This is a genomic window from Candidatus Competibacter phosphatis, assembly GCF_012939995.1.
Lineage (GTDB): Bacteria > Pseudomonadota > Gammaproteobacteria > Competibacterales > Competibacteraceae > Competibacter > Competibacter phosphatis.
Window position 1 is genome coordinate 1 of the sequence record NZ_SPMZ01000008.1, and the last position, 57,059, is coordinate 57,059.

Here is a 57,059-nt window from a genome sequence, read left to right on the forward strand (position 1 = left end):
GGTCGAGGCATCGGCTGGTGGCAGGCCCTGCTGCGGTTNTTGATCGCCAGTCTGTGGTTGGCGCCGGTGGCTTACCTGCACCNNGTCTTCANGCTCGGCTTGATCGGTCTCAGCCTGGGAGCCGGTTTTGCGTGCCTGCTGCTGCTGCTGGCGTTGCGTTTGCCGGACCGTTTTTCGGAAACGGAACTGGTGGTGTTGCCCAAAGGCGGCAACGGCTAACGCAGCCGATGCAGCGCGTAAAACCCGGCACCGAGAAACAGCAATGATGGCAGCGCGGCCCCCACCAATGGCGGGTAGCCGTACAGCAGCACCACGTTGCCGAGCAGATAATTGATCAGGAAGAACACCAGCCCGAGCAGCAGGCCGACCAGCAAGCGCTGGCCGACGCCCGCCGAGCGCTGCGGGCCGAACACGAACGGCATGGCGATCACCAACATTGCCATATAAGCCAGTGGCGCCAGCAGCTTGCGCCATAAGGCCAGCCGGTAGCCTTGGGCGTCCAGTCCGTTGCGTTCCAGGTAGTCCACGTAAACCAGCAGGTCGCGGATCGATAGTTGGTTGGGGTTGGCGGCCAGCACTTCCAGGATCTGCGGGCTGATGGCCGAGAGCACCGTCAGGCTGGGCAGTTGCTCGCTCAGCACTTTGTCGTCGTCGAAGACGCTGCGGCTCACGCCTTCCAGCACCCAGTGGCCGGATTGATAGCGCGCGCCCTGGGCATGGGTGGCGGTTTCGAGCCGGGCCTCGGCGCTCACCTTGAAAATATTGATATCCGCCAACCGGACGCCCGGCAGCACCCCTTGAACGTGAATGAAATAATCGCCGTCGCGCGCCCAGAAACCCCGGCCGCCGCGAATCGCCAGATTTTCGCCCTTGTCGATGGCGCGCTGTTCGCGGGCGAACTGTTCCAATGGCGGGGCGGCGAACTCGCCCACCAGCAGCACCGCCAGGCTCAACAGCAGTCCGGCCTGCAGGACGGAGCGGGTCAGCCGGGTCAGCGACAGCCCAGCGGCCCGCATCACGATCAACTCGCTACCACTGGCCAGCGCGCCCATGCCGAGCAATCCGCCCACCAGCAGCGCCATGGGGAACAGTTCGTACAGTCGCTGGGGCTGGACCAGTACCAGATAGCGGAGCGCCGCCACGAAGCCGTAACCACCGGTGCCGACGTCTTCCAGTTCCGCCAGTAGACTCAGAAAGAATTCCAGCAGCAGCAGCGCCAGCAGCGTGACCAGGGTCGTTATGGCGACGGTGCGAAAGATGTAGTGATCCAGCAGTTTCATGCGACGCTCCGACGCAAGACGCGCCGCAGCAGGCGAATGCCATGGCTGGCAGCGTGGTAGTGCAGCAGCAGTCCGGCGCCGAACAGCAGAAACAGCCCGTGCACCCACCACAGACCGACGCCTCCCCCGACGATACCGTGGCTGAGCCAGGATTCGCCGACGCCGATCAGGTTGAAATTGACGGCGTAGATCAACAGGGCCGCGACAATCCGGCCGTAGCGGCCCTCGCGCGGCCGGGCGCGGGCCAGCAGCGGCGCCCATAGCGCGATGACCAGCACTTGAAATGGGTAGTTGAGTCGCATATGCAGTTCGGCGACCTGAATGGGGTTATTCGAACTCAGTAATTTTCGAGTGGGTAGCGTTTCCCGGTGTTTCCATGCCTGTTGGGGCGCGCTGGCATCGACCCGTAACGCCGCCCGTTCGAAGCTGAGGATTTCATAATCCCCGTGGCCTGGGATGCCCCGGTAGCGGTAACCATGCTCCAGCACGATGTGGCGCAGGTCGTTCGCGTCGGTTTCCTGCCGCCCCCGCTCGCCGGTGGTAATGCTGATGTCGCCGTCGGGCTCGCGGCTTTGGATGAAGACGTTGTGCATCTCTTGTTCGTCCAGGCCGCTGATGTAGACCACATGTCGACCTTCCAGCACTTCGCGAAAGGTGCCCGGCGTGAACATGGAAATTTCGGCTTCCTTGCGGGCCTTGGCCAGTAGCTCGAACTGGATCTCCATGGTCACCGGCGACAGGAACAGCGAAAGCCCGGCGGTGAGCAGGGCCAACGGCACCGCCAGCAGAAACACCGCGCGGTAAGCCGATAGCGGGCCGTAACCACAGGCGGCCAGCGCGGTCATTTCATGATCGCGATACAGTCGGCCCAGGGTGAGCACGATGCTCAGCAGAAACGCCAGCGGGATGAGCAGGCTCAGAATTTCGATCGCCTGAAACCCGAGGAGGAGGAAAATGGAATCACGCGCCAGCAGGCCGTTGGCGACCTGGCTCAGGTAATTGGCGAGCCGGTGGCTGAGGACCATCGCCAGCAGCACCAGCGCGGTCGCCAGCAGGGTCAGGCCGATCTCCCGCATCAGGTAACGGTCAATGATGGAAGGCACGTTCGAGGGCGCTCCGTTGCGGGCCTGACTGTGAGGCGTGGTGATTTCCGGCTAAACTCAACACATTCAAGATGCTGTATCGCCCTTCATCATCCGGCGGTTCGGTGGAAATATCCTGTGTCGTTTTCCAGGCGCCGACGCATCCCCAACCGCTCCGGCGGTTCGGCCGCGTTCCACGGCTCCGCGGCTTGCCTGGTCCTGGGTCCGACAGGACCCATCACTCATTCAAACTCGGAGGAAATCCGCCGATGGAATTTACGGTCAAGAGCGGCAATCCAGAAAAACAGCGCACCGCCTGCCTGGTGCTGGGCGTTTACGAATCCCGGCGACTGACCGTTTCGGCCGAACAGTTCGACGCCGCCGTCGGCGGCTATCTCGGCAACCTGCTGCGCCGTGGCGACCTGGAAGGCAAGTCGGGCCAATCGCTGCTACTGTTCAACGTGCCCGAGGCACTGTGCGAGCGAGTGCTGCTGGTCGGCTGCGGCCGGGAGCGCGATCTGGACGATCGCCGCTTCCAACAGATTATGACTCACGTCGCTACGGCTCTGAACGAGACCGGTGCCACCGAGGCAGTGGTGTATTTGACCGATCTTGCGGTCAAGGGCCGCGATCTCAACTGGAAAATCCGCCAGATGGTCGAGGTGGTCGAGGGGTCGCAATACCGGTTCGACCTCCTCAAAAGCAAAAAGGACGCACCGCGCCGCTCCTTGCGCAAGATTATACTCAGCGTACCCGGCCGGCGGGAACTAGCGGGCGGCGAACAGGCGGTGATCGAGGGGGTCGCGATCAGCGCCGGCGTCAAGCTGACCAAGGATCTGGGCAATCTGCCCGCCAATCTGTGCACGCCGAGTTATCTGGCCGAACAGGCTCAGACGCTGGCGCGGGAATTTCCGGCCCTCCGGGTCGAGGTGCTGGAAGAGGCCGACATGGAACGGTTGGGCATGGGCGCGCTGCTGGCGGTGACACGCGGTAGCGCCCAGCCGGCCAAGCTGATTCGTCTGGACTACCGGCAGGGGCCGGCGGCGCATAAACCCTACGTATTGGTCGGCAAGGGCGTGACCTTCGATACCGGTGGCATCTCGCTCAAGCCGGGCGAGGGCATGGACGAGATGAAATACGACATGTGCGGCGCGGCCAGCGTGCTGGGGACGTTACGGGCCTGCGCCGAACTGAAGTTGCCGCTCAACGTAACCGGACTGATTCCGGCGGTGGAGAACATGCCGGGCGGACGGGCCACCCGACCGGGCGACATCGTCACCAGCCTGTCCGGCCAGACCATCGAGATTCTCAATACCGACGCCGAAGGTCGGTTGATCCTGTGCGACGCCATGACGTACGCCGAGCGCGACGAGCCGGCGGCGGTGATCGACATCGCTACCCTGACCGGCGCTTGCATCATCGCCCTGGGTCGTCACCCGCACGGTTTGCTCAGTAACCATCCCCCGCTGGCGCATGCGCTCACCGCCGCCGGCCAAGCCGCCGCCGACCGGGTGTGGGAACTGCCGTTGTGGGAGGATTATCAGGAGGGACTGGACAGTAATTTCGCCGATATGGCCAATATCGCCGGCAGCCGGGATGGGGGTGCGATCATGGCGGCCTGTTTCCTGTCCCGTTTTGCCAAGAAATACCATTGGGCACATCTGGATATCGCCGGCACCGCCTGGAAAACCGGCAAGGCCAAGGGCGCGACCGGGCGGCCGGTGCCACTATTGACCCAGTATTTGCTGGACCGGGCCGCCGAGGCGCAGCGGGAGGATGGGCGTGCCGCGCATTGATTTTTACGTGTTGCCCGACCAGAAGGAGAATGGTCGGGCGCTGCTGGCCTGCCGGCTGGCGGACAAGGCATATGGTCTCGGCCATACCGTTTATCTTTTCACAGCGTCCGAAGCGCGGGCGGCGGCGCTGGACGATCTGTTGTGGACCTTCCGGCAGGACAGCTTCGTTCCGCACGAGCGTTATCCGCTGATGGGGGAGGAGGGCTCGCCGGTGTTGGTCGGCACGGCCGCGCCGGCGACGGTGGAGGCGCAAGTGCTGATCAACCTGGCCGATGCCTTGCCCGAGGGTTTCGAGCGCTACGATCGAGTGGTGGAACTGGTGGACCAGCATCCCGAGGTGCTGGCGCAATCGCGCGAGCGATTCCGGCAATACCGCGAGCAGGGCTGCGCGCCGGAGACGCATAAGTTGTAGCAGCGAGATCGCAGGGTTTACACGGGATGGCCTGTACTCTATTCAACAGATTATCCGGGTTCGGATTAGTGTGCTGCCGCACAACTCAACCGTTGGGAAGTTATACAGAAATTTTATAATCATTTGTTGGGAGCCACATAATGGCGGACCTGTGGGATGACCCGAATCTCACTTTCTCGAAAGTGGTCTTGAACTGGTTGCTTAGGAGAGACAGCCGGATCTTAACGACCGGGTTCAATCGTTCACTGATCGCCGCGATGGAGCTTCAAGTAGATAAAGAGGAGTTGGCCTCGCTATTGAGCGGGATGAGGATTATTCCAGACGCCTACCTAATCGATCATAAGAGAAAGACCGTCTTTCTCTTTGAGGTGGAAGATACAAACCCAATCACACCGAACAAACTTAGGAAATTAAGTGAGATATGGTTCCGTTTAGACTCCCTGGGGTGGGAGATGCGGGTGTTCCTAATTGATCGGTACATGCATCATTGGAGCGTGCTTCCGCTTTCAAAGGTGTGGCACGCGCTCGAATATGAAGACGGCTCTAAGCGTGATCAAGCCGATAGCACAGCCGGAAAAGAGACGGACTGGGAGGATATCTACCAGAGCCTCAAGCGTTCACACGTTCTTGGGGATGATGGATGGATCTAGCTCCTAACCAGCCACTTCATCGGACACCCAAAAGGCTATCGCTTTTCGGGCGTTGCCGAGCTTGTTTTTATGCGAAGAGTTGGAGGCAAAGTGCAAATCTTTTTTAGTATTGGCGTTAAGTAACTTGCTGTAGCTAATGAAGATTTCCGAAACTCTAATCATGCTCAAAGATGATGGATGGTATTTGGTCGCCACGAAAGGAAGCCATCGTCAATTCAAGCATTCATCAATCTTGGTTGGGTGACTGTTCCCGAGAAACCAGACGATCAAATCGCGCCGGGAACAAAGAACAGCATTTTCAAACAAGCAGGCTGGAAGTGACATCATGCGCTATGCAATCGTCATCGAAAAAAACAGCTAATAACTTTTCCGCTTATGTCCCGGATCTTCCGGGCTGCATCGCTACTGGCGTCTCGGTAGAGGAGGTCGAAGCGGAAATCAAGGAGGCTATCGCTTTTCACCTTGAGGGTATGAGAGAAGATGGAATCGCACCTCCCATTCCCCAAAGCCAAGTCGAGTATGTGGAAGTGGCCGCATAACAATCGCACCAAAACATTGCAGATGGCGTGTGACTTGGCCGTGCAGGAGACAGCTCAGTGTGGTCAAGGAGCGTGTGATGAGCGAGTAGATACAGAAATCTCGCGAGTCAATTGCCCCATATAGCGCAATCCCTGGATCGCCCGGCTGCCGTACCACGAGGTCATTTCCCCATCGATCAGCCGCAATTTCTCGGGTGGGCAATTGTAATCGCGGGCGAAACCTTCCAAATCCTCCGGCAGAAACCGGTACGGCTCGCTGCTGAACAGGATCAAATCGGCGGCGTCCAGTAGCGTTTTGTTTATTTCCAACTCCGGGTAGCGCGCCTCGCATTCCGCTGGCAGTGTTTCCCAACCCACCAAGGCCAACATTCGGGCGATGTAAGTATCTCGATTGATGCCCATCCACGGCTTGCGCCAAATCAAATACAACACCTGTCGCCGAGGCCAAGCGACTTGCCGCAGTTCCGCCAAGGTTCGCTCGAACCGCGCCGCCAGTGCTTCCGCTTCCGCCACGCGATTGAAAATGCCACCGATCAATCGATACAGCGATACGTTGTCTTCCGGGGTCAGCGGATGGGTCACGATCACTTGTAAACCATCGGCCATCAGCCGTTCCGCCAGTTCGCGCGGATTCTCGTCGATGTTGACGATAACATGAGTGGGCCGCAAGGCTTGAAGCCGGGCGTGGCGAATCTTCTTGGTGCCCCCGACGCTGGGCAAAGGCATGACCAAGGGAGCCGGATGAATGCAGTAATGGGTGCGGCCCACCACCTGATCGCCCAATTTCAACGCGAACAACAATTCGGTGATGCTGGGCACCAGCGAAACGATACGAGCGGGCACGGTCACGGGCGCGTGTCGAACGCCGATGGCGTCGATCAAATCACGAAACAAAGTGCCGACCTTTTTCCCGGACCGATTCCGGGGTCACGCCCGTCCACTGCTTGAAGGCCCGAGAAAAGCTTTTTTCGTTGTGAAAGCCCACGGCCGGTGCGATTTGCTTGATGGGTCTGGATGTTCTGTTCAGCAACTCGACAGCCCGGTCCCGCCGGATTTCATTCTTCAGAGCCTGCAAGGAGGTGCCTTCTTCTTGCAACTGTCGATGCAAGGTCCTGGGCGACACATGAAGTTCCATGGCCAGCGACTCGCCGGTATGCGGACTATCGGGTTGCATTCTCAAAAGTTCGCGAACCCGCTGCACCAGTAGCCGGTCCCGCCGATAGGGAAATATCGTGAGGGGAACCGCGTGCTGGAGCATCTTGTTCAGGGCTCGGTCATCCCGCCGAATCGACAACGCCGCGTATTGAGGATCGAAACTGATCTTGGCGGACTCGGAACGGAAATGCAGTGGACCGGGAAAGAGCATCCGATAGACCTCGACATGCTCCAGGGCATCGAAGGGGAAACAGGTTTCCAGCAAAGGTATCCGCGAATTCACCGCCCAACAGGCATAGCCGAGAATATACCGAAAGAGCGTGGCGAAGCAGAACTCCTCCATTTCGCCCAAATCCCGATTGATCTGAATCACGATGGCCGCCGCCGACCGGGTCACGGTGAATTTCAGCGCGATGTCATCCGTCAATAAGCCGTGATAGCGGCACCATCTTTTCAGGGCAACTTCCAGGGTTGGCGATCCGAGGGTGGCCCGACATAGCATCCCATAACTGCCCCACGGCAGCCGGCGCGAGAACCACCCCAGCGCCTCGTCGTCCAGTTCCTGGATGGCAATGCCGAACAGGGTTTGCATTTGCGAGCCGGTGACGCGGTTTCGCGGGTCCGACAGGAATTCTGGCGCAATCCGTGCCCGCCGCAGTGCATCGCCCGGGTCTTTGCCGTAGCGTCGATAGGCCGCCACAATAGCTCGAACGAACGCCACGGGCGTTATCGCGACCTCAGTCATCACCGGCTACTCGTTTTGCGTCAAATCACAATGCCATTCAGAGTGGCATGAATTGCAACCATATTGGCAAATCTCACCTTCCAGTTCTTTTTACCATTGCACTCGTCGAGAGCGGCGGGTTCGATGCAATCATGAGGTGCCTGGTGGCCCGAAGCGGCCAGCGAGTCCCTTGGCATGGCGGCACGGCTTCTCGCCGCAAGAGTCGCCGTAAAGGCGTATTATTTTAGCGCATAAAGCGCATTACTCTTTAAGGAGAATTCCTTCCATGTCCGCGGTCATCAGTTCGTTCAGATCTCCCTCGCCTGGCGTCGATCAGGTCCGGCCCCGGCACAAAGTCCGCTTCGTGACCGCCGCCAGTCTGTTCGACGGCCACGACGCCTCAATCAACATCATGCGCCGCATCCTGCAAGCCAGCGGCGCGGAAGTCATCCATCTCGGCCACAACCGTTCGGTCGAGGATATCGTCACCGCCGCCTTGCAGGAAGACGCCCAAGGTATCGCCATCAGTTCCTACCAGGGGGGGCACGTCGAGTTTTTCAAGTACATGATCGACCTGCTGCGAGAGCGCGGCGGCGCCAACATCAAGGTCTTTGGCGGTGGCGGTGGCGTCATCGTGTCCGAGGAGATCCACGAGCTGCATCAGTACGGCGTCGCGCGCATTTTCTCGCCGGAGGACGGTCAGGCCATGGGCTTGCAGGGCATGATCGACCACATGGTCACGGTCTGCGACACCGATCCCGCCCAGTACGCGCCCCAGAGCCTCGATGAGGTCCAGGCCGGCAATTGGCGGGCGCTGTCCCGCTTGATCACCGCGCTGGAAAATCAGGCGATCGCCCCGACGTTGCGCCAGCAAGTGCTCGACCAGGCCCAGGCCTGTGCCGTGCCGGTGCTCGGCATCACCGGCACCGGCGGTTCCGGCAAGTCCTCGCTGACCGACGAACTGGTGCGGCGCTTCCGCCTGGATCAGGACGACCGGCTCAAGATCGCGGTCATCGCCGCCGACCCCTCGCGGCGCAAGACCGGCGGTGCGCTGTTGGGCGACCGCATTCGCATGAATGCCATCACCGGTCCGAATCTCTACATGCGTTCGCTGGCGACCCGCGCCGCCGGCAGCGAGGTTCCCGAGACCTTGGGCGATATTCTCGCCGCCTGCAAGTTGGCCGGTTTCGACCTGCTGATCGTCGAAACCTCCGGCATCGGCCAGGGCGACGCCGCCATCGTGCCGCTGGTGGATCGCTCGCTGTATGTGATGACCCCGGAATTCGGCGCCGCATCGCAGTTGGAGAAGATCGACATGCTCGATTTTGCCGACGCGGTGGCGATCAACAAATTCGACCGCAAGGGTGCCGAGGACGCGTTGCGCGACGTGCGCAAGCAGGTACAACGCAACCACAAGGCTTTCGGTCAATCGCCGGACGACATGCCGGTCTATGGCACCATCGCCGCCCGTTTCAACGACGACGGCGTGACCGCGCTCTATCACGGCGTGGTGGGGCTGCTGCGCGAGCAGGGATTGGATCTGTCGCCGGGCCGCTTGCCGCCGGTGGCGAACAAGGCGTCCAGCGGCCAAACCGTGATTGTGCCGGCGGCCCGTGCCCGCTATCTGGCGGAAATCGCCGATACCGTGCGCGGCTATCACCGCCATGTGGAGGAACAGGTCCGGCTGATCCGCCAGCGCCAGCAGTTGCGTGCGGTCCAGGCCATGCTGGAGACGGTCGGCAAGCCGGTCGCCGATCTGCAACCGTTGCTGGAACAGGTCGAAGCGCAGGTGGACCCGCACGCCCGCAAGCTGGTGGATATGTGGCCGCAGGTACGGGAAAGTTACCTGGGCGACGAGTATGTGGTGAAGATTCGCGACAAGGAGATCCGCACCCCCCTAACCCGGCGCTCGCTGTCTGGCACCCGCATTCCCAAGGTGGCGATTCCGCGCCTGGAGGAGCATGGCGAACTGCTGCGCTGGATGATGCGGGAGAATCTGCCCGGCAGTTTCCCCTATACCGCCGGGGTGTTCGCCTTCAAGCGCGAAAACGAGGACCCGACCCGGATGTTCGCCGGCGAGGGCGACCCGTTCCGCACCAATCGCCGCTTCAAGAAGCTGTCCGAACACGCCGAGGCCACCCGGCTGTCCACCGCCTTCGATTCGGTGACGCTGTACGGCTGCGACCCGGACGAACGGCCGGACATCTACGGCAAGGTCGGCAATTCCGGCGTCTCCATCGCCACCCTGGACGATCTGAAGGTGTTGTATTCGGGCTTCGATCTGTGCTGCCCGACCACCTCGGTGTCCATGACCATCAACGGCCCCGCGCCGATGATTCTGGCGATGTTTTTCAACACGGCTTTCGATCAGCAGATCGAGAAGTTCGAAGGCGACAATCACCGGCCGCCCACCGACAACGAGATCGAGAAGATCAAGGAATGGGTGCTGGCCAACGTACGCGGCACGGTGCAGGCCGACATCCTCAAGGAGGATCAGGGTCAGAACACCTGCATTTTCTCCACCGAATTCGCGCTGAAGATGATGGGTGACATTCAGGAGTATTTCGTTCATCACGGCGTCCGGAATTTCTACTCGGTCTCGATTTCCGGCTATCACATCGCCGAGGCCGGCGCCAATCCGATTTCGCAACTGGCCTTTACCCTGGCCAACGGTTTCACCTATGTCGAATCCTATCTAGCGCGCGGGATGCACATCGACGATTTCGCTCCGAATCTGTCGTTCTTCTTCAGCAACGGCATGGACCCGGAATATTCGGTGATGGGTCGGGTGGCGCGGCGGATCTGGGCCGCGGCCATGCGCGACAAATACGGCGCCAACGAGCGCAGCCAGAAGCTGAAATACCACATTCAGACTTCGGGCCGTTCGCTGCATGCCCAGGAAATGGATTTCAACGACATCCGCACCACCTTGCAGGCGTTGATCGCCATTTACGACAATTGCAATTCGCTGCACACCAACGCCTACGACGAGGCGATCACCACCCCGACCGAGGAATCGGTGCGGCGTGCCATGGCGGTGCAGTTGATCATCAATAAGGAATGGGGTTTGGCGAAGAACGAGAACCCCAATCAGGGTGCGTTCATCATCGAGGAATTGACCGATCTGGTGGAGGAAGCGGTGTTGCGGGAGTTCGAGCGAATCAGCGAGCGCGGCGGGGTGCTGGGGGCGATGGAAACCGGCTACCAGCGCGGCAAGATTCAGGAGGAGTCGCTGTATTACGAGACCATCAAACACGATGGCTCCTACCCGATCATCGGCGTCAACACCTTCCGCAACCCGAACGCCAAACCGGATCAGGTCAAGGTCGAACTGGCCCGCTCCACCGATGAGGAGAAACAGAGTCAGTTGCGGCGACTGCGGGAATTCCAGGCGCGGAATCAACCCGAGGGTGACCGGATGCTGGCGCGGCTGAAACAGGCGGCCATCGCCAACGAGAACTTGTTCGCGGTACTGGTGGATGCGGTGCGCTGCTGCTCGCTGGGGCAAATCACCGCGGCGCTGTTCGAGGTCGGCGGGCAGTATCGGCGGAATATGTAAGGTTAGACGCAAGACCCAGCCGGTCGGGACCACCAATAAACGGGGGACCTCGTCGGCTGGGACAACCTCAATGACGGGAGATCTTTATTATCCTTCGATGGCGCCGGTGTCAAGGCATGGTCGGAACGATCCAATAACCCTACAATGCAACGTTTGGAAACGACTTTAAACCCCCATTGGATTACACGCCCAGGGAGCCGTAACACCGTGAAATTTCGCATGCTGCTGAGTCTGGTTTTGTTGGCCGGCGTCTGGTTATGCCCGGTGACGGGTTTCAGCGCGCCCAATGTGCCCGCGTCCACCCAGGCTACGACGCCACCCCCCAAACGTTTCAATTTCGCCGATGTCCGCCGCCGTGCCGAGGTACTGGCGACCCAACCGTTTCAAACGCAGAACAACACGCTGCCCGATTTTCTCAAGCATCTGGATTACGACCAGTACCGCGACATCCGCTTCAGGGCGGAAAAGAGTCTGTGGCGCGACCAGGCACTGCCGTTCGAGATCCAATTTGCGCCGCTGGGGTTCTTGTTCTTCCAGCGGGTCGTGATCAACGTGGTCGACGAAGGCGAAAGCCGGCCTTTGGAGTATGCCAGCGATCTGTTCGATTACGGCAAGAACAAGGTACCGGAGGATTTGCCCAAGGATTTGGGGTTCGCCGGCTTCAAGGTGATGTATCCGCTGCATACCGACAGCCATTACGACGAGGTTGCGGTGTTTCTGGGCGCCAGCTATTTCCGCGCCGTCGGCCAGAATCAGAACTACGGTCTCTCGGCGCGCGGCCTGGCCGTCGACACCGGCCTGTCCAAGCCCGAGGAGTTTCCCTATTTCCGCGAGTTCTGGCTGGAGAAACCCGATAAGGACGCCACCGAGTTGACCGTGTACGCGTTGCTGGACAGCCAGAGCCTGACCGGCGCCTACCGCTTCGTCATCAAGCCGGGCGTCAACACCCAGATCGACGTCAAGGCCAACCTCTTTGTCCGCGAGGGTGTGCAGAAGCTCGGGGTGGCGCCGCTGACCAGCATGTTTTACCACGGTGCCTTGAACGAGCGATTCTTCGACGATTTCCGCCCGCAGGTGCACGATTCCGACGGTTTGCTGATGGCCACCGGCGGCGGCGAATGGATTTGGCGGCCGCTCAACAATCCGGCCCGGCTGCGCATCAGTGCCTTCCAGGACAACAACCCGCGCGGTTTCGGTTTGTTGCAGCGCGACCGCGATTTCGACGATTACCAGGATCTGGAGGCGCATTACCACACTCGGCCCAGTATTTGGGTCGAACCGGAGGGCGACTGGGGCAAAGGCTCGGTCCAGTTGATCGAAATTCCCAGCACCGCCGAGCGCTACGACAACATTGCCGCGTTTTGGAACCCGATGAAACCGGTCGAAGCCGGCCAGCAACTGGAGTTCAATTACCGTTTGTATTTCTTCCTTGACATGCCGAATCTGTCTCCGGGCGGTCATGCGTTGACCAGCCGGGTGGGTGCTGGCGGCGCCGGCGATCTGGATTCCTCGCGGCGACGGTTCGTGATCGATTTCGGCGGCGAGGCCCTGAGCAAACTGCCGGAAAATGCCCCGGTGAAGGCGACGATCAGCGCGTCCGCCGGCCAGGTTCAGAATGTCGTGGCCCAGAAAAACACCTATACCCAAGGTTGGCGCGTGTCCTTCGAACTGCTGCCGCAGGGGAACGATTCGGCCGAACTGCGCTGTTTCCTGAAGCTCGGTGACGACGTGTTGACCGAAACCTGGAGCTACCAATGGACCGCGCCCAAGTGAACGCGGCGATGCCATATTTGGCGCCGGCGTCGGCGGCACCGTCTCACGGGATGTTGCTCGGTCGCTTGGGCGCCTACTGGCGGGCGCTGGGGGTGAGCGATCCCGATCAGATCGCGGCGCTGAGCGAACAGGCGCTGCGCCGCGGCCTGCCCGATCGACCCGACTCCCCGGATCCGCTGACGGGCGCGTTGGCGGCGGCGCGGGAACTGCTGGACGATTGGCTGGCGCGGACACTCGACCTGCCCCGGCAACCACAGGCCCTGGCGGCGGCACGAGCGGCATTGCTGGGCGGCGCGGTACCGGATTGGCCGGCGGTGTTGTTCGCGCCACCCGACGCCGCGCGGGACGTCAGCGATGCCCTGCGCGCGGCGGTGGCCGAGCCCGCTCCGGCGCCCGCTCCCGGCGCCATGCCGGCCCAGCGGATCGAATTGTTCTCGCTGCTGGACCCGCTGCGTCACTGGCGGCGGGGCGTTTCCTCTCCTGCCGAAAAGACGCCTTCATGACCGCATCCGTTCGACCGTCGGCGAAGGGGTATACCCTCCGGCGATGGGTATTCTTTCTGTTGACGAACCTGACCACGCTGATCGCCCTGGGACTGCTGGTCAGCGTGTTCCAGAGCAACGGTTTCAGTCCGATGGAGCTGCTGCTGTTGCTGCTGTACACGATTCTGATCGGCTGGATCTGCATGTCGTTCTGGACGGCGCTCATGGGATTTTTCACGATTCTGTTCGGCCGCGACCGCTGGGCGATTTCCCGCCAGCCGGCCGCGCCGCCCGACCCGGCCGTGCCACCGCCGCGCACCGCGATCCTGATGCCGATCTACAACGAGGATTCGGAGCGGGTGTTTGCCGGCCTGCGCGCCATCCATCGCTCGCTGGCGGAAACCGGCCGCTTGGCGGACTTCGATTTCTTCATCCTCAGCGACACCCGCGATCCCGACGTGTGGGTCGAGGAGGAACTGCGCTGGCAGGATATGGTGCGGGCGCTGGACGGCAAGGGACGGATTTTCTACCGCAACCGGCCGGAGAACACCGACCGCAAGAGCGGTAACCTGGAGGATTTCTGCACCCGCTGGGGCGGTTGGTACCGCTACATGATCGTGCTGGACGCCGACAGCATCATGAAGGGCTCCACGCTGACGGACATGGTGCGGCTGATGGAGTGCCATCCGAAAGTGGCGCTGATCCAAACGCCGCCGGTGCCGGTCAACCGCGAGTCGCTGTTTGCCCGCATCCTGCAGTTCGCCGGCAGCATCTACGGACGGATGTTCACCGCCGGGCTGAACTACTGGCAGCTCGGCGAAAGCAATTATTGGGGCCACAACGCCATCATCCGGGTACGGCCGTTCCTGGAGCACTGCGGCTTGCCGAAGCTGCCGGGCCGGGAGCCGTTCGGCGGCGCGATCCTCAGTCACGACTTTGTCGAGGCGGCGTTGTTGCGGCGGGCCGGCTGGGAGGTTTGGCTGGCCTACGATCTCGAAGGCAGCTACGAGGAAATCCCGCCGACCCTGATCGACTACGCTAAACGCGATCGCCGTTGGTGTCAGGGTAACCTGCAACATTTGCGGCTGGCGCTGGCCCACGGTTTCAACGCCCTGAGCCGCTTGCATTTCTCGATGGGCGTCATGTCGTATCTGGCCTCGCCGCTGTGGCTGCTGTTTCTGATCGCCACCGGGGTGGAGGCGCTCATCCAGACCCGTCAGGAGACGATCTATTTTTTTTGGTGAGAACTGGATACCGGTGTGGCCAGTATCGTTCGCGGTGGAAATGACCACCGTGCTGCTGGTCACCCTGACCATGCTGTTCCTGCCTAAGTTATTGGCCCTGCTGCTGCTCTTGAAAGACAGCCGGCTGCGTCACGGTTATGGTGGGATGTTCGCGGCGACCCTGAGCGTGGTGCTGGAAACGGTGTTTTCGGTGCTGACGGCGCCGGTATTGATGTTGTTCCAGACCAAGTTCGTGCTGGCGATCTTGTTGCGCCGCGCTGTCGGCTGGCCGACCCAACAGCGTGGCGATCACATGACCAGCTTTAAGGAAGCGGCGCTGGCGCACGGCGGGCATACCCTGACTGGCGTGGTCGTCGGCGTGCTGAGTTATCAATACGTGCCAGCGTTTTTCTGGTGGTTCACGCCGGTGTTGCTGGGTTTGCTGCTGTCGATTCCGGTTTCGATGCTGTCCAGCAGCATCGCCCTGGGCCGTAAGTCGCGCGAACTGGGCCTGTTCCTGACGCCGGAGGAGACCGACCCGCCGTCGGTGCTGCGCTACCTGGACGAGAATCTGCGAGAGGACGATCCGGTGCTGCCGGTGTTGTGGGATCGGCCGAGCAGCCGCTTCGTCCAGGCGCTGACCGATCCCTACGTCAACGCGCTGCATCTGTCGCTGCTGCCGGAAAGCGAGCCGCCCGGCAAGCGTCGTCGGCATTACCTGGAAGGTTTGATCCATCAGTTGGAGGAGGAGGGACCCGATAGCCTGAGCGCGGCGCAGAAGCGCGAGCTGATTGCGGACTCGGATACCCTGCTGCGGCTGCACGCGCTGTTCTGGAGCCGGCCGCCGGCCAGCGCCGGGATGCTGCCGTAGCGGAGTGGTACTGGCGAGCTTGGAGGCGCGCGGTTACAATCCAAGGCCCGGAGAGGTGGCAGAGTGGTCGATTGCGGCGGTCTTGAAAACCGTTGATCCGCAAGGATCCGAGGGTTCGAATCCCTCCCTCTCCGCCAGATTGCAATCCAGCCGCGCTGCATTCTCCCCGGCTCGCGGGCGGCAAGCGCGGGGTCGCCCGTCCTGCCCAGCCACCCGAGTACATCCATGAAAACCGTTCTCGCCATCCGTCATGTGGCCTTCGAGGATCTCGATGCCTTCACCCCGGTACTGGCCGAGCGCGGCTATGCCGTGCGCTATCTGGAGGCCGGTTACGACGATCTGACCGCGCTGGACCCGTCGGCCGACGATCTGCTGGTGATCCTGGGCGGTCCCATCGGGGTCTACGAAGACGACGCCTATCCCTTTATCCACGATGAACTGCGCGTGCTGCGGGCGCGGTTGGAGGCCGGCCGGCCGACGCTCGGTCTCTGTCTGGGTTGCCAGATGATCGCTCGGGCGCTGGGGGCGCGAGTTTATCCGGGTGGTCGGAAGGAGATCGGCTGGAAACCGCTGACGCTGACCGAAGGCGGTCGGAACGGCCCGTTGGCGCCGTTCGCCGACGGCGTGCCGGTACTGCACTGGCATGGCGACACCTTCGATTTGCCTGAGGGCGCCGAACGACTGGCTTCAACCGACCTGTATCCCAATCAGGCGTTTGCGTGGGGCGAACATGCGCTGGCGCTGCAATTCCATGTCGAGGCCACTGCCCAGGGGTTGGAACGCTGGTTCATTGGCCATGCCTGCGAGATTGGGCAGACGCCAGGCCTGAGCGTGTCGACCCTGCGAACCGAGACCGCTCGGTACGCCACCGAGACTGCGGCGCGGGGTCGGCAATGTTTCGCCGCCTGGCTGGATCGGGTCGACCTGTGAGCGGTCCGCGCCGCTGAGCAACCGTCGGTCGCGAGCGGAGATCATGAGCCGCTATTACACCGCCGACCGGCGGGATTTGGTGGATTTTCTCCGTCCTTACGGCCAGCTCGGCATGGTGTTGGACATCGGTTGCGCTGGTGGCCGCCTGGGTCGGCAACTGTTGCAAACCGGTCTGGCCGAGCGTTGCGATGGGATCGAGCCTAACGCGGAGGCGGCGAGCCAGGCGGCGGACCCGCTGCACCGAATTTGGGTGGCCGACCTGGAGGCGGTAACGGGGCAAGTGCCCTGGACCGATTACGATCTTCTGATCATGGCCGATGTGTTGGAACATCTGATCGATCCCTGGCGGGTGTTGGCGGAATTGCACCGCCGCGTCCGACCGGGTGCACGGTTGCTGCTGAGCGTGCCCAACGTGCGCCACAAAAGCGTGGTGTTGCCCCTGCTGTTTCAGGGCCGGTTCGATTACGCCGACGCCGGCATCCTGGATCGCACCCATCTGCATTTTTTCACCCGCTCCAGCTTGCTGGATGCGGTTGGCCGGGCCGGTTGGCGGATGGTGGCCATTGCGCCCTACATCAAGCCCAAATACCGCCGCTGGTGGTTTCCGCACCGCTTGCTCGGCGAGTTTCTGGCGGTGCAGTATTTTCTGCTGGTGGAAAAATGAGTCTGCCGCTGGTCAGCGTGGCGGTGCCCGCCTACAACCATGCCGCTTTTCTCGATGCCTGTTTGGAGTCGGTGCGGAATCAGAGCTATCCCCGGCTGGAACTGGTGGTGGTGGACGATGGCTCCACCGACGCCACCCTGACGGTGGCCGAGCGCTTCGCTGCGGCGCATGCCGAGCGCTTCGAACACCTGAGTGTGATTCATCAGGCCAATCAAGGGGTAAGCGCCGCTTCCAATCGCGCCATCGCGGCCTGTCGCGGTGAGTGGGTGCATTTGCTGGGTTCTGACGATCTCCTGTATCCGAATAAGATCCAGAGCCAGCAGCAGGCCATCGACGCCTGGGACGACCCTCGCTTGGCTTTGGTCTATGCCGATGTGAACTTTATCGACGCGGCGGGGCGGATATTGTCCTCCGCGACTCGGAACCGTCGGTCGCCCGGTCCCGATCACCGCGCCTACCTGTGGCTGCTACGCTATAACGACATCGCCAATCCGACGGTAGCCTTGCGCCGGGAGGCGTTTCTGGCCATCGGAGGGTTCGATGAATCCTTGCCCTTGGAGGATCTGGATTGCTGGCTGCGCTTGTCCGCGCGGCATGCCGTGGCGCGGGTGGCCGGTCTGTTGGCGGCGTATCGGCGACACGACGGCAACGCCAGCCGTCGCCAATTGATGATGTTCGAAGCGAACTGGGATACGCTGGCCAAGTTCGCCGAGCAGCATGGCGACTTGATCCCGCCGGCGCTTTGGCGGGCCTGCCTCCGTCGCCGGTTGCGCAGCTTTCTGCGCTGGGCGCGCAAACACGCGCCCGCCTTGGTGCCGACGATTCTCGGCGATGCCTTGCGCAGTCTGATTCATACCCCGGAACCCGCCGTCTGGCGCCGCTACGCCGCGCGTTGCCGCGCGCTGCAAGCCTGATATTTCCCTATCCACAGTATGCTTCTTCGAAAAAACCGTCTTTAATTAAAATGTTATACTTGGAGCGATCACTGGTTTGAACGGGACCGCTCCCAACGGCCAAACCTGGAATCCCGACCATTGCGAGAATCCTGCCCTTGGGGGATGGTTCCCGCCACTACCAACTAAAACTCGATAAGGAGTGACCGGTGGAACGCGAAAGTATGGAATATGATGTGGTCATCGTCGGTGCCGGCCCCGCCGGTCTGTCGGCGGCCATTCGCCTGAAACAACTGGCGGCGGAACAGGATCAGGAAGTGAACGTCTGCGTGCTGGAAAAAGGCTCCGAAGTCGGCGCCCACATCCTGTCCGGCGCGGTGGTAGAGCCACGAGCCTTGGATGAACTGATCCCGGACTGGAAAGAACGAGGAGCGCCGCTGAGTACGCCGGCCACGGATGACCGTTTCCTATTCCTGACTCGCGAGACTTCGTACCGGTTGCTGACGCCGCCGCAGATGAACAATCACGGCAACTACATCATCAGCCTGGGCAATCTGTGTCGCTGGCTGGCCACCCAGGCCGAGGAACTGGGCGTGGAGATCTACCCCGGTTTCGCCGCCGCCGAAGTGCTTTACGACGATAAGGGCGCGGTGGTGGGTGTCGCCACCGGTGACATGGGTGTCAACCGGGAAGGCCAGCCGACCGAACAGTTCGCGCCGGGCATGGAGCTGCGCGCCCGCTACACGCTCTTTGCCGAGGGCTGCCGCGGCTCGCTGACCAAAACCCTGTTCGACCGGTTCAACTTGCGTGACGGCGTGGACCCGCAAACCTACGGCATCGGTATCAAGGAACTGTGGGAAGTCGATCCGGCCAAGCATCAACCGGGCAAGATCGTCCACACCGTCGGCTGGCCGCTGGATACCAGCACTTACGGTGGTTCCTTCCTGTATCACATGGAGGACAACCAGGTGGCGGTGGGCTTCGTGATCGGCCTGGGTTACGCCAACCCGCACCTGTCGCCGTTCGACGAGTTCCAGCGGTTCAAGACCCATCCCGATATCCGCCCGACTTTCGAGGGTGGCCGGCGCATCGCCTACGGTGCGCGCGCCATCTCCGCCGGCGGTATTCAGTCCATCCCCAAGCTGATCTTCCCCGGTGGCGCGTTGATCGGCGATACCGCCGGTTTCCTCAACATGCCCAAGATCAAGGGCACCCACACCGCGATGAAATCGGGAACCGTGGCGGCGGAAGCGGTGTTTGCAGCGGTCGCGGCCGGTCGCGGCGCGGACGAGGTGGCGGAGTATCCCGAGCAGCTCCGCCAGAGCTGGCTGTGGGAGGAGCTCTATCAGGTCCGCAACGTCAAGCCGTCGTTCAGTTGGGGGTTGTGGGCGGCGATCGCTTATTCGGCGCTCGATACCTACCTGTTCCGAGGCAAGGCGCCGTGGACCTTCCACCACAAGCCGGACCACGCTAAGCTGAAGAAAGCCAGCGAATGTCCGAAGATCGAATATCCCAAGCCGGACGGTGTGATCAGCTTCGATAAGCTGTCCTCGGTGTTCATCTCCAACACCAACCACGAGGAAGACCAGCCCTGCCATTTGACCCTGAAGGACCCGACGGTACCGATTCGGATCAATTTGCCTTTATACGATGCCCCCGAGCAGCGTTACTGCCCGGCGGGGGTGTACGAAATCGTCCGTGACGGCGACGACGGCAATCCACGCTTGCAGATCAATGCCCAGAACTGCGTGCATTGCAAAACCTGCGACATCAAGGATCCCACGCAGAACATCAACTGGGTGACACCGGAAGGCGGCGGCGGGCCGAATTATCCGAATATGTAGCCTTGGCGGAAAAACCGGGAGATTTCTCGCGCCGTAATGCCGTATTGGGCTATCCGAGACTTCGGAGCCGCTCCTCATCAATGAAATACCACAAAAAAGAGCTTCGCTTACGCGAAGGCTTTTTTGTGTGGATCCGCCCCGTAAGGCGGAAAAACACCGCTTAGGCCGACTCTGTGGCGGTTTCGCCTTCCGGCTCGTTGTCGTCGTCGGGTGCCGCAACAGTGATTCGCATGCCGTAAAAACTGCGGAATACGAACACCAGGTTGAGGACCAGGAACAGTGCCGCCAGATTCAGGGCGAGAATCTGTTGACCTTGCGCGGCGAGACCGACCGCCATCTCGACCGCCAACAGACCGAACAAAGTGGTGAACTTGATGATCGGATTCATGGCCACCGATGAAGTGTCCTTGAACGGATCGCCGACGGTATCGCCCACCACGGCGGCGTCATGCAGCTCCGTACCTTTGGCGTGTAGTTCGGTTTCCACGATCTTCTTGGCGTTGTCCCATGCACCGCCGGCGTTGGCCATGAACACCGCCTGGTACAGGCCGATGATGGCCAGCGAGATCAAATAGCCGATGAAGAAAAACGGCTCGATGAAAGCGCAGGCCAGGGTGCCGAAGAACACGGCCAGGAAGATATTGAACATGCCCTTCTGCGCGTAGATCGTGCAAATCTCGACTACCTTCTTGCTGTCCTTGGCGGAAGCCTTGGTCACGCCGTCGAGCTTCATATGCCCCTTGATGAATTCCACTGCGCGATAGGCACCCGTGGATACGGCCTGAGTGGACGCGCCGGAGAACCAGAAGATCGTGGCGCCACCGGAAACCAGACCGAGCAGGAACGGCGGGTAGAGCAGCGAGAGCTTGTCGAGATTTTCGGTCAGACCGCCGGTCAGCAACATCACGATCGAGAACACCATGGTGGCGGCGCCGACCACGGCCGTGCCGATCAACACTGGTTTGGCGGTGGCTTTGAAGGTGTTGCCGGCGCCGTCGTTCTCTTCCAGCAAATCCTTGGCGACCTCGAAGTTGGGATTGAAACCGAAATCGCGTTGCACTTCGGCCTCGATGTCGGGCCACTGCTCGATGGTGGACAGTTCGTACACCGATTGCGCGTTGTCGGTCACCGGGCCGTAGCTATCCACCGCGATGGTCACCGGACCCATGCCGAGGAAGCCGAAGGCCACCAGGCCGAAGGAGAACACGGCGGCCATGATGGTGGCCTTGGCCGGATCGGGGTTGATGACAGCGGCCAGATCGTACTGCGCCACGATGTTGGCGCCAGCCATCAGGCCGACAATGACCACGCCGATCCAGAAGGCGGAGAAGTTGCCGGCGGTCAGTCCAGCGAGGATGTTCAGGCTGGCGCCGCCCTCACGCGAAGCGGTCACCACCTCGCGGACATGAGCTGAGTTGGTCGACGTGAAGATCTTGACCACTTCCGGAATGATGGCGCCGGCCAGCGTACCGAAGGTGATGATCAACGATAACTGCCACCACAGATTGCCGTAGACCGTGCCGCCGATCTCGATGCCGCCGATCAGCAGGTACGACACCGCAAAAGTGAGGAGCAACGACACGGCGGAGGTGATCCACACCAGCGAGGTCAGCGGCGCCTCGAAGTCGAAGCGGGTTTGCTCGCCGTAGCGGCGCTTGGCGAACGTTTCGTTGCCTAGGTAGGAGGCGCCGGAGGCGACCACCATCATCACCCGCATCACGAAAATCCACACCAGCAGTTGCACCTGCACGGCGGCTTCCGGCACCGCCAGCATGATGAAGCTGACCAGCGCCACGCCGGTGACGCCATAGGTTTCGAAGCCGTCGGCGGTCGGGCCAACCGAATCGCCAGCATTGTCGCCAGTGCAGTCGGCGATCACCCCTGGATTGCGGGCATCGTCTTCCTTGATCTTGAAGACGATCTTCATCAGGTCGGAGCCGATGTCGGCGATCTTGGTGAAGATGCCGCCGGCAATGCGCAGGGCGGCGGCGCCCAGCGATTCGCCGATGGCGAAGCCGATGAAGCATTTGCCGGCCAGGGTCGGCGGCACGAACAGCAGGATCGCCAGCATGATCAGCAGTTCGGTGGAGATGAGCAACATCCCGATGGAGATGCCGGATTGCAGCGGAATGGCGTAAACCGGATAGGCTTGGCCCCGCAGCGCGGCAAAGGCGGTGCGGCTGTTGGCCAGCGTGTTGATGCGGATACCGAACCAGGCCACGCCCAGCGAGCCGGCGATGCCGATCAACGAGAAGGCCAGGATCAGCAGCACCTCCGCCACGTTCATTTGTTGGACCCAACCGAAGTAGGCAACGATGATGACCGCGACGAACGCCTCCAGGATCAGCAGGAACTTGCCCTGCGTGAACATGTAGGTCTTGCAGGTCTCGTAAATCAGCTCGCTGACCTCGGCCATCGAGCGGTGGACCGGCAAGCGGCGAATCCGAGCCTGGATGATCGCGCCGAACACCAGACCGCCAATGCAGACGAGCAGGCCCCAAGCGAGCAAGGTCCAGCCCGAGACGCCGCCGACAAAGCTAGCCAGTGCCGTGTCGCTGAGATTGGGCAGCGCCAAATTGGCCTCACTGACATGATGGGCCGTTTCGGCGAAAGCGGGAGATGCACTCATGCCGAGCGCGAGTAGCAGCAGCAACAGCAGCGGACGCGCCGCGCCCTGACGCCCTGCGAGTGCGAAGACTGAACTTGCTAGTGTCATACAATTATTCCTTCAATGGCGACCTGAGCAGTGAACATGTCAAGGGCGGACATGATCCGCCGCCGTCCGCGAACGTACGGCACCCCTTCGCTAGCAACCGCCGTGCCTGAAGGAAGGTAAATATAATTTACTATAAAATTAAAGAGTTATTAAAATTGAAATAATAGTCTGTAGCAGACGATACCGCGCGATGGTAGCGATTGTCGGTAATGGCACAAGCCAATGTTAAGTGGAGAGGAGTTCACATGAGGCCGTCGGTATCCGCCGCCGGAGCGGGGACCTACGCGCTACTGTTGCGCATCGACGTCACCGAGGAGATCGCGATCGGCCGACGCCATCGATTGCGGATGGCGCCTGGTTGGGCGGTGTACGTCGGCAGCGCCTTCGGGCCGGGCGGCGCGGCGGCGCGGCTGGCCCATCACCGCCGGCCGGCGGTTCGCCCGCATTGGCACATCGACTATCTGAGAAGTCGCGCCGTCTTGCGGGCGGTCTGGATCAGCCACGATCCGATCCATCGCGAATGTCTATGGGCGACGGTGCTGCGAGAGGATTTGGGCGGCGTGCCGCCGCCGTTTCGTTTCGGTGCCTCCGACTGCCGCTGTGCCGCCCATCTCCATCGGTTCCCGGATCGACCGGTGCTGACCGCTTTCGTTGCCGCGTTGCGCGTCCGTTGCCCCGTTCATGCGGCGGTGTTGGAACAGGCGGAGTAGGGGCGAAGGCGGTGGAGATTCATTCCATCTTCATCTTCTGCCCGTCGCCATGGCTGTGCTCGTGCGCGGGCGGTGCGGTCGAAGGTTGCATGGCTTCGCGCTTGCGGATCGGAACCTGTACTTGCAGCGCCCCGGCTTTTTCGAACTCCAGGGTCAGCGGGACGCTTTGGCCAGCGTGCAGCGGCTGCTTCAGATCGATCAGCATGATGTGAATGCCGCCGGGTTCCAGCACGGTGGTCGTACCGCCCGGTACTTCGAGCACCTCGACCTTGCGCATCCGCATCACGCCGCCGTCCATGGTCGTCGTATGCAGTTCGACATGACCGACTCCTTCGGCCTTGGCGCCGAGCAGGCGATCGGCTTCACCGCCGTTGACGATACTCAGGTAGGCGGCGCCGGTGTGGGCGGCTGGCGGCGTTTCGGCCGCCCAGGGCTGCTCGATACGCAGAGGATTGCCATCGGCCGCGAACGCCGCGGCGGCGAACGCCAGCAGCATGCCGAATAGAATGGCTCGCATGGGTTTGCTCCTTATAGTGATTCAATGGAGCCCATAGTTTATGCCTCGCCACGCGATACCGCGCCCCCGCTGCGCTATAGTTGCGCCGAAACCGTTTTCCGAGGAGCTGCCATGACTCTGCCCGATCCCAATCCCAACGTCGCCCTGGCGCTGGCCGAGGATGTCGGTAGCGGCGATTTGACCGCCGCGCTGATTCCGGAGCACGCCCAAGCCGAGGCCACCGTCGTCAGCCGCGAGGTCGCGATTCTGTGCGGCACCACTTGGTTCGACGCCGTGTTCCGCCAGCTCGATCCGGGTATCGCCATCGACTGGCGGGCGGCCGACGGCGACCGCGTCGAATCCGAACAATTGCTCTGCACCCTGCGCGGCCCGGCCCGCCCGTTGCTGACCGGCGAGCGCACTGCGTTGAATTTCCTGCAACTGCTGTCCGGCACCGCCACTCTGGCCCACCGCTACGCCGATGCCGTGAGCGGTACCAAGGCGGTCATTCTCGATACCCGCAAAACCTTGCCGGGCCTGCGGCTGGCGCAAAAATACGCCGTGCGCTGCGGCGGTTGCCGCAATCATCGCATTGGCTTGTTCGATGCCGTGTTGATCAAGGAAAATCACATCATGGCGGCCGGCTCGATCGGTAACGCCATTGCCACCGCTCGTCGCCTGCACCCCGGCGTCACTGTCGAGGTGGAAGTGGAGAATCGGGCCGAACTGGAGGAAGCGCTCGCCGCCCGGCCCGATATCGTCATGCTCGACAATTTCGATCCGGCGGCCATGGCCGAGGCGGTGCGGATCGTCGACGGCAGAGTCAAGCTGGAAGCTTCCGGCAACGTCAATTTCGATACCGTGCGCGGAATCGCCGAGACTGGGGTCGATTACATTTCCATTGGCGGCCTGACCAAGGATGTGCGGGCGATCGATCTGTCCATGCGGTTCCGTACCTGGTGAAACGCGAATGGCATGTCGATGTCATGCGAAGTTCACCAACTCAAAGTACGCTGTGTTTGAATCACGAAAACTACAACCAAATGAGGAGAAGCACCCCATGCACGCCGATTTTGCCCTGAGCACCCGCCAAGGGAGCCGTGGCCATCCGGTGGCCGATTATCGGGCCGTCGATTTCCTTCGCCAGGAAATCGCCTTTTTCGAGGCGCGTTTGCACGAAATGGGCGATGCCGGCGATTGTGCCTACGAACGTGCGCTCAGCCGCGCCTATGAGACGCTGCTGCGCGAACGCCGCGGCCAACTCACCCAACTGCAAGCCTGAACCCCCGCCCAATGCGGCGATCCGTGGGCACGCGGTCGCCGGGAATGGTCTATCATGCGCGGTCATTATCCTTGAAACCGATTGCCGACCGTCGAGTCGGCGAGGATGCGCCGTCGCATGAAACGATTGTTCCACGCCATCATGCTGGCCGCTGGGCTGGCGTTCGGTCTCTCAACCTCTGCTAGCGGCGAATTGCCCGTCGCGCCCTTTCAGGCCCATTACGAAGTGTACGGCCAGGGACTCTCGCTGGGCGAAGCGGTCATGAGTCTGGCCGCGGACGGTTCGGGCGGTTACCAGATGAGTTCCGATGTCCGCCCCAACGGGTTGGTGGCGCTGCTAGCGTCGGCCAGTGTCAGCGAGCGGGCCAGCGGGGAAATCCGCGATGGCCGGATTCAGCCGACCCGCTATGAACGGCAGATGGAAACCAGTAAGAAATCCGGTGACGTGCAACTGCGTTTCGACTGGTCAGCCGGCCGGGTCGAAGCGCGCAGTGGTACGCGACAAGTCACCCTGCCGCTGTCGCCCGGCGTGGTGGATCCCCTGAGCCTCAACATGGTGGTGATGCGGGATTTGCAGCGCGACCGTCTGCCCAAACAGTACACGCTGGTGGACGAGACCGCACTCCGGACCTTCCAGATCCGCAACGAGGGCGAGGAGGTGCTGGATACTTCACTTGGCCGGCTCCGCACATTCCGCGTTAGCCACTCCAAGCCCGGTAACACTCGGATCACCACCTTTTGGTTCGCCCCCGAATTGCGCTACCTGCCGGTGCGGATTGCCCAGCACAAGAAAGGCAAGGAAGTGATGCGCATGGAGATTCGGACGGTCGAGCGCCAGCCCTGAAGCCGAGTGCGCCCCGCGCCGGAACCGCCCCATACGCGGGAAATATTTTTCCGCCTAACCGCCTGCCGCTCAGGAGGCCAGCCGCATGAACTCCAGCGAAAACTGCATCTTCTGCAAAATCATCCGGGGCGCCGTCCCGGCCATCAAGGTCTGTGAGGACGAATACACCTTGACCTTCATGGACATCAATCCGGCCGGTCCGGGCCATGCGCTGGTGATCTCCAAGGCGCACGCCGCCAACCTGCTGGAGATCGCCGAACCGGACCTGCTGGCTGTGACCAGGACCACCCAGCGCGTCGCCCGCGCCGTGCAAAAAGCGCTGGTGCCTGACGGGCTGCGCATCGGCCAGTTCAATGGCGCCGCCGCTGGTCAGACCGTGCTCCATTACCACGTCCACATCGTGCCGATGCGGGAAGGGCAGCGCACCGGCGCCCACGGCCGCGCGCCTGGCGATCCCGAGGAACTCAAGGTGCTGGCGGCCCGGATTCGGGAGGCACTGGAAGATTAAGCGCATAACCCCGCACTGTGTCCGTGTCCGGCAGTCTAAAATTAGCGTTGGGTGGCGCGGCGATCGACGGAGATTGTGGAATGCGCGGGTTGCGGGTGGTGGTGATGCTGGCATGGCTGGTGGCATGGGCGGGAGGCGCGCTGGCCACGACAGCAGCGGCGCCCGGTTCGGCGCTGCTGCTGGAGGTCCAAGGCGTCATCGGTCCGGCCAGCCGCGATTTCATCCTGCGGGGTTTTGACCAAGCGCGCGAACGTGGCGCGGCGGCGATCATTCTCAAGCTAGACACGCCCGGTGGCCTGGACAGCTCCATGCGTGACATCATCCAGGCGATCCTGGCTTCGCCGGTGCCAATTATCGGCTACGTTGCTCCGGAAGGTGCCCGTACCGCCAGCGCCGGTACCTACATTCTCTATGCCTGCCACATCGCCGCCATGGCGCCCGCCACCAACCTGGGTGCCGCTACCCCGGTGCAACTCGGCGGCCTGCCGCTACCACCGGCACGACCGACCGACCGGGATCGCGCTCGCGAGCCCGACACCGACAAGCCCGTCGACAAGCCCGCCGACAAGTCCGCCGACAAACCCACTCCAGCCGGTTCCGACATGGAGCGCAAGTTGGTCAACGATGCTCGCGCCTACATTCGTTCGCTGGCCCAGTTACGGGGTCGCAACGTCGAATGGGCCGAACAAGCAGTGACCGAGGCGGCCAGCCTCAGTGCCCAAGATGCCCTCCAAAAAGGCGTGATCGATCTGATCGCCGTCAACGTTTCCGACCTGCTGCAGCAAGCCGATGGCCGATCGGTGGAGATTGCCGGCGCCAAGCGAGCGCTGTCCACCCGCAATCTGACCGTCGAGACCCTCACGCCTGATTGGCGGAACCAACTGTTGGCGGTGGTGGCCCACCCGATGGTGGCTTACGTGCTGCTGTTGATCGGGGTCTATGGCATTTTCTTCGAGCTGGCCAATCCCGGCACGGCGCTGCCCGGCGTGCTGGGTGGCATTTGCCTGCTGCTGGCGCTGTTCGCGTTTCAGGTGCTGCCGGTCAACCATGCTGGTCTGGCGTTGCTGTTGCTTGGCCTGGCCTTCATGATCGCCGAGGCGTTCGTGCCCAGTTTCGGCGCGCTGGGGTTGGGTGGGATCGTTGCCTTCGTCGCCGGCTCGCTGCTGCTGTGGGATGAAACCGGTCCTGGTTACGAAATTCCCATCGGTCTGATCGTCGGCTTCGCCTTGGCCAGCGCGGTGGTGCTGATCGGTTTGGCGACGTTGTTTACCCGGCAGCGGCGTCGGCCGGCGGTCAGTGGGGTGGAAACCTTGCTGGGCGCGGTGGGCACGGTAATGGCGGACGACGACCGGGCGTGGATTCGCGGCGAATCCTGGCGCGTCCGCGCCGACCGGCCGTTGCGGCAAGGCGACCAAGTCCGGGTCGCCGGCCGCGAAGGATTGCTGCTGTTGGTGCAAGCGCTGGATTCCGACAAAGGAGAACCGTCATGATTTTCAATCCGATTCTTATCGCGCTGCTGGTGCTGCTGGTGCTGGTTGCCGCCTCGATCAAGGTGCTGTACGAATACGAACGCGGCGTGGTGTTTTTCCTGGGGCGCTTTCAGGCGGTCAAGGGGCCGGGACTCATCATCGTGGTACCGGTCATCCAGCAGATGCGGCGGGTGGACCTGCGCACCATCGTCATGGACGTGCCCAGCCAGGACGTGATTTCCCGCGACAACGTTTCGGTCAAGGTCAACGCGGTGATCTACTTTCGGGTAATCGACCCCGAGCGGGCCATCATCCAGGTCGAGGATTACTACGCCGCCACCGGCCAACTGGCACAGACCACGCTGCGCTCGGTGCTCGGTCAGCACGAACTGGACGAGATGCTGGCCGAACGGGAAAAACTGAACCGGGACATTCAAAATATTTTGGACGCCGAGACCGACATCTGGGGCATCAAGGTGTCCAATGTCGAACTCAAGCATGTGGATATCGACGAAAGCATGATCCGGGCCATCGCCCGCCAGGCCGAGGCCGAACGCGAGCGGCGAGCCAAGATCATCAACGCCGAGGGCGAGTTCCAGGCCGCCGAACGGATTCGCCAAGCCGCCGCGATCATCGCCTCCCAGCCGCAGGCCCTGCAATTGCGCTACCTGCAAACGCTCAACGACATCGGCATTCAGAACAACACCACCGTGGTGTTTCCGGTGCCGATGGATCTGCTCAGGCCCCTGCTGGATGCGGAGCGGCAGTCGATGGGAAACGCCGACAACCGTTGAGCAGCCGGTCCGTCGATCCGGCGCGCGGTGCGTCGGACCGCGTTTGAGGGATCGGCCGGGCAGTCGGTGGGGCGGGCGTCGCCGCTCGAAATCAGCAGTCAGCGCCACGTTTCGCCATCCATGGCGAGGCCGTAAAAATGTAGCGGTTCCGTGCAAGATTTATGATAAAAATATTACGCAATTCGTCTCCCCTAGGTACAGTTCATTCCCTTCAGTAATGACGCTCCCATTTACATTCAGATTAAGCATATGACCATCGATATCAAATCTCACGCCAAGGTTGGCGTTTACGTAGACGCCGCTAATATTTCACGCAACGGCGGGCAACGCATGCAATACGACATCCTTCGCGAATTCGCCTGCCGCGATCACGCCGAACCACTGCGCCTGAACGTTTACCTGTCCTACGACGAGGAACGGGCCGAAACCAATACGGTCTATCGTGACAAGGCCCGCGCCTATCAATCCGCCCTACGCGAACTGGGGTACAAGGTCATCGAAAAGCGGGTCAAATGGTTTCAGGACGAGGCCGGCAACCGTTACGGCAAGGCCAACGCCGATCTCGACATGGCCGTGGACGTGCTGTTGCAATCGGAAAATCTGGACCGGGTGCTGCTGGCGACCGGCGACGGCGATTTCGTGCAGGTGGTCCGCGCCCTGCAGAACAAGGGCTGCCGGGTCGAGGTGTTGGCCTTCGACAACGTGTCGGAGGAGCTGCGCCGAGAAGCGGATATGTACGTATCCGGCTATCTGGTGCCGGGGTTGCTGCCGACTCGCGGCGACGATTACGCCGCGCCCATGTGGGGGGCGATGGGTTCGCGGGTTCGCGGTTACTGCTATCATCACGACGACAACAAAAGTTTTGGCTTCATGCGATTTCTGGTCAAGTTGTCGCAGTATTTATGGAAAACCGATTCCCGCGACCCGGATTCCCCCTACCGGACGGCGTTTTTTCATGACTCCAGCCTGCCGGAAGGTTTCAACGTCATGAAGTTGCCGTCCCGTAACCACCTGTTCGAGTTCACCCTGGCCGAACCGAACGGCAAGCAACCGGTCGCCACCGACATTATTCTGGTCCATCCCATCTCGTCCTGATGAGTAAAACGAGGCGTTCGAGGGCCGTTTTCGTCGAGAAATAGCATGCACAACATTCGCACTCTGAAATTTCTGATCCTGCTGCCGTTGGTTCTGTCGCTGGGTTCTCCGGGGGCGTTCGCCAAACCGACCGCTCCTGCTGGAGCTATCGCCACCGTCGGCGACCTGATGCCAGCGGCCCGGCATGCCTCGTTGGATCGGACCATCGCCGAGCTGCTGTCCCAGCACCATTATCGGCAGAGCAGCCTGGACAACCGACTGTCCGCGCTCATCCTGACCACATATCTCGATGACCTCGACTTCAACCGTTCCTATTTCCTGGCCAGCGACATTGCCGGCTTCGAGCGCTATCGCGATACCCTGGACGATGCCCTGAAGAAAGGCGACCTGCACCCGGCCTACGACATTTTCAACGTCTATCTGCACCGGCTGGCGGAGCGGACCGCCCGCATCCAGTCCCTGCTGGAGCAGGGGTTTCGTTTCGATGTGGACGAATCCCTGAACGTGGATCGCAAGGACGCGCCCTGGGCCGCCAGCCCGGCCGATCTGGATGAAATCTGGCGCAAGCGACTGAAGCACGAGATGCTGACCCTGATCCTGTCCGGCAAGGATCAGGCCGCCGCCCGTGAACTGCTGAGCAAGCGCTACGACAACCGCTTGCGCCAAGCGCAACAATCCAGCAGCGACGACGTGTTCCAGTTGTACATGAACGCGGTCGCGCAGGCGTTCGACCCGCACACCGCCTACTTCTCGCCACGCAACACCGAGAATTTCAATATCCAGATGCGGTTGTCGCTAGAAGGCATCGGCTGCGTGCTGCGGATGGAGGACGAGCAGGTGACGGTGGTCGAGCTGGTGACCGGCGGTCCGGCCGATCTCAGCCAGCAGATCAAGGCGGCCGATAAAATCGTCGGCGTGGCGCAGGGTGAGGACGGCCCCTGGGTGGATGTGGTCGGCTGGCGCTTGGACGATGTGGTCGAGCGCATCCGCGGCCAGCGCGGCACGGTGGTGCGCCTGAAGGTGCTACCCGGCAAAGCCGGCGTGACCGCGGCCGAGAAGACCGTGCGCCTGGTCCGCGACACCATCAAACTGGAGAAACAGGCCGCCAAGAGCGAGGTCAAGACGATACGGGGTTCCGATGGCCGCGAACTGCGGATCGGCATCATCACCGTGCCGGCGTTCTACAGCGATTTCGAAGCCGCCCGGCGTGGAGTCGAGGATTACCGCAGCACCACTCGCGACGTCCGGCGGTTGCTGAAGGATCTGGATGGCAAGATCGACGGACTGGTGCTGGATCTACGCGAAAACGGCGGTGGTTCCCTGCAGGAAGCGGTGGACCTGACCGGTCTGTTCATCGGCGACGGGCCGGTGGTGCAGGTCAGAAACGCCAGCGGTCGGGTCGAAGTCGAGGAGGACAGCGAAGGCAGCCGGTTGTACGGCGGGCCGCTGGCGGTGTTGGTGGATCACGCCAGCGCTTCGGCCTCGGAAATCTTCGCCGGCGCCATTCAGGACTACGGCCGCGGCATCGTCATCGGCGATCCGACCTTCGGCAAGGGTACGGTGCAGACCTTGGTCGATCTGAACCGGCTGACCCGGGCCAAGGATCCGCAAGGTCAGTTGAAGCTGACCATCGCCAAGTTCTATCGCGTCAACGGCAGCAGCACCCAACATCGTGGAGTCCGGCCGGATATCGCCATTCCCTCGGTGGTGGACAGCGAGGAAATCGGCGAGAGCGCCCAAAAGAACGCGTTGCCCTGGGACGAGATTGCCGCCACCCGCTACCGGGCTGACCGGAATCTGGCGGCGCTGGTGCCGGAGCTGACGCGGCGGCATCAGGAGCGCGCCACCAGCGACCCGGATTATCAGGCGTTTCTGCGCGACCTCGATTTCACCAAGGAACAGCAGGACAGAACCACCGTCTCCTTGCAGGAGAAACAGCGTCGGGCCGAGCACGAGCGCATCGAGAACTGGCAACGCGATCGGGAAAACCGCTACCGCGCCGCCAAGAACTTGCCGCCGCTCAAGGCGGACGACGAGATCCCGGCCGGCAAGGACAGCGCGATTCCGGATGCGGCCCTGGACGAAAGCGCGCGCATCGTCGCCGATCTGGTCGTGCTGGCCAGCGCGCCGAACGCACAGAGCGCCGTGGTCATGGGCCGCTAGCGTCCATGCCGTCGGTGACGTTGTCGCTTGAGCAGGTACTGGCCGAACGGTTGGTGTCCGCGCTGGAACGGTTGGAGCAAGGCTTGCCGGCGTCGGCGTCGGCACCGGACTGGAATTCCGACCGGGCATTCCGCTGGCGGCGACTCGGCTCGCACGGCTGCCTGCGCCCGGTCCGGCATCCTCACCGCCTGCGGCTGGCCGACTTGCAGCGGATCGACCGGCAAAAGACGGCCTTGGATCTGAACGTGCGGCAATTTTTGGCCGGAAAACCCTGCAACAACGTGCTGCTGTGGGGCGCGCGCGGTACCGGTAAATCGTCGCTGATCAAGGCTCTGCTCAACGAATACGCCGAGCGCGGCCTGCGCCTGATCGAAGTGGACAAGCAGGATCTCATCGACCTGCCCAACATCGTCGATCCCCTGTTCGAGCGGCCGGAGCGGTTCCTGCTGTACTGCGACGATCTGTCATTTGAAGCCGACGACCCCAGCTACAAGGCACTCAAGGCGATGCTGGACGGTTCGATCAGTGCCGCGCCCGACAACGTACTGCTCTGCGCCACCTCTAACCGTCGCCACCTGCTGCCCGAATACCGGCGGGAAAACGAGGACGCCCGCATCGTCGACGGCGAGTTGCACCACAGTGAGGCGGTGGAGGAAAAAATCTCGCTGTCGGAGCGGTTCGGGCTCTGGCTGTCGTTTCATCCGTTCAGTCAGGATGATTATCTGGCCATCGTCGGTCACTGGCTGGAGCAGTTGGGATGGTCGGCGGGGCTGGACGAGACCGCCCGCCGGCAGGCGTTGCAATGGGCGTTGCAGCGCGGCTCGCGCAGTGGCCGGGTGGCTTGGCAGTTCGCCCGCGACTGGGTCGGCCGGCACGGCCTCTGAGCCGTTCAGTGGTTACGATGCGGGGCGAAGGCGATACGGTCGATCACCGCCATCAACAGTGCCGACAGTGCGAAGGTCATGTGGATGATCACCAGCCAGAACAATTGATTGTTCCATAACGGCTGATCGCCATCTTGAGGTGGGGTGGTCATGAACGCCTTGAGCAGATGAATGGACGAAATGGCGACGATGGCGACCGCCAGCTTGATCTTGATGGTCGCCGCGTCGATCTTACCCAGCCAGGACGGCTTTTCCTGCCCTTCGCGCACATCGAGATTGGATACGAAGGTCTCGTAGCTGCTGAGTACCACCATCACCAGCAGGTTGGCCACCAAGGCCAGATCGACCAGTGCCAGTGCCGCCAAGACCAGATCGGTTTCGGTGATCGTGGCAATGATGGCGAACAGGTGGATCACCTCCTGGTAGGCCTTGATCGCGAACAGAATCAAGATGGCGATCAGCGCCAAATACAGCGGCACTAGCAGCCAGCGGCTGAGCAAGATGCATCGTTCGAGAAGGAATTCAATCGTTTTCATCGAGTGACGTCGGTAGGGTGAGTAGGGAAGGAGCCGGCGCCGCCGGATGGCGAACCGGAATTAGGCAAGGTTGGCGTCAAGCCGGCCGGGCTGGAGGCCGGCCACTCCTTGAGGTAGAGATCGTGCTGCGGATAGGGGATGCGGATTCCGGCCTCCTTGAAACGATCCCAAATCGCGAACAGAATTTCGTTATGCGTTTTCAGCAGTTGGTTCCGACTCAGGTCGATGAAATATTGAATGCGGAATTTCACCGAGGAATCGGCGAAATCCCAAAGCAACGCCAGCGGCTCGGGGTTGCCGAGGACCGCCGGATGTTCCCGTAGGATCCGCTCGATGATTTTTTGCGCCCGATGGGGATCGTCATCGTAGCTGATGCCGACCCACAGAATAGTGCGGAGCACCCGATCGCCGTGCGTCCAGTTGGTGAAGGCGTTGCCGATCACCTCGGCGTTGGGGATGATCACCGACTCGTTATCGAAGGTCTGCACGGTCAGCGAGCGCATGCCGATACTGGTGACTTCGCCCAAGTGTGTGCCGACCTGGACGATATCGCCGGTGCGCAGCGGTCGCTCGATCAGCAGCAGCAGGCCGCTGACGAAGTTATTGGCCAGACTCTGCATGCCCAGCCCGATGCCGACGCCCACCGCCCCGGCGAACACCGCCAAGGTGGTGAGATCGATGCCGACCACCCGCAGGATCAACAGCAATCCGATTAGGACCACGGTGTATTGGGCGAAGACCGATAGACTGTGGCGCACGCCCAGATCGCTGATGTGGGATAGCACCCAGCGATAGCTGATCGCCCGGCTCCATTGCCCCAACCAGATGACTACCAACAGGATGGTGACGGTAATCAGAATGCGCCAGAGGGTGATTTCCGCCGCGCCCACGGCGAACAGCGGTCGTTCCAGGAAAGCCCAGATGGAGGAGACCACCGCAGATTCGCCGGTCCAGCCGTAAGCGCGGAACAGCACGACCCACGCACCTAGGAACAGCAGCAGATTCAGAATCCGGTGCAGCGGGGTGATGATGTCCTGAGTCCACAGCAAACCGTAGCCGGAATGAGTCACGGCAAAGTTTTTCAGCGCCACCACTAGATCGTTCAGCAGGCTGCGCGCCAACAGCCAACCGACCTGCACGGCGATGAAGATCAAGAGATGGCCGGCGACCAGCCACGCCAGTTGCAGATAACCCAGCAATCCCAGCACGGCGGCGCCCAGCAGGGACAGCGGCAACAGCAGGCTGCCGAAACGTAGCACCATGAACCAGAACCGTTCCCCGTGCAAGGCGCCGAGCAGATCCATGACCAGCCGGCGGATGCGTAACCCGGGCAGGAAGGCCCAGAACCAGTAGAGCATGAACAGACGGTCGAAGGCATTGACCACGATGGCGGGTAAATCGCTCAGATGCGCCAGTACCACCAGAGTGACCAGCGCACCGCCACCGATCAGGGTCCAGAATAGTTGGCGGTATAGCGCCGGCTGCCGCTGTTCGGCCGGTAGGCGTGGCGAAACCAGCAGCAGCCAGGCCAGGCTGATCGGTAGCTTGATCCCGACCCACGCCAGGGCCAGCGTCATCAGGATGCCGAACCCGGGTTGAGGGACCTCGGCCAACCACAGCAACAGCAGCAGAGCGGCCGCGCAGCCGGCGCCGCCCAGATTGCTCCGGGCCAGCAGCAGCGCGCTGGCGATCAATTGGCGCAGAAAGCTGTCGCCCTGGAGCCGTTGTTCGCCAAGGCGGCGCAAAGCCTGCCGCAGACCGCGCCCGGTCGCCACCAGTCCCCAGAGCAGCATGCCTTCCAACACCACCAGAATGGCCCAGCGCAGCACGGTCATGTCCAGCAGCGCCCGGATCGTCGACTCCAGGCTGAGTCGAATCTGGTAGAACAGCACCTGAGGCACGGTGGCCATGGCTTCCAGCAGTTGCCGCCAGGCATCGGCCGTGTTCGGATAAGGCTTGCGGGTGAATAGATCGCGCCGCAGGCTCTCCCGGTAGTTGCGGTCGATCTGGGCCGCAATCCCGTCGAGTTGCAGCGCCTGCTCTTGTGCTTGGCCGGCGCGCTGATTCAGATCGTCCAGCAACTGGCCGGTCAATTGTAGTTCCTCGCCGCGCAGCCGCCGGTCGTTCGCCGTCGCCGCCTCGCGCCGCTCGATCACCTGGCGTTGTTGCTCGTAGACGGTGCTTTTCTGTTGTAACAGCGTTTCGGTGCGGCGCAGGTCGTCGCGCATCGTGGCAAGCTGTTCGAGCGCATCCCGCAGCTCGTCCGGGTTGACGCTGGCGTTGTCCGGCAGATCCTTCAAGCGGGCCAGCACATTGGCGGTCTCGGCCAGATGGCGATCCAGGCTCAACAGATTGATGCGTTCCTCGACCGTTTGCAGTTCGGTGACCAGGCGTTGCCAAAGCGTCAGCGGCAGCGCGCCCTGGTTTTGGGATAACCGCTGGCGCAGCGCGTTGGCTCGGTCCTGTTGAGTGGCGAGGTCTGCTTGCAGCCGGCCGACCAGTTCGGCCTGGGCGCTCTGCCGACCCTGCTCCTGACGCTGCTGGAAGCTCCGTTCGATTTGTTCCCGCCATTGCTCGGCCAGTTTCAGCCGCAGCTTGGCGATTTCGAGTTGATCACGGAGATTGGTCAGATTGAGGGTTTCCAGCTCCAGATCGGCGCGGCGCTGGGCGAGGGTCTGGCTGGTTTGTTGTAGTTGCGCGGCGCGGTCCGTCACCCCTTCGGTGGGGTTCTTGGCGGGGTTTTTCAGCAATTGCTCGCGCGCTTCCAGTTCACCGATTTCCTTTTGCAGTTCTTCGATGCGTTGCTCGCTGTTGTTCAGTTCCGATAGCGCGCTTTCCTGGCGCAGCCGCGCCGATTCCACATCCACCCGGGTTTGTTCCAGCATCGCCTCGTCGATTTGTTCCGGGTGCAGCGCCTCCATCTGTTGGGGCAGATCGGCGAGTCGCGCCTGCAAGTCCTGGCGGGTCCGGTCGATGGCCTCCCGGTCGTGCGCTAGGGCCTGTCGGCGCGCTGCTTGCTGCTCGGCGACCTTGGCGGGATCGGTCGGTGGCGTTATCGGCATGGTCGGCTGCGCCCGGACATTCGCCGCCAGTACGATCAATGTCAGCAGCAGAAAAAGGGCGAAATTTCCGGCGCGCGACGCAGCGCCGGAGGAAGGCGGGAAATACGGGATCATGCGAATGGCGGGGATTCGAAGGAGAAATCGGTTAGGTATCGGTGGTCGGGGTCGCGCGCAGCCAAAAAGTCACGGGGCCGTCGTTGGTCAGACCGACCCGCATGTGAGCGCCGAAGCGGCCGGTGGCGACGGGCGTGTGTTGGCGTCGCGCCCGTTCGACCAGATAGCCGAACAATCGTTCGCCTTCGGTCGGCGACGCGGCTGGGGTGAAGCTGGGACGCATGCCCTTGCGGGTGTCGGCCGCCAGGGTGAACTGCGGCACCAGCAGGAGTCCACCGCTGACCTCACGCAGACTCCGGTTCATTTTGCCATCGGCGTCGGCGAATACCCGATAGCCGAGCAATCGCTCCAGCAGCCGGTCGGCCTGGATCTCGGTGTCGCCGCGCTCGACCCCGATCAGCACCAGCAAACCGGTGTCGATGGCGCCCACCGGGTCGCCGTCGACCTCGACCTGGGCCGCGGCGACCCGTTGTAGTAGCCCGATCATGCCAATCGATCGGCAAACGCCTGAGTGGCGGTGATCAGCGCATCGACGATGCCCGGTTCGCTGGCGGCGTGCCCGGCCGGCGAAACGATCCGCAGCTCCGCTTCCGGCCAGGATTGGTATAGCGCCCAGGCATTGTCCAGCGGGCAGACCACGTCGTAGCGGCCGTGGACGATGACGCCGGGCATGGTCCGCAGCCGGTCGGCGTCGCGCAGCAACTGATCGGGTTCCATGAAACACTGATTGACGAAGTAATGGCACTCGATGCGCGCCAGGCTCAGCGCCCGGTGGGCTTCGCTGAAGTGCTCGACCATGGTCGGGTTGCTTTCCAGGGTCAGGGTGGCGCCTTCCCACGTCGACCAGGCTCTGGCCGCGCGCAGTCGCTCCAGCTCGTCGGCGCCGGTGAGCCGTCGATGGTAGGCGTGGATCAGGTCGTGCTGTTCCACCGCCGGAATCGGTGCCAGAAAATGTTCCCACAAATCGGGGAACAGACGGTTGGCGCCATGCTGGTAAAACCAGTGGATATCCCGGTCGCGGCACAGGAACACCCCGCGCAGGATCAGGCCCAGCACTCGATCCGGGTGGGTTTCGGCGTAGGCCAAGGCCAGGGTCGAGCCCCAGGAACCGCCGAAGACCACCCAACGGTCGATGTTGAGGTGTTCGCGCAGTTTTTCGATGTCCGCCACCAAGTGCCAGGTGGTGTTGTCGCGCAGTTCGGCGTGCGGGCTGGATTGGCCGCTGCCGCGCTGATCGAACAGCACGATACGGTAGCGTTGCGGGTCGAAGAAACGCCGATGCATCGGTTCGCAACCGGCGCCGGGGCCGCCGTGCAGGAACAGGACCGGCAGGCCGCTGGGGTTGCCGCATTCCTCGATATACAGGGTATGCAGCGAGTCCACCGCGAGGCGTTGGGTGGCATAGGGCTTGATATCGGGAAACAGAACGCGCATGAGTACTCCGATTCGGTGCGGAAGGGGGCGAGTCGGCCGATGATTTTCCGGAACCGCCAGCGGAAGAGGGATTGGGAATGAGGAGCGGATTTTACCCGCAATAGCGGTGCTTCAAAGAATGTAATCGATTACCGCATCAAGATCGTCAAATATCCGGCCGCCGTGGGGCATGACCTTGGCTTCGTCGCCCGGACGGTACTTGCCGGTGCGCACCAGCACGCCGTGCAGGCCAGCCGCCAGCGCGCCGCATACATCCATTTCGGCATCGTCGCCGACCATCGCCACATCCTGGGGCGGCAGGTTGAGGCTGTTGACCGCCGCCAGGAAGAACTCGGACGAGGGCTTGCCCAGCACCACGGCTTCCATCTCGGCGGCGTACTCCAGCGCGGCCATGAACGGACCGATATCCAGGCTCAATTGACCGTTTTCGCGAAAATAGCGGTTGGAACCCATCGACAGCAGCGGCAGACCGTCCAACAGCAGCCGGAAGCACTCGTTGAGCGCCTCGTAACCGAAAGCCTTGCCGGCGTCGCCGAGCAGAACCGCGCCGGGCGGTCCGCCCAGCAGGTCGGCGAACTCGCCCTGGACGTCGGCATGCACCAGCAAATGCGGCGTCAGTTTCCGAGCGATCAGATAGTTGCGTGCCGCGACCGCCGGGGTGAATAGATGCTGGGGCGAGACCTCCAACCCCATTCGCGCCAGGCGGTTGATGATCGCGCCGCGCGTCAGGCGGGTGGAGTTGGTGACGAAACGGGCGGGAATACCAGCCGCGCGCAGACTGAGCAGGGCTTCGCGGGCACCGGGCAGAGGGTGTCCACCAGTGTATAGCACACCTTCCAGATCAAATAACACACCATGAATCATGCTGCCCTCACCGGATCGATTTCGCGACCGTGCCGTGGGTCGTGGTGGCGCGGAGGACTCCTAGACACCGCATCTACCGAGTCAGTATAGAAGGCGTCCGGTCCAATGGAGGGCGAAATCGCCGGAAGGCCGGCCCCATGAATTTCCCGCGACTTGGCATGTCCGGGATGGCGGACCGTGGCGGACCGCTGGCGGCTCGGGTTAAACCTTCGCGCCCATGGCCAGGGCACGGGTCTGCCCGGCGAGCCGTTCGGCGGCGGTGACGACCGGGTCATGGTCGGGATCGAATTCCGGCCAGCCGGCCGCGTGCCGGACGATCAGTCGGGTCAGCATGTCGATGTGGGTTGGAGCATCGTTCAGGGCCGGGATATAGCGATAGTGTTCGCCGCCGGCTGCCAGAAACACCGCCCGGTTCTCAAGGGCGATTTCTTCCAGCGTTTCCAGGCAGTCGGCGGCGAAACCGGGGCAGATCACATCCACGCGTTTGATCCCGGCTCGCGCCCAAGCGGCCAGTAGCTCGCTGGTGTAGGGTTGCAGCCATTCGGCGCGGCCAAAGCGCGACTGAAACGCCACCGCCCACTGATCCTCTTGCAAGACCAGCCGTTCGGCGACCAGCCGGGCGGTTTTGTGGCACTCGCAGTGGTAGGGGTCGCCAGCCAGCAGGTTGCGTTTGGGCAGGCCGTGGAAAGAGAACAGCAGCCGTTCGCCGGATTGTTCGGCGCGGGCGGCGCGGATGCTGGCGGCCAGCGCGTCCAGATAAGCGGGATCGTCGTGATAGTGGGTGATCAGTCGCAGTTCCGGTAGCCAACGCCAGCGTCGCAGTTCGGCAGTAACCGCGTCGAAGGTCGAGGCGACCGTGGCGGCGGAGTATTGCGGGTACAGCGGCAGCACCAGCAGCCGGCGCGCGCCGGCATCCCGCAGCTCGGCCAGCGCCGAGGCGATGGAAGGATTGCCGTAGCGCATCCCCAGCGCCACCCGCACCGGCCCCGGGCATCGCTGGCGCAGTGCCGCCGCCACCGCCACCGTCTGCCGACGACCGATCGCCAGCAGCGGCGAGCCGTCCTCGGTCCAGATGACCCGGTACTTGCGGGCGGAGCGGGCCGGACGGATGCGCAAGATGATGCCATGCAGGATCAGCCACCACAGCGGTCGAGGCAGTTCCACCACCCGTGGGTCCCAGAGGAACTCGGCCAGATAACGACGCAGGGCGGCGGGAGTGGGGGCGTCGGGGGTGCCGAGATTGGCCAGCAGCACGCCGGTGCAAGTGAGCTGATCGTGGGAGAAGGCGGTGGAAGAGGTTATTTGTATCATGGGGCGGTCATGCCTCGGCATCTCGGTGTTTTATAATGAATGAATCGTCCATGGGGGGCCATTGCCATGCTGGGTGTCTTTCTCGACCGGGATTCGCTCGATTGCGGCGATCTCGATTTTAACGACATCGACCGCATCCTGCCGGATCTGCGCTATTACCCCGCCACCGCGCCCGATCAGGTCGCCGCGCGCATCGCCGAGGCAGGAGTGGTTATCAGCAACAAGGTGGTGCTGGACGCGGCCGCGTTGCACCACGCTCCCCGACTGCGGCTGATCTGCATCGCCGCCACCGGTCTGAACAACGTCGATCTGGCGGCGGCGACGTCACGGGGCGTGACGGTCTGCAACTGTCGCGGTTACGGCACCGCGGCGGTGGTACAGCATGTCTTCGCGCTGTTGCTGGCGTTAGTCACCCGGCTGTCCGACTACCGGCAGGCGGTGCGCGACGGTCGTTGGCGGCAAGCCAGTCAGTTTTGTCTGCTGGATTTCCCAATCCGCGAGCTGGCCGGCAAGACGCTAGGCATCGTCGGCCATGGCGAACTGGGTCGGGGCGTGGCCCGGGTGGCCGAGGCGTTCGGCATGCGGGTGCTGATTGCCCAGCGCCCCGGCGCGGTGGAGGAAGAGCAGGAGGGACGAGTGCCGCTGTCGATCCTGCTGCCGCAGGTGGACGTGCTCAGCCTGCATTGCCCGCTGACGCCGGAGACCCGAGGTCTGATCGGTGCCTGGGAACTGGCGCTGATGCGCCGCGACGCGATCCTGATCAACACCGCGCGTGGCGGCTTGATGGACGAAGCGCTGTTGGCCGATGCCCTGCGCCAGGGTGCGTTGGGCGGGGCCGGCGTGGACGTGCTGAGTCTGGAACCACCCGTGGCGGGCAACCCGCTGCTGGCGCCCGATATCCCCAATCTGATCGTGACTCCGCACTGCGCCTGGGGCAGCCGCGAGTCGCGCCAGCGGCTGGTCGGACAACTGGTGGAGAACATCGCCGGATTTCTGAACGGCGCACCGGTGCGAGTGGTGGGGTGATGCAATGAATCTTGAAAACCATCCCCGCGCCATCGAAGTGCATCACGGCCACCTGTTGAATGAATTGGTGGTCGGCCCCATCATGGAACCGCCCGCCGATTTCCTGGTCAACGGGCGAGGGCATTGACCGATCCTTGCCATCGTCCCCGTTACTTAAGTGGCCTAGGTAAGACTACGGATAGTATTTGCAATACCCATTGGACATGATTTTCGATGCTTCGTGGAGTGGATTGACGCAATGATTCACTGGCGTAACCAGTCACAGTCCGCTCTATGGGTTTTTAACGCTTTGTTTAAAAAGGAAAATACCTTATGGTTTCTCGACGTTCCCTATTAACCGCCGTGACGCTGCTGGCATCGTTTCTCGTTGTTCCCGGCTTGGCACGGGCTACTGAGGAACCGGCCAAGAAAGCAGAGGCGAAAACCGAGGCAGCGGTCAAGCAGGCCGATTTCTTGTTCGTGCAAAACGCCCAGGACATCCACTACGCCGACGGCAAGCTGACCCTGAAGGGTGTCAGCCCGACCACCATCATGTTTTCCGACCGCCCCGAGCGGATCGCTGGTCACATGGCCACTGCCCGGTTCGTGCCCTTCTGGTCGAAGGGTAAGGATAGTTTCCTGTCCGATCCGCCCAACGCCACTCTGTCGGTCATCCATGAAGACAAGGTTGACGATGTGGTGGTGGAACTGCGTGATCCGGTACTGAAAGGCGACGAATTGAGCTACAACGTGCGGGTGCTGGAGGGTGAGATGCCCGCCAAGGGTGGAGCGGCTTCGTTGTTCATCGATATCATTGGCATGCCGCTGACGCCGCTGTCCTACGCCGGTGTCGCGCGCCGGTCGTACCGTCGGGCGTTCTACTATTAATGCCGTCCAATTAATTTTTGATCTCAGGTTCCCTATTGCAAAGGGAGAGGCGCCGTAGTGGTACTACCGGCAAAATCGCTCAGCCTGTCAACGCTTGGCGGAGCAGGTTGACGTAATTTAAGATGACAACATTTGCTTGGGAGATACGATATGAAGAAGTCTTTTATTGCTGCAAGTGGCTTGGCTTTATTGATGGGTTCCGGCATTGCCTTGGCGCAATGGAACAATGAGACCTTTCCGTCTTTTGAGGAAGTCGATGCCAACAAAGACGGTATGATCAGCATGGATGAAGCGAAAGCGCATCCGGGTACGGTCGCTGCGGTGACAAAAGGAAACCTAGCCAACGTCGAGGATTCCATGAAGAGCTTTTTTTAGTGCGGCCCATCAGCACGATAAAAACAAGCCTTACGATTCTCCCATGACTAAGGATGAATGGCAGGGCATGACCAGCCATTAAGCGGACATCGGTGGCGGGAAGCCGCTGTCATTCGCGCGCTCTTGGCCACGTTGGCACTGGGGTCAAATCACTGTAAGTCACCTTGCTGGATCGGTTGAGAAGGGAGGAGAGATTGAAGGCTGTTGTTTGGGAATCATGCGGCCTTTTGCATCATCAGGATCTCTTCAAGAAACGAAGATGCCGCCATGATTGCCAAAACGCACAGTCGGTACTGTGCCAGTGATCCAGTGAGGACGGATGAAAATCAGCCATCCCCCAGAAGAGGGGTGGCTGATTTTTCTCTACGACACACCTCTTGCGAGTTCCCATGCACGGTTGGCCTTGGGAGGTATCCCCGCTATCTTGTCGTGCAAGAATGGGGCGGCGGGTGAGGACCATGCAATTTGGCCTCGATCTCCAAACACGAGAATAAATACGGTTGAAAGAGCAACTTCAGGCCATCGTGACGGTGCTGTCCCTGGTGAATCCCGCGATCTGTGCGATGATGTTCGTGCATGGGGAGGTTGGGCGTTCTTTTGGCGGGCAGTTGATCGACGCCACGAAGGCGGGGTTGGCCATACTGGTGATTCTGGTGGGCGCCGCCCTCGTGGGGACCCAGTTGTTGCATCTGTTCGGCGTGTCTTTGGATGCTTTCATGGTGGCGGGTGGCGGTGTGCTGGCTTGGATGGGATTTGCCATGCTCAGCAGTCAGTCGACCGCATCGGCTTCGACCGTTGCGCAGGCAAACTCGGAACCATCGCTTACGCCATTGATCCTTTTCGCCGCCAGTCCAGGGACCATCACCGGAGTGATCACCCTCTCGGCCGCCCACACACGGTTGAAACTACCGATCACCGCTCTGGTGGCCATCGTCGTTGCGGTCATGGTTACGTGGCTCGTTATGTTGTTCTTCGCGCGTTTCACCGGTAAACAAGACGGTGGTGGATTCATTCGGGATACGATGACACGCCTGATGGGATTAATCGTCCTTTCCATGGGAGTTCAGTTTGCCCTCACGGGATTTCACGCATTCGCGGCCTGAGAGTCAAGCTCTGCTCAATCCCGTTTGATCCAACATTGGGACAGGTTAATGCTAAGAGGAATAGACCTATGCAAGATTTATTCGATGTACTAAGGGATATAGAAGGTACTGGCCTACTTTATATGCTCATCTTGGCGATAGGTTTTTTTGGGTATTGTCATCTATGTGTTCACCGGAAAAAAAACGAGCCAAACGGTTTGATCAAGATGCTGAGATACCGTTTCTCGATGATGAAAGCAAAGGGTCCAAGCGGTAATTCGAGCGGTTAGCGATTCGATCCTGAGCGACTCGCCAGAATCGAAGTGCCTACGGGTTTACCGGCAAAAATATCAGCCTGAAACTGTAAACATCCTGAAGCGATAAGCAAGTCAATTGACGAAATAATGGTCCGAAAAATCCATTTATTACAGCTAGTCCGAAAACGGTAACAAAACGTTATGGACGAGGGTGTCGCTATTTTTACGCGCGTGTGGACCGATATCACCAGCGGCGCACATGCACCGCTATCGTTCCGCTTGATTATCCAGCCACTGGTCGCTGTTTTTTTTCGCGATCCGCTCCGGGATGCAAGACGCGCGGGCTGGCCGACCGCTATTTTTTTTGGGCCGTCGTCATGAGCGATCCGGTATACCGGCGAGAACTCCTGCAAGAAGGCTGGAAACATGTGGGAAAAGTCTTCATTGCAGCCGTCGTGGTCGATGTCATCTATCAAATCATTGTGCGGCACTGGGTTTATCCATCCGAGGCATTGATGGTTGCCGCGATCCTCTCGGTGTTGCCCTATCTGGTAATGCGTGGTCTTGTGAACCGTATCCTTAGCCGCGGGCGTGGCAGCAACGGGGCGATGTAAGCTTGAAGTATGGACAATATCACTCACTATCCATTTCTCGTTTTCGCGATCTCCCTCATTGTGTTGTGGCTGTCAGCCTGGATTGGGCGATCCTTTCTCAGGACGCAACATAAGCTGGACACGGATACACATGAAGATCTTGGAGTTATCCTGGCTGCAACGTTGACCCTGCTCGGCCTCATTATCGGATTCAGTTTTTCGATGGCGATAGAACGCTACGATCAACGCAAGAACTTCGAGGAGGCGGAAGCCAACGCGATCGGTACCGAATACGTTAGGGCTGACCTGCTGCCGGTTGCCGATGCGGAAAAAAATACGCGCGTTGCTACAGAGCTACCTCGATCAGCGTATCTTGTTCTACACGGCCCAGCATGATCGACTGCTTCAGCAGAAAATCAATGTCCGTACCACTCAATTACAAAACGAACTGTGGTCCGCCATCCAGGTGCCAGCTGCGGCGCAGCCAACACCGATCGTTGCCCTGGCCGTTTCAGGCATGAACGATGTGTTGAACTCACAGGGATACGCCCAGGCTGCTTTGTGGAACCGAATTCCCGCTGCGGCATGGGCTCTTATGATGGTGATCGCCATCTGTTGCAATGTGTTGGTCGGCTATGGTTTGCGAGACACCATAAGAGAAACCAAATTGCTGCCGGTTCTCCCGCTGATTGTCTCTATCGCATTCATGCTGATAGCAGACATCGATGCTCCACGCCATGGTGTCATTCGCGTGACTCCCCAAAACCTGATTGGTCTTGCTGAATCTTTGCGTGTACCGCAGTAAGCGGAGATCTTGCTTTCTCGTAGGTGCCATATGACGCAGCCAATAAAGACGACTGGATGGCCATCGGTATGAAAGACATTCGAGAATTAAGATAGGATGTTGATTTTCAAGTACCAATAATCAACGGGGGAAATCCGCGTGTTAAATAAAGCCTTGCCTTCCTGGGGATTCGCAGCGACGTTCACTGTAGCGTTGGTTGGCTGCGCCGTGATGCAGAAAGATAATACCCAAACGACCGAACAAACCCTGTCCGCCGCTGGATTTCAGATGAAACTGGCCGATACGCCGGCGAAACTGGCTCAGTTACAAGGTCTGCCGCAACGCAAACTGGTACCGCAACAGCAAAACGGTGCTATCCGTTATGTCTATGTTGACGCCCAATATTGCCAGTGTGTGTATGCGGGGACCGAGACCAACTATCAAGAGTACCAGAAGCTAGCTTTGCAACGCCAGATCGCTCTGGAAGAGGTATCGGCGGCGCAGATGGATACCATGGATTGGGAGATGTGGGGGCCGTGGGGCTGGTAACGGTATGACCTCTTGATCGATGAGGCCGGACCGATACTGAGTACAGTCTATCTTGTTTGAGCAACGGCTGGAGCCGATTCGGCGAATATGAATACCTTCCCACCGAGAGTAACGATAATGGCGAGAATTTGTTTTAGTCGACTAAGCAGCCTGTGTTCAGGGCTTTTGGCAGTCAGTTTCCTCGCTCTTTCCGCATGCGGCACCATGCAAGTGCCTCCGACCGAGCAAAGCATCGCTGGTTTAGCGCCGGTCGGCACTGTAACCATGACCGAGACTGTCGCGGTCGGCATGACGGGAGGTAAAGGTTCATTGACCTTCCAAGGACAAAGCTATCCATTCATTCTGATCGGCAGTGTCGTCGGTCCGGGTGGCGCCTCCGAGATCAATGCCGTAGGCAAGGTGTACAAGCTGAACAAGCTGTCGGATTTCGAGGGTCTCTACTCCGAGGGAACCGGGCAAGCCGGGCTGGATACGTCGAATCAAGCCGATCTGTGGCTGCAGAACGAGGCGGGCGTGATTATGCATCTGACCGGTACCAGCGAAGGGGCCGTACTCTCACTGGGACGTAGTGAAGTTGAGATCAAGTTGACCAACTAACCATCGCCTGCATGGGAGCGATGTATAACAAAGCAGAAAGTTGTTTCTAACCCGAGGAGAAATCTGATGATGAAGAATGTTCGCACAATAACGGGCCATATTTTGCTGGTCGCGGCGTTGTTGGTGGGTGGTTTGGCGCTGGCGGCGGATGTGAAAAAGCCGGTCGGCAAGGTCTCGATTGAAGAGAAACAGTTCGGACTGATCCTGGGCGGCAGCACCGGCAGCGGGACGCTGACGTTCCACGGCAAGAAATACCCGTTCAAGCTCAAGGGGCTGAGCGCCGGCCTCGACGTGGGGGTTTCGAAGATGAGCGCCGTTGGTGAAGTGTACGATATGAAGAAAGTTTCCCAATTCCCCGGTACCTTCACCAAATTCGAAGCGAGCATCGCTTTGGGCGGCGGTGTGGGCGGCCTGCGCTTGCAAAACGAAAACGGGGTGATTATGAACCTGCGCTCACGCACCAAGGGGTTGAATCTCAATCTCGGAAACGTGACCGGTGTGACGGTTACAATGGACCAGTGATATGTGTGCCCATTGATCCCCAACCTAAGTTGATTTCATAAGACAACTGGCCCCTTGTGGGGCCTTTGTCCTTATAAAGCGCTTTCAGACAGGCCCGATGCGGACATGTGGCCGCCCCGGATGATGCCGCCAACTGGCGGATCCGCGCGCAGGTGCAGTTGATGTTTCCTAAATAAGGAGCGCCGATCTCGAGGTTTTTATCGGGAACACCGCTCGGCGCCGAACAACCAATAACGGTTGTGACCCGCCTGCTTGGCCAGATACATGGCTTGGTCGGCATGGCGTAGCAAGGTGTCCGCGTCGTCGCCGTCCAGCGGATGGAGAGCAACGCCGATGCTGGCGGTCACCGCAAGCGAATGCTCGCCGAGCACATGGGGCGTGGCCAGGGTGCTCAGCAGCCGGATGACGGCGCATTCGCATTCGCCCATGTCGCTCAATCCCCCGAACAGCACGACGAATTCGTCGCCGCCCAACCGCGCCACCGTATCGCTGCAACGCATGCAGGTACGCAGGCGTTCGGCGACGGCGATCAACAGTCGGTCGCCGACGGCGTGGCCGAGGGTATCGTTGATTTGCTTGAATCCGTCGAGATCAAGGTAGCAGACCGCGAGTAAGGTCCGTTGGCGCTTGGCTTGCGCGATGGCCTGTTGCAGCCGGTCGGCGAGCAGGGCGCGGTTGGGCAGTTGGGTGAGCGGGTCGTGGTAGGCCAAATTTTCCAGACGGCGCTGGCTGTCCTTGAGTGCGGTGATGTCGGCGAAGACGTTGACGTAGTGGGTGACACGGCCGGTGTCGTCGCGCACCGCCGCAATGCTGGCAATTTCCGCGTAGATCTCGCCGTTCTTCTTGCGATTCCATAGCTCGCCGGTCCAGAAGCCTTCTTCGAGCAAGGCCCGCCACAGAGCGACAAAAAAACTCGGGGTCATGGCGGCCAGACTGGAGGAGGCGTGGGTTGCGGCCGAGCACCTCCTCGCGGTCATAGCCGGTCAGCACGCTGAAGGTATCGTTGACCTCGACGATGCAGGCGTTGGCATCGGTGATAAGAATGCCCTCGTAGGCGTGTTTGAAGACGCTGGCGGCTAGTCGCAGTTGTTGTTCGGCCTGACGTTGGGCGGTGATATCTTCCTTGATTGAGAGAAAGTGGGTGATGCGTTCGTCCAAATTGCGCACGGGACTGATGATGGCCCGTTCCCAATACAGTGAGCCATCCTTACGCCGGTTGTGAAACTCGCCGGTCCAGATGCCGCCATCGGCGAGGGTTTGCCACAGCCGCCGATAATGGTCTGGCGGTGTCTCGCCCGATTTGAGCAGGCGCGGATTTTGGCCGAGTGCTTCCTCTTGGCTGTAGCCGGTGGCCTGAGTGAAATAGGGATTGACGTATTCGATCCGGGCTTGCAGATCGGTGAGCACGATGGAAATCGGGATTTGTTCGATGGCTTGGTAGAGGCGGTGAATGGTTTCCTTGGCTTCTTGCTGCGCTTTGAGTAGAGCGAGCAAATGGCGTCGCTCGGTTGCGGCGGCGGCCTCGCCGCGAATCCTGGATAGCACCTCGCCCAGTTGCAGGGCCAGGGTTTCCGACATCCGACAGCTCAGGTCGGGGATCGTATCGGCTTGATGGCTGGCGAGCTTGAGACAGGCGATCACCTGCTTGCCGTCTAGAATCGGAAGGATGGCGATGGCGCGTAGACCCTCTTCCCGAGTGGCCGAGGGCAGGTCTCGCGGGGCGGGATCGCGGAAGCTATAGCGCGGTTGGCCAGCGTGCGCGATCGCGCCGAGGCCGATATCGCCCGACAGCGTGCGCGTTGCTGCGGCATATTTGCTGGAGAGGCCACCGTGAACGATTAGCGTCAAATGGCCGTTCTGAGGGTCTACATCGTAGATGCCGCCGCAGTCGATGCCCGGCAACTCCAACGCGGAATCGAGGACCGCTCGCATTGCCGCTTCGGGGTCGGCGGCGATCCGTTGCAGCGCCAGTAACAGGTCGTGATGGGCGGTCAGCAGCCACTCGGCGTTCCTATGCGCGCTGACGTCCCGGTATATCCCGAGGATCAGACGAATGGCGCCGGTTTCGTCGCGTTGCGCGCTCAAGCGGTCGTGAATCCAGATATCGTGGCCGTCGCGGTGGCGGAAGCGGTATTCGTGCTCGATTCGATCCTTGTGTCGGAGCTGCTGCTGAAGCGCCAACGCGACCGCCCGGTCGTCGGGGTGAACATGTGTGGTCCAGAAATCGGGTTGCCACCAGGCATCCGGCGGGTAGCCCGCGATGCTTTCGATTTCGGGGCTGACGTGGATCGTTTGCAGGGCATCAATGTTTTCGGGGTCCGGTCGCAACAGGTAGGTGGCGGCGGGGATTTGATCGAACCAGGTCGTAAGTTGCCGGATCGCGTCGTCCAGGGTGTTTCCCAATGGGACCAGCCGCAGGTTGGAAGGGTCGCCGGGCGTGGTCATCATGAGTAGGCTCCACTGAGACGAGACTTATGGCAGGTGTGGTCGTTCCAGGTACTCGTGCGACTGCATCTCTTGCAGACGGCTGACCGTGCGCTGAAACTCGAACTTCAGTTTTTCGCCCTGATACAGCTCCAGTGGCGAAGTGGCGGCGGATAGAATCAGCTTGACGCCGCGGTCGTAAAATTCGTCCACCATATTGATAAAGCGCCGCGCCTGGTTTTCCATCTGCCAATCCATCGCCGGTACGTTGGAGATCAGTACGGTGTGGTAGCAGCGGGCAACTTCAATATAGTCGGTGGTGCCGCGCGGCCCGTCGCAAATCGCCCGGAAGTTGAACCAGACGATGCCATCCGCTTCACGCAGCGTGGGAATGTAGCGGCCTTCGATTTCCACGTCGCCACCCCGATGGCCGGGTTCGGGCGCGATGTTGTCGAACACTTCGTTCAGGATCTGTTCGGCCCGTTCGTCCAGCGGTGAGTGATAAATTTCGGCCTTTTCCAGGTAGCGCAGCCGGTAATCCACCCCGCCGTCCACGTTCAGAATATCCAGATGCTGCTTGAGCAGTTCGATCGCCGGCAGGAAACGGGCGCGTTGCAGGCCGTCCTTGTATAGATCGTCCGGCGGGATGTTGGACGTGGTGATCAGGGTAACGCCCTGGTTGAACAGCTCCCGCAGCAGGCCGTACAGCAGCATGGCGTCGGTGATGTCGGCGACGAAGAACTCGTCCAGGCAGATCACCCGCGCTTGTTCGGCGAAGCGGCGCGCGACGATGCGCAGCGGGTCCTGCTGATTTTTCAGCGCCTTCAGTTCGGCGTGGACCGCCCGCATGAAGCTGTGAAAGTGAATGCGTTGCTTGTGTTCCAGCGGCAGGGCATCGACGAAGGTGTCCACCAGATAGGTTTTACCGCGTCCGACCCCGCCCCACAGATACAAGCCGCGCACGGCGAACGGCGCGGCGGCGGCTTTGTCGCGTCCGGCCAAGCGGGCGAGCAAACCCGGTTTTTTGCTGACGGGGGTCGGCTCCGGCTGGGCCATCAATCGATCGTAGATTTTTTGCAGGGACTGCACCGCTCGTTCCTGGGCGGGATCGTGCTGGAAACCTTCCCGTTGCAGATCCTGGCGATAGCGTTCGTAAGGCATGGCGAAACTCGAAAGCGGGTTGTGCTAGTGGCCGGGCAGGGAAAGCGGTTGTCCGGCCTGGTTGCGCTGGGGGAGATATTGGGACCAGTCGCGGTTGGCGTCGCCGAAGGCGAAGAAATCCGGATTGATCAGCACCGGCCGGGCGTTGTAGCGCAGCGGTCGTAACTGCATGTCGGTCAGGTGGCCGCCGGCTTCCTCGACGATCGCTTGCGCGGCGGCGGTGTCCCACTCGCCGGTCGGTCCGAAGCGCGGGTACAGGTCGGCCGTGCCTTCGGCGATGAGGCAGGATTTCAGGGCGCTGCCCACGAACAGGTGGCGGTAATCGCCGAGCTGTTGCAGGTACTCCTGTAAACGCCGGCTGCGGTAGGATGCTTGGCTGGTGGTGACCCGGATCGATGGTTGGCAAGCCCGCGCCACCTGAATGCGGCGGACTGGCTGGTTTCTCGGCCGCTTGTAGGCGCCGCCACCGCGCCAGGCGTGATAGCAAACGCCGTCGACCGGCGACAGGATCAGTCCGAACACCGCTTCGTGGTTGTGGATCAGGGCGATGTTGATCGTAAACTGGTCGCTGCGCCGGATAAATTCGCGGGTGCCGTCCAGGGGGTCCACCAGCCACAGCCATTCCCAGCGGCTGCGTTCGGCGAAGCCGATGTCGGAGGCTTCCTCGGACAGAATCGGGATCTGGGGCGTCAGTTCCTTCAGGCCGCGCAGAATGCAGCGGTGGGCGGCGAAGTCGGCTTCGGTGACCGGACTTTGATCGGGCTTGGCGGTGACGCTGAAGGAGCCGGCGTACACGTCCAGAATCCGGCGCCCCGCTTCGCGGGCGATGTCCTGAACCGGTGCCGCCAGAGCGGGCAGGTCGATATCGGGGGCGTCGGTCATGCCGGGGAGAACCTCGGAAGCGTCTGGATTGTATTTTACGTTCATTCTACACAATTTGCGGCCTGAGCCGTTGCCCCATCGGAGTTGCTTATGACCATGCGCTTAATCTGGTCACGGATTCAAACGGTGCTGCTCGACATGGATGGCACGCTGCTGGATCTGCGTTTCGATAATCATTTCTGGCGAGAATTGGTGCCAGTGCGCTACGCCGAGCGTCACGGTTTGCCGCTGGCCCGCGCGCGTGCCGAGGTGGCGGCTCGCACCCGGTTGGTGGAGGGGACACTGGCTTGGTATTGCCTGGACCACTGGAGTCGGGAACTGGCGCTGGACATCGCGACCCTCAAGCGCGAGATCGCCCATCTGATCGCCGTGCATCCCCATGTCGTGGAATTTCTGAACGCGCTGCGCGTCGCCGGCAAGCGAGTGGTGTTGGTGACCAACGCCCACCCGCGCAGTCTGGCGCTGAAGATGGAGAAGACCCGCTTGGCCGGATACTTCGATGTCATCGTATGCGCGCACGATCTGGGTCTGGTCAAGGAACAGCCGGAGTTCTGGCCGCGCTTGCGCGAAGTGGAACCATTCGACCCGGAGACGACGCTATTGGTGGACGACAATCTGGCGATCCTGCGCACGGCGCGGGCACAGGGGATCGCTTATCTGGTGTCGGTGCTGCGGCCGGATTCCGCCGACCCGCCCAAACCCTCGGGCGAGTTTCCGGCGATTCACGATTTTTCCGGGCTGCTGCCGGTCAGTGACCGGACCGGTAGTGAGGCGGATGCTAAGATTGAGTGCAACTGGTTTCAATAGGGTGGAGCCGTCCAACCCACGCTGGTGAAAACTGCTCGATTCGATGGAAGGTGGTTTTTCTATAACTGAATAGAATATTTTCAGTATTTAATATTAAGTTTAATAATAATGAATGATCCCAATCCTGCAACTTTTTCAGCGTCGGCGGCGGATGCCCTGGTTGCGTGCCACGACTGCGATTTGCTCTATCGCAAGCGGCCGCTGCGTGAAGGGGAAAAGGCCCGTTGTGCCCGTTGCGGCGCGTTGCTGTATACCCGCAAGCCGAACAGCATCGAACGCACCCTGACGCTGGCGCTGGCCGCGCTGATTCTGTTTGCGCTGGCTAATATCTACCCGCTGTTGGATTTTCAGTTTCAGGGCCGCGCGCAACAGAGCTCGGTACTCAGCGGCGTTCGGGAATTGTACGCACAGGGCATGTGGACCCTGGCGATGGTGGTGTTCGTCGCTAGCATCCTGGCACCGTTGCTGAAGCTTCTGGCGTTGCTTTACGTGTTGCTGCCGCTGCATTTTGGTCGCCGGCCCTGGCGGATGGCGCAGGTGTTCCGCTGGATCGAAACTCTGCATCCCTGGGCCATGACCGAGGTGTACCTGTTGGGGGTGCTGGTGGCATTCGTGAAGCTGTCCGATATCGCCACCATCGTGCCGGGGGTGGCGCTGTATTCCTTCGCGGCGCTGATCGTGGTGATGGCCGCCACCGACGCCGCGCTGGAACCGGAGGCGATCTGGGAACGCCTGGAGCCGTGCCGATGAACCCTGGTTTGCCCATCACCGCTGCGCGCGCCGCGCTGGCCCGTTGTCACGCCTGCCATTTGTTGAGCCGGATGAAACCGCTGCCGCCGGGTAGCCACGCCCATTGCCCGCGCTGTGGGGCCGCGTTGCACCTGCGCAAGCCCGATAGTCTGGCGCGCGCCTGGGCGCTGACGCTGGCGGCCTACATTCTCTATATTCCCGCCAATACCCTACCGATCATGACGGTGGTGTCGATGGGGCACGGCGAGCCGGACACCATCCTCAGCGGGGTGCGGGTACTGATCGCGGGTGGCCTGTGGCCGTTGGCTTTGTTGGTGTTTTTCGCCAGTGTGGTGGTGCCGGTGCTGAAGCTGTTCGCACTGACCTACTTGCTGGTTTCGGTGTGGCGCAAATCGCGCTGGCGCCCCAGGGACCGCACCGTCCTGTACCGCATCACCGAGGCGGTCGGGCGCTGGTCGATGATCGACGTGTTCATGATTTCGATCCTGGTGGCGCTGGTCAAACTCGGTGCCATCGCCACGATCGAACCGGGCGCGGGCGCGCTGGCCTTTGCCTCCGTCGTGATCGTCACTATGTTCGCCGCCATGAGCTTCGATCCCCGCCTGATCTGGGATGCGTTGGAGAACCCCGATGAGCGATAACGACAGTCGACACCCAGACTTGAATGGGAGCGATTCCTTACCTGACGCGGTCGTGGAAAAACGCCGTGGCTTTTCGATCGTCTGGTTGATTCCCCTGGTCGCGGCGCTGGTCGGCGCCTGGCTGGCCTACAAGACCTTGAGCGAACAAGGACCGATCATCACTCTCACCTTCCGGGAAGGCACGGGCTTGGACGCCGGCAAGACCAAGATCAAATACAAGGCCCTGGATGTCGGCGTGGTGGAAACTGTCCGATTCGGTCCGGATCTGTCCGAGGTCATCGTGACGGCTCGAATGAGCAAGGAAGTGGAGCGGCACCTGGGCGAAAACAGTCGGTTTTGGGTGGTGCGGCCCCGGCTAGGGTTCGGCGGCGTGTCGGGGTTGGAAACCGTGGTATCCGGAACCTATATCGAAGTGGAATTCGGCGACGGCAATCCGGCCAGGACCTTCGCCGGGCTTGAACAACCGCCGATCGTCAGGACCGATACTCCCGGTCACCGCTATTTGTTGCTGACTGACCGACTGGGTTCGATCCAACGGGGTTCGCCGATTTATTTCCGCGACATTCAGGTGGGTGAAGTGTTGACAACCCAGTTGGCCGAAGACAAGCGGAACGTGCTGGTGCATGTGTTCGTGAACGCGCCTTACGACCGCCTGGTGCGCGACCACAGTCGATTTTGGAAAACCAGCGGTTTCGAGGTCTCGCTCGGCGCGCAGGGCATCGACGTGAGAATGGAATCGCTGTTGTCCTTGTTGTTGGGCGGCATCGCCTTCGATACCTCGGTCCACGACGAAACGGACTCGCCGAGCCGGGACGGTACCCAGTTTCGGTTGTACGACAGCTTTGCCGATATCGCCGAATCATCCTATACCCGTCGCGATTCCTATCTGATGTATTTCGAGGGTTCGGTGCGGGGCTTGAGCGTGGGTGCACCCGTGGAGATTCGCGGTCTCAAGATCGGCAAGGTGACCGAAGTGAAGCTCGACATCGATCTGAAGACCGGCAACATCCGCGTGCCGGTGCTCGTGGAGTTGGAACTGGAGCGCATCCTGTCAGCGGAACAAGTCAAGCAATTTGACGAGACCTACGGCGCGCTCCGCGCGGAAGGCCGCCGGCCCGGCATGGAGCACATGGTCAAGCACGGGCTACGGGCGCAGTTGAAAACGGGCAGCCTGCTGACTGGCCAACTTTTTGTCGAGTTGGATTTTTATCCCGACAGTCCGCCACTGGAGCTGGTTTACGGCGGACAGTATCCCGAGATCCCGACGGTGCCGGGTACGCTGGAAGCCTTCCAGAAGACGGCCATGGATATCTTGAATGGCCTGCGTAAGCTGCCCCTGGATCAAATCGCCAACGAGCTGCTGGGAACGATGCAGGGCGCCAACCATCTGGTTAATGCCCCGGAATGGCGAGCGACGATTCGCTCCCTGGATGCGACCTTGAAGGATGTGCGGGTGCTGGCGCAAACCGCCGACCGGCAAGTAGCCACGCTGGCCGTCGATGCCGGGAAAACCCTGGGCGCCGCGCGCAACACCCTGGACAGCTTTGATCCCGAGGCGCCGTTGATGGTCGATCTCGCCAATACCTTGGAGGAACTGGCGGCGGCGGCTCGTTCCATCCGCGCCTTGAGCGACTATTTGGACCGCCATCCCGAATCTCTGCTGTATGGCAAGGGCGGACCCGGACCTGGAGCAAAGCAATGAACGATCGACTATCGATGGCGGCCCGCGCGGCGCTGCTGGGTGGAGTTTTGGCGCTGACGGGGTGCGCCGGCAGCGAATCGGTGCGCTATTATGTACTAAGTGCCACACCGACGGGACCGAGTGGTGCGGCAGTTCGGGATATCCCCGTCGGTGTCGGTCCCGTGGAGTTGCCGGAATATCTTGATCGGCCTCAGATTGTAACTCGTACTAGTCAGAATGAGTTGAACGTGGCCGATTTCGATCGCTGGGCCGAGTCGCTTAAGGACAATACGATTCGGGTGCTGGCCGAAAATTTGGCGATGCTGTTGCCAAGCCAGCGGGTGTCCGTATACCCCTGGAAGCGAGCGACGCCGGTCGACTATCAGATCACCGTCCAGGTTAGCCGGTTCGACCGGATGGAGAATGGGGAAAGCGTGTTCGCCATGCGATGGCGCGTGTTCGACGGCGGTGGCAAGGAGCTGTTGTCGCGGACATCGGCCTACCGGGAGACTCCGACCGGATCGGATTACGCGGCGACGGTGGCTGCCATGAACCGGAATCTGGAAGCGTTCAGTCGCGATGTCGCATTAAAGATTGAAGCGTTATCAACCGGCTCCGGTCGCTGACGGAGGCCGGCCAGCCGATCCACTCTTGTGCCAAGGGATTCCGCCGGTCGTGCGAACGACTGCTAGCGGCGAGGGGAACACGGTCATGCAGGAACTTCAGCCCGGACAAAATCGCCCGATCGGTAACGGTCGGGTTAACGTCGGCGTTGTTGGCGAACCGTGCGAGGATTTTGCCGCCAGCACGCAGGCGGGTGCGCTGCTGTTGGCCGCCGACGGCCGGATTCTCGACCCCGACGACCTGGTGAGTGCCGAGCAGCCGCAATCTCGCGATGGATCGGTGAGGTTCGCCGAGTCGCCCGGCGAGTTCCGAGTGGATCTGGATGTCGTGCCGGCGGCGGCGGCCCGCATCGCTATCGTGTTGACGGTCCGGCCTGGACTGGGGCCGGGGACGACTTTCGGGGTGTTTGCCTCGATTCGCAGTTGGTTGGCGGATGCGGCGGGCCAGCCGCTGCTGGTTTTTCCGCTGCCGCTGGCCAGTCGTGGCGAAACCGCCATGATTCTGGCGGAACTGTACCGCCATCAAGGGCAATGGAAATTCCGGGCTGTAGGGCAGGGATTCGCGGCGGGGCTACCGGCGCTGGCGGCGCATTTTGGCCTGCGCTTGCCGGAACCCGCGCCGAATGAAACTCCCTCCGGTGGGATGGGACAACGGCGCAAGCCAGCGCGGCCGGAGGGGCTCGCCGCGTTCAGCGGCACTGGATTTTGCGTGCATCCAGAAGGCTACGTACTGACCAATCATCACGTCATTGAGGGTGCGAGCGAAATCCTGGCCCGCTCGCCGCGCCAGCGCTGCCGGTTGGAGCCGGTGTTTGCCGACCCGACCAACGATCTAGCGTTGTTGCGTTCCGATACCCCCCTGTCCGGCATGGCGGTGTTTCGCGAGGGCTCGTCGGCCCGCTTGGGCGAGACGGTAATCGTGGTCGGCTATCCGCTGGGCGGCCTGCTCGGGTCGGGGCCGCAGGTGACCACCGGCAACGTCAGCTCCCTGATCGGTCCCGGTGACGATACCCGCGCTCTGCAATTCACCGCGCCGACCCAGGCCGGCAATAGCGGTGGACCGCTGCTGGATGGCGATGGCGCGGTGGTGGGTGTGGTCAGTTCGAAGCTGAACGTGGTCCGGGTACACGAAATGACCGGCGACATTCCACAGAACGTCAATTTCGCTATCAAGTCGGCGCTGGCTCGCGAGTTTCTGGAGGCAGTCGGGGTGGACCACCAGTGCCGCGCGCCGCGTCCCGTTCGCTCTGTCGCCGAGATCGCTGCCGAGGCCCGCGATT

The 57,059-nt window shown here is 61.4% G+C and carries 53 protein-coding genes, 1 tRNA gene and 3 pseudogenes (1 of these 57 running past the window's edge); 41 read left to right on the plus strand and 16 right to left on the minus strand.

What is annotated here, in order from left to right:
* Window positions 1-215: 215 nt before the first annotated feature.
* Window positions 216-1,280 (minus strand): LPS export ABC transporter permease LptG, encoded by a 1,065-nt coding sequence (gene lptG, locus E4P82_RS02115; RefSeq protein WP_169247355.1) that lies wholly within the window; start codon window positions 1,278-1,280, stop codon window positions 216-218.
* Window positions 1,277-2,383: an LPS export ABC transporter permease LptF gene (gene lptF / locus E4P82_RS02120; RefSeq protein WP_169247356.1), complete on the minus strand. Its 1,107-nt coding sequence runs from the start codon at window positions 2,381-2,383 to the stop codon at window positions 1,277-1,279. Before lptF ends, lptG begins: the two co-directional genes overlap by 4 nt.
* Before the next feature lie 248 nt (window positions 2,384-2,631).
* Between lptF and E4P82_RS02125 the strand changes: the two genes are divergently transcribed.
* From E4P82_RS02125 to E4P82_RS02145, 5 genes and pseudogenes are all read left to right on the plus strand, one after another.
* On the plus strand, window positions 2,632-4,158 hold the full coding sequence (locus E4P82_RS02125) for a leucyl aminopeptidase (protein WP_169247357.1): 1,527 nt from the start codon (window positions 2,632-2,634) through the stop codon (window positions 4,156-4,158).
* A complete protein-coding gene (locus E4P82_RS02130) occupies window positions 4,145-4,570 on the plus strand; it encodes a DNA polymerase III subunit chi (RefSeq protein ID WP_169247358.1) in 426 nt (141 codons plus the stop codon). Before E4P82_RS02125 ends, E4P82_RS02130 begins: the two co-directional genes overlap by 14 nt.
* Window positions 4,571-4,710: 140 nt before the next feature.
* Entirely contained in the window at window positions 4,711-5,220 is a 510-nt protein-coding gene (locus E4P82_RS02135) for a hypothetical protein (RefSeq protein ID WP_169247359.1), read from the plus strand.
* A 136-nt stretch (window positions 5,221-5,356) separates the two neighbouring features.
* Window positions 5,357-5,541 (plus strand): annotated as a pseudogene (locus E4P82_RS02140) (type II toxin-antitoxin system HicA family toxin).
* A 4-nt stretch (window positions 5,542-5,545) separates the two neighbouring features.
* Window positions 5,546-5,759 (plus strand): annotated as a pseudogene (locus tag E4P82_RS02145) (type II toxin-antitoxin system HicB family antitoxin).
* Between the two features lie 63 nt (window positions 5,760-5,822).
* Here the strand turns inward: E4P82_RS02145 and E4P82_RS02150 are convergent.
* Window positions 5,823-6,653: a helical backbone metal receptor gene (locus tag E4P82_RS02150; RefSeq protein WP_169247360.1), complete on the minus strand. Its 831-nt coding sequence runs from the start codon at window positions 6,651-6,653 to the stop codon at window positions 5,823-5,825.
* A complete protein-coding gene (locus tag E4P82_RS02155) occupies window positions 6,643-7,659 on the minus strand; it encodes an AraC family transcriptional regulator (protein WP_169247425.1) in 1,017 nt (338 codons plus the stop codon). The genes E4P82_RS02150 and E4P82_RS02155 overlap by 11 nt, the downstream gene beginning before the upstream one ends.
* A 265-nt stretch (window positions 7,660-7,924) precedes the next feature.
* Here E4P82_RS02155 and icmF point away from each other — a divergent pair, with 265 nt between their 5' ends.
* From icmF to E4P82_RS02200, 10 genes are all read left to right on the plus strand, one after another.
* Window positions 7,925-11,197, plus strand: a complete 3,273-nt coding sequence (gene icmF / locus E4P82_RS02160) for a fused isobutyryl-CoA mutase/GTPase IcmF (protein ID WP_169247361.1) — start codon at window positions 7,925-7,927, stop codon at window positions 11,195-11,197.
* 207 nt (window positions 11,198-11,404) lie between these two features.
* Complete coding sequence (locus E4P82_RS02165) at window positions 11,405-12,970, plus strand: OpgD/OpgG family glucan biosynthesis protein (RefSeq protein WP_312913883.1); 1,566 nt, start codon at window positions 11,405-11,407, stop codon at window positions 12,968-12,970.
* On the plus strand, window positions 12,952-13,473 hold the full coding sequence (locus tag E4P82_RS02170; RefSeq protein ID WP_169247362.1) for a hypothetical protein: 522 nt from the start codon (window positions 12,952-12,954) through the stop codon (window positions 13,471-13,473). Before E4P82_RS02165 ends, E4P82_RS02170 begins: the two co-directional genes overlap by 19 nt.
* Window positions 13,470-14,696: a glucans biosynthesis glucosyltransferase MdoH gene (mdoH, locus tag E4P82_RS23035; protein ID WP_312913886.1), complete on the plus strand. Its 1,227-nt coding sequence runs from the start codon at window positions 13,470-13,472 to the stop codon at window positions 14,694-14,696. The genes E4P82_RS02170 and mdoH overlap by 4 nt, the downstream gene beginning before the upstream one ends.
* Window positions 14,697-14,709: 13 nt before the next feature.
* Entirely contained in the window at window positions 14,710-15,546 is an 837-nt protein-coding gene (locus E4P82_RS23040) for a hypothetical protein (protein WP_312913888.1), read from the plus strand.
* Window positions 15,547-15,595: 49 nt separating this feature from the next.
* Window positions 15,596-15,683 (plus strand) — tRNA-Ser (locus tag E4P82_RS02180).
* Between the two features lie 88 nt (window positions 15,684-15,771).
* Window positions 15,772-16,476, plus strand: coding sequence for a glutamine amidotransferase (locus E4P82_RS02185; protein ID WP_169247363.1), 705 nt, complete (start codon window positions 15,772-15,774; stop codon window positions 16,474-16,476).
* A gap of 43 nt (window positions 16,477-16,519) precedes the next feature.
* A complete protein-coding gene (locus E4P82_RS02190; protein WP_169247364.1) occupies window positions 16,520-17,140 on the plus strand; it encodes a class I SAM-dependent methyltransferase in 621 nt (206 codons plus the stop codon).
* Complete coding sequence (locus E4P82_RS02195; RefSeq protein WP_169247365.1) at window positions 17,137-18,054, plus strand: glycosyltransferase; 918 nt, start codon at window positions 17,137-17,139, stop codon at window positions 18,052-18,054. Before E4P82_RS02190 ends, E4P82_RS02195 begins: the two co-directional genes overlap by 4 nt.
* A gap of 188 nt (window positions 18,055-18,242) precedes the next feature.
* Window positions 18,243-19,877, plus strand: coding sequence for an electron transfer flavoprotein-ubiquinone oxidoreductase (locus E4P82_RS02200; protein ID WP_169247366.1), 1,635 nt, complete (start codon window positions 18,243-18,245; stop codon window positions 19,875-19,877).
* A gap of 160 nt (window positions 19,878-20,037) precedes the next feature.
* On the opposite strand, the gene E4P82_RS02205 is transcribed toward E4P82_RS02200, so the two are convergent.
* Entirely contained in the window at window positions 20,038-22,506 is a 2,469-nt protein-coding gene (locus E4P82_RS02205; RefSeq protein WP_169247427.1) for a sodium-translocating pyrophosphatase, read from the minus strand.
* 332 nt (window positions 22,507-22,838) lie between these two features.
* Here E4P82_RS02205 and E4P82_RS02210 point away from each other — a divergent pair, with 332 nt between their 5' ends.
* Entirely contained in the window at window positions 22,839-23,303 is a 465-nt protein-coding gene (locus E4P82_RS02210) for a GIY-YIG nuclease family protein (protein ID WP_169247367.1), read from the plus strand.
* A 19-nt stretch (window positions 23,304-23,322) separates the two neighbouring features.
* Here the strand turns inward: E4P82_RS02210 and E4P82_RS02215 are convergent, their stop codons facing one another.
* A complete protein-coding gene (locus E4P82_RS02215) occupies window positions 23,323-23,820 on the minus strand; it encodes a copper chaperone PCu(A)C (protein WP_169247368.1) in 498 nt (165 codons plus the stop codon).
* A 111-nt stretch (window positions 23,821-23,931) separates the two neighbouring features.
* Here E4P82_RS02215 and nadC point away from each other — a divergent pair, with 111 nt between their 5' ends.
* The 9 genes from nadC to E4P82_RS02260 all read left to right on the plus strand — a co-directional run bounded on the left by nadC (window position 23,932) and on the right by E4P82_RS02260 (window position 32,837).
* Entirely contained in the window at window positions 23,932-24,762 is an 831-nt protein-coding gene (nadC, locus tag E4P82_RS02220) for a carboxylating nicotinate-nucleotide diphosphorylase (protein WP_169247369.1), read from the plus strand.
* Window positions 24,763-24,859: 97 nt separating this feature from the next.
* Complete coding sequence (locus E4P82_RS02225; RefSeq protein ID WP_169247370.1) at window positions 24,860-25,081, plus strand: hypothetical protein; 222 nt, start codon at window positions 24,860-24,862, stop codon at window positions 25,079-25,081.
* A gap of 117 nt (window positions 25,082-25,198) precedes the next feature.
* A complete protein-coding gene (locus E4P82_RS02230) occupies window positions 25,199-25,924 on the plus strand; it encodes a DUF3108 domain-containing protein (RefSeq protein WP_169247371.1) in 726 nt (241 codons plus the stop codon).
* An 85-nt stretch (window positions 25,925-26,009) separates the two neighbouring features.
* Window positions 26,010-26,432 (plus strand): HIT family protein, encoded by a 423-nt coding sequence (locus tag E4P82_RS02235; RefSeq protein WP_169247372.1) that lies wholly within the window; start codon window positions 26,010-26,012, stop codon window positions 26,430-26,432.
* Window positions 26,433-26,512: 80 nt separating this feature from the next.
* Window positions 26,513-27,922, plus strand: coding sequence for an NfeD family protein (locus E4P82_RS02240; RefSeq protein WP_169247373.1), 1,410 nt, complete (start codon window positions 26,513-26,515; stop codon window positions 27,920-27,922).
* On the plus strand, window positions 27,919-28,695 hold the full coding sequence (locus tag E4P82_RS02245) for a slipin family protein (RefSeq protein WP_169247374.1): 777 nt from the start codon (window positions 27,919-27,921) through the stop codon (window positions 28,693-28,695). The genes E4P82_RS02240 and E4P82_RS02245 overlap by 4 nt, the downstream gene beginning before the upstream one ends.
* A 249-nt stretch (window positions 28,696-28,944) precedes the next feature.
* Complete coding sequence (locus E4P82_RS02250) at window positions 28,945-29,790, plus strand: LabA-like NYN domain-containing protein (protein ID WP_169247375.1); 846 nt, start codon at window positions 28,945-28,947, stop codon at window positions 29,788-29,790.
* Between the two features lie 45 nt (window positions 29,791-29,835).
* Window positions 29,836-31,953, plus strand: a complete 2,118-nt coding sequence (locus tag E4P82_RS02255) for a carboxy terminal-processing peptidase (protein WP_169247376.1) — start codon at window positions 29,836-29,838, stop codon at window positions 31,951-31,953.
* A gap of 5 nt (window positions 31,954-31,958) precedes the next feature.
* Window positions 31,959-32,837, plus strand: a complete 879-nt coding sequence (locus tag E4P82_RS02260) for an ATP-binding protein (protein ID WP_169247377.1) — start codon at window positions 31,959-31,961, stop codon at window positions 32,835-32,837.
* A gap of 5 nt (window positions 32,838-32,842) precedes the next feature.
* On the opposite strand, the gene E4P82_RS02265 is transcribed toward E4P82_RS02260, so the two are convergent.
* The 6 genes from E4P82_RS02265 to hemH all read right to left on the minus strand — a co-directional run bounded on the left by E4P82_RS02265 (window position 32,843) and on the right by hemH (window position 40,158).
* Complete coding sequence (locus E4P82_RS02265) at window positions 32,843-33,373, minus strand: TIGR00645 family protein (RefSeq protein WP_169247378.1); 531 nt, start codon at window positions 33,371-33,373, stop codon at window positions 32,843-32,845.
* Complete coding sequence (locus E4P82_RS02270) at window positions 33,370-36,549, minus strand: mechanosensitive ion channel domain-containing protein (RefSeq protein WP_169247379.1); 3,180 nt, start codon at window positions 36,547-36,549, stop codon at window positions 33,370-33,372. The genes E4P82_RS02265 and E4P82_RS02270 overlap by 4 nt, the downstream gene beginning before the upstream one ends.
* A gap of 31 nt (window positions 36,550-36,580) precedes the next feature.
* Window positions 36,581-37,036: a D-aminoacyl-tRNA deacylase gene (gene dtd, locus E4P82_RS02275; RefSeq protein WP_169247380.1), complete on the minus strand. Its 456-nt coding sequence runs from the start codon at window positions 37,034-37,036 to the stop codon at window positions 36,581-36,583.
* Window positions 37,033-37,983: a prolyl aminopeptidase gene (gene pip / locus E4P82_RS02280; protein ID WP_169247381.1), complete on the minus strand. Its 951-nt coding sequence runs from the start codon at window positions 37,981-37,983 to the stop codon at window positions 37,033-37,035. The genes dtd and pip overlap by 4 nt, the downstream gene beginning before the upstream one ends.
* Before the next feature lie 111 nt (window positions 37,984-38,094).
* Window positions 38,095-38,847, minus strand: coding sequence for a TIGR01458 family HAD-type hydrolase (locus tag E4P82_RS02285; RefSeq protein ID WP_169247382.1), 753 nt, complete (start codon window positions 38,845-38,847; stop codon window positions 38,095-38,097).
* Window positions 38,848-39,048: 201 nt separating this feature from the next.
* A complete protein-coding gene (gene hemH, locus E4P82_RS02290; RefSeq protein WP_169247383.1) occupies window positions 39,049-40,158 on the minus strand; it encodes a ferrochelatase in 1,110 nt (369 codons plus the stop codon).
* Window positions 40,159-40,197: 39 nt separating this feature from the next.
* Here hemH and E4P82_RS02295 point away from each other — a divergent pair, with 39 nt between their 5' ends.
* The 10 genes and pseudogenes from E4P82_RS02295 to E4P82_RS02335 all read left to right on the plus strand — a co-directional run bounded on the left by E4P82_RS02295 (window position 40,198) and on the right by E4P82_RS02335 (window position 46,810).
* Window positions 40,198-41,184, plus strand: coding sequence for a 2-hydroxyacid dehydrogenase (locus E4P82_RS02295; protein ID WP_246327314.1), 987 nt, complete (start codon window positions 40,198-40,200; stop codon window positions 41,182-41,184).
* 4 nt (window positions 41,185-41,188) lie between these two features.
* Window positions 41,189-41,311: a hypothetical protein gene (locus tag E4P82_RS22700; protein WP_281383634.1), complete on the plus strand. Its 123-nt coding sequence runs from the start codon at window positions 41,189-41,191 to the stop codon at window positions 41,309-41,311.
* Between the two features lie 185 nt (window positions 41,312-41,496).
* Window positions 41,497-42,051: a hypothetical protein gene (locus E4P82_RS02300; protein WP_246327315.1), complete on the plus strand. Its 555-nt coding sequence runs from the start codon at window positions 41,497-41,499 to the stop codon at window positions 42,049-42,051.
* 150 nt (window positions 42,052-42,201) lie between these two features.
* Complete coding sequence (locus tag E4P82_RS02305) at window positions 42,202-42,426, plus strand: hypothetical protein (RefSeq protein WP_169247384.1); 225 nt, start codon at window positions 42,202-42,204, stop codon at window positions 42,424-42,426.
* Between the two features lie 500 nt (window positions 42,427-42,926).
* A complete protein-coding gene (locus E4P82_RS02310) occupies window positions 42,927-43,529 on the plus strand; it encodes a MarC family protein (protein ID WP_169247385.1) in 603 nt (200 codons plus the stop codon).
* Window positions 43,530-44,142: 613 nt separating this feature from the next.
* Window positions 44,143-44,379: a hypothetical protein gene (locus tag E4P82_RS21430; RefSeq protein ID WP_211202996.1), complete on the plus strand. Its 237-nt coding sequence runs from the start codon at window positions 44,143-44,145 to the stop codon at window positions 44,377-44,379.
* Between the two features lie 9 nt (window positions 44,380-44,388).
* Window positions 44,389-45,163 (plus strand): annotated as a pseudogene (locus E4P82_RS23480) (bestrophin-like domain).
* A gap of 138 nt (window positions 45,164-45,301) precedes the next feature.
* Window positions 45,302-45,691, plus strand: a complete 390-nt coding sequence (locus tag E4P82_RS02325; RefSeq protein ID WP_169247386.1) for a hypothetical protein — start codon at window positions 45,302-45,304, stop codon at window positions 45,689-45,691.
* A gap of 204 nt (window positions 45,692-45,895) precedes the next feature.
* The gene (locus E4P82_RS02330; protein WP_169247387.1) at window positions 45,896-46,288 is read left to right on the plus strand and encodes a hypothetical protein; all 393 of its coding nucleotides are present in this window, start codon (window positions 45,896-45,898) and stop codon (window positions 46,286-46,288) included.
* Window positions 46,289-46,354: 66 nt separating this feature from the next.
* A complete protein-coding gene (locus tag E4P82_RS02335; RefSeq protein ID WP_169247388.1) occupies window positions 46,355-46,810 on the plus strand; it encodes a DUF1134 domain-containing protein in 456 nt (151 codons plus the stop codon).
* Between the two features lie 197 nt (window positions 46,811-47,007).
* Here E4P82_RS02335 and E4P82_RS02340 read toward each other — a convergent pair whose 3' ends face one another.
* The 4 genes from E4P82_RS02340 to cysQ are packed head-to-tail and all read right to left on the minus strand — an operon-like array spanning window position 47,008 to window position 51,277.
* Window positions 47,008-47,520, minus strand: coding sequence for a GGDEF domain-containing protein (locus tag E4P82_RS02340; RefSeq protein ID WP_169247389.1), 513 nt, complete (start codon window positions 47,518-47,520; stop codon window positions 47,008-47,010).
* Window positions 47,402-49,258: a PAS domain S-box protein gene (locus E4P82_RS02345; RefSeq protein ID WP_169247390.1), complete on the minus strand. Its 1,857-nt coding sequence runs from the start codon at window positions 49,256-49,258 to the stop codon at window positions 47,402-47,404. Before E4P82_RS02345 ends, E4P82_RS02340 begins: the two co-directional genes overlap by 119 nt.
* Window positions 49,259-49,282: 24 nt before the next feature.
* Window positions 49,283-50,395, minus strand: coding sequence for a cell division protein ZapE (gene zapE / locus E4P82_RS02350; RefSeq protein ID WP_169247391.1), 1,113 nt, complete (start codon window positions 50,393-50,395; stop codon window positions 49,283-49,285).
* A 24-nt stretch (window positions 50,396-50,419) separates the two neighbouring features.
* Window positions 50,420-51,277 carry a 3'(2'),5'-bisphosphate nucleotidase CysQ gene (cysQ, locus tag E4P82_RS02355; RefSeq protein ID WP_169247392.1) on the minus strand — a complete coding sequence of 286 codons (858 nt, stop codon included), beginning with the start codon at window positions 51,275-51,277 and terminating at the stop codon, window positions 50,420-50,422.
* A gap of 90 nt (window positions 51,278-51,367) precedes the next feature.
* Here cysQ and yrfG point away from each other — a divergent pair, with 90 nt between their 5' ends.
* From yrfG to E4P82_RS02385, 6 genes are all read left to right on the plus strand, one after another.
* Window positions 51,368-52,084 carry a GMP/IMP nucleotidase gene (yrfG, locus tag E4P82_RS02360; protein ID WP_169247393.1) on the plus strand — a complete coding sequence of 239 codons (717 nt, stop codon included), beginning with the start codon at window positions 51,368-51,370 and terminating at the stop codon, window positions 52,082-52,084.
* Between the two features lie 108 nt (window positions 52,085-52,192).
* Window positions 52,193-52,834, plus strand: coding sequence for a paraquat-inducible protein A (locus E4P82_RS02365; RefSeq protein WP_169247394.1), 642 nt, complete (start codon window positions 52,193-52,195; stop codon window positions 52,832-52,834).
* A complete protein-coding gene (locus E4P82_RS02370) occupies window positions 52,831-53,475 on the plus strand; it encodes a paraquat-inducible protein A (protein WP_169247395.1) in 645 nt (214 codons plus the stop codon). The genes E4P82_RS02365 and E4P82_RS02370 overlap by 4 nt, the downstream gene beginning before the upstream one ends.
* Complete coding sequence (locus E4P82_RS02375; protein ID WP_169247396.1) at window positions 53,465-55,177, plus strand: PqiB family protein; 1,713 nt, start codon at window positions 53,465-53,467, stop codon at window positions 55,175-55,177. The genes E4P82_RS02370 and E4P82_RS02375 overlap by 11 nt, the downstream gene beginning before the upstream one ends.
* Window positions 55,174-55,782: a PqiC family protein gene (locus tag E4P82_RS02380; RefSeq protein ID WP_169247397.1), complete on the plus strand. Its 609-nt coding sequence runs from the start codon at window positions 55,174-55,176 to the stop codon at window positions 55,780-55,782. The genes E4P82_RS02375 and E4P82_RS02380 overlap by 4 nt, the downstream gene beginning before the upstream one ends.
* A gap of 85 nt (window positions 55,783-55,867) precedes the next feature.
* Window positions 55,868-57,059, plus strand: partial view of a trypsin-like peptidase domain-containing protein gene (locus E4P82_RS02385; protein ID WP_169247398.1) — the 5' portion only. 29 nt of this gene lie beyond the right edge of the window; 1,192 of the gene's 1,221 nt are visible here — the first part of the coding sequence; the start codon lies at window positions 55,868-55,870; the stop codon falls past the right edge of the window.

Excerpts from the sequence above, each read along its gene's own strand:
- E4P82_RS02255 (WP_169247376.1), top strand. The coding sequence starts at position 29,836 with ATGCACAACATTCGCACTCTGAAATTTCTGATCCTGCTGCCGTTGGTT.
- E4P82_RS02155 (WP_169247425.1), bottom strand. The coding sequence starts at position 7,659 with ATGACTGAGGTCGCGATAACGCCCGTGGCGTTCGTTCGAGCTATTGTG.
- E4P82_RS02240 (WP_169247373.1), top strand. The coding sequence starts at position 26,513 with ATGCGCGGGTTGCGGGTGGTGGTGATGCTGGCATGGCTGGTGGCATGG.
- E4P82_RS02230 (WP_169247371.1), top strand. The coding sequence starts at position 25,199 with ATGAAACGATTGTTCCACGCCATCATGCTGGCCGCTGGGCTGGCGTTC.
- E4P82_RS02345 (WP_169247390.1), bottom strand. The coding sequence starts at position 49,258 with ATGATGACCACGCCCGGCGACCCTTCCAACCTGCGGCTGGTCCCATTG.
- icmF (WP_169247361.1), top strand. The coding sequence starts at position 7,925 with ATGTCCGCGGTCATCAGTTCGTTCAGATCTCCCTCGCCTGGCGTCGAT.
- E4P82_RS02170 (WP_169247362.1), top strand. The coding sequence starts at position 12,952 with ATGGACCGCGCCCAAGTGAACGCGGCGATGCCATATTTGGCGCCGGCG.
- E4P82_RS02215 (WP_169247368.1), bottom strand. The coding sequence starts at position 23,820 with ATGCGAGCCATTCTATTCGGCATGCTGCTGGCGTTCGCCGCCGCGGCG.
- yrfG (WP_169247393.1), top strand. The coding sequence starts at position 51,368 with ATGACCATGCGCTTAATCTGGTCACGGATTCAAACGGTGCTGCTCGAC.
- mdoH (WP_312913886.1), top strand. The coding sequence starts at position 13,470 with ATGACCGCATCCGTTCGACCGTCGGCGAAGGGGTATACCCTCCGGCGA.
- E4P82_RS02250 (WP_169247375.1), top strand. The coding sequence starts at position 28,945 with ATGACCATCGATATCAAATCTCACGCCAAGGTTGGCGTTTACGTAGAC.
- E4P82_RS02370 (WP_169247395.1), top strand. The coding sequence starts at position 52,831 with ATGAACCCTGGTTTGCCCATCACCGCTGCGCGCGCCGCGCTGGCCCGT.
- E4P82_RS02210 (WP_169247367.1), top strand. The coding sequence starts at position 22,839 with ATGAGGCCGTCGGTATCCGCCGCCGGAGCGGGGACCTACGCGCTACTG.
- E4P82_RS21430 (WP_211202996.1), top strand. The coding sequence starts at position 44,143 with ATGAGCGATCCGGTATACCGGCGAGAACTCCTGCAAGAAGGCTGGAAA.
- E4P82_RS02300 (WP_246327315.1), top strand. The coding sequence starts at position 41,497 with ATGGTTTCTCGACGTTCCCTATTAACCGCCGTGACGCTGCTGGCATCG.
- cysQ (WP_169247392.1), bottom strand. The coding sequence starts at position 51,277 with ATGACCGACGCCCCCGATATCGACCTGCCCGCTCTGGCGGCACCGGTT.
- zapE (WP_169247391.1), bottom strand. The coding sequence starts at position 50,395 with ATGCCTTACGAACGCTATCGCCAGGATCTGCAACGGGAAGGTTTCCAG.
- E4P82_RS02265 (WP_169247378.1), bottom strand. The coding sequence starts at position 33,373 with ATGAAAACGATTGAATTCCTTCTCGAACGATGCATCTTGCTCAGCCGC.
- E4P82_RS02235 (WP_169247372.1), top strand. The coding sequence starts at position 26,010 with ATGAACTCCAGCGAAAACTGCATCTTCTGCAAAATCATCCGGGGCGCC.
- E4P82_RS02365 (WP_169247394.1), top strand. The coding sequence starts at position 52,193 with ATGAATGATCCCAATCCTGCAACTTTTTCAGCGTCGGCGGCGGATGCC.
- pip (WP_169247381.1), bottom strand. The coding sequence starts at position 37,983 with ATGCGCGTTCTGTTTCCCGATATCAAGCCCTATGCCACCCAACGCCTC.
- E4P82_RS02260 (WP_169247377.1), top strand. The coding sequence starts at position 31,959 with ATGCCGTCGGTGACGTTGTCGCTTGAGCAGGTACTGGCCGAACGGTTG.
- E4P82_RS02245 (WP_169247374.1), top strand. The coding sequence starts at position 27,919 with ATGATTTTCAATCCGATTCTTATCGCGCTGCTGGTGCTGCTGGTGCTG.
- E4P82_RS02375 (WP_169247396.1), top strand. The coding sequence starts at position 53,465 with ATGAGCGATAACGACAGTCGACACCCAGACTTGAATGGGAGCGATTCC.
- E4P82_RS22700 (WP_281383634.1), top strand. The coding sequence starts at position 41,189 with ATGAATCTTGAAAACCATCCCCGCGCCATCGAAGTGCATCACGGCCAC.
- E4P82_RS02135 (WP_169247359.1), top strand. The coding sequence starts at position 4,711 with ATGGCGGACCTGTGGGATGACCCGAATCTCACTTTCTCGAAAGTGGTC.
- nadC (WP_169247369.1), top strand. The coding sequence starts at position 23,932 with ATGACTCTGCCCGATCCCAATCCCAACGTCGCCCTGGCGCTGGCCGAG.
- E4P82_RS02190 (WP_169247364.1), top strand. The coding sequence starts at position 16,520 with ATGAGCCGCTATTACACCGCCGACCGGCGGGATTTGGTGGATTTTCTC.
- E4P82_RS02380 (WP_169247397.1), top strand. The coding sequence starts at position 55,174 with ATGAACGATCGACTATCGATGGCGGCCCGCGCGGCGCTGCTGGGTGGA.
- E4P82_RS02205 (WP_169247427.1), bottom strand. The coding sequence starts at position 22,506 with ATGAGTGCATCTCCCGCTTTCGCCGAAACGGCCCATCATGTCAGTGAG.
- hemH (WP_169247383.1), bottom strand. The coding sequence starts at position 40,158 with ATGATACAAATAACCTCTTCCACCGCCTTCTCCCACGATCAGCTCACT.
- E4P82_RS02195 (WP_169247365.1), top strand. The coding sequence starts at position 17,137 with ATGAGTCTGCCGCTGGTCAGCGTGGCGGTGCCCGCCTACAACCATGCC.
- dtd (WP_169247380.1), bottom strand. The coding sequence starts at position 37,036 with ATGATCGGGCTACTACAACGGGTCGCCGCGGCCCAGGTCGAGGTCGAC.
- E4P82_RS02270 (WP_169247379.1), bottom strand. The coding sequence starts at position 36,549 with ATGATCCCGTATTTCCCGCCTTCCTCCGGCGCTGCGTCGCGCGCCGGA.
- E4P82_RS02225 (WP_169247370.1), top strand. The coding sequence starts at position 24,860 with ATGCACGCCGATTTTGCCCTGAGCACCCGCCAAGGGAGCCGTGGCCAT.
- E4P82_RS02295 (WP_246327314.1), top strand. The coding sequence starts at position 40,198 with ATGAATCGTCCATGGGGGGCCATTGCCATGCTGGGTGTCTTTCTCGAC.
- E4P82_RS02335 (WP_169247388.1), top strand. The coding sequence starts at position 46,355 with ATGATGAAGAATGTTCGCACAATAACGGGCCATATTTTGCTGGTCGCG.
- E4P82_RS02185 (WP_169247363.1), top strand. The coding sequence starts at position 15,772 with ATGAAAACCGTTCTCGCCATCCGTCATGTGGCCTTCGAGGATCTCGAT.
- E4P82_RS02330 (WP_169247387.1), top strand. The coding sequence starts at position 45,896 with ATGCAAGTGCCTCCGACCGAGCAAAGCATCGCTGGTTTAGCGCCGGTC.
- E4P82_RS02305 (WP_169247384.1), top strand. The coding sequence starts at position 42,202 with ATGAAGAAGTCTTTTATTGCTGCAAGTGGCTTGGCTTTATTGATGGGT.
- E4P82_RS02285 (WP_169247382.1), bottom strand. The coding sequence starts at position 38,847 with ATGATTCATGGTGTGTTATTTGATCTGGAAGGTGTGCTATACACTGGT.
- E4P82_RS02125 (WP_169247357.1), top strand. The coding sequence starts at position 2,632 with ATGGAATTTACGGTCAAGAGCGGCAATCCAGAAAAACAGCGCACCGCC.
- lptG (WP_169247355.1), bottom strand. The coding sequence starts at position 1,280 with ATGAAACTGCTGGATCACTACATCTTTCGCACCGTCGCCATAACGACC.